At 59.5% G+C, this 57671-nt stretch carries 55 protein-coding genes and 2 pseudogenes; 36 read left to right on the top strand and 21 right to left on the bottom strand.

The genetic code is table 11. The features are described from left to right. Window positions 1-44: 44 nt before the first annotated feature. From EOS_RS12615 to EOS_RS47735, 3 genes and pseudogenes are all read right to left on the bottom strand, one after another. Window positions 45-1172: a J domain-containing protein gene (locus tag EOS_RS12615; protein WP_047846988.1), complete on the bottom strand. Its 1128-nt coding sequence runs from the start codon at window positions 1170-1172 to the stop codon at window positions 45-47. Window positions 1173-1891: 719 nt separating this feature from the next. Further along, on the bottom strand, window positions 1892-2344 hold the full coding sequence (locus EOS_RS12620) for a hypothetical protein (protein ID WP_047846989.1): 453 nt from the start codon (window positions 2342-2344) through the stop codon (window positions 1892-1894). A gap of 454 nt (window positions 2345-2798) precedes the next feature. Further along, a pseudogene (locus EOS_RS47735) lies at window positions 2799-2894 on the bottom strand (IS6 family transposase); the annotation flags it as partial. 497 nt (window positions 2895-3391) lie between these two features. Between EOS_RS47735 and EOS_RS43500 the strand changes: the two are divergent. The 11 genes from EOS_RS43500 to EOS_RS12675 all read left to right on the top strand — a co-directional run bounded on the left by EOS_RS43500 (window position 3392) and on the right by EOS_RS12675 (window position 15016). Beyond that, a complete protein-coding gene (locus tag EOS_RS43500; protein ID WP_160312487.1) occupies window positions 3392-4378 on the top strand; it encodes a helix-turn-helix domain-containing protein in 987 nt (328 codons plus the stop codon). A gap of 79 nt (window positions 4379-4457) precedes the next feature. Then, the gene (locus tag EOS_RS12630) at window positions 4458-5057 is read left to right on the top strand and encodes a LysE family translocator (protein WP_160312488.1); all 600 of its coding nucleotides are present in this window, start codon (window positions 4458-4460) and stop codon (window positions 5055-5057) included. Window positions 5058-5407: 350 nt separating this feature from the next. Then, window positions 5408-6112, top strand: a complete 705-nt coding sequence (locus tag EOS_RS12635; protein ID WP_047846991.1) for an IS6 family transposase — start codon at window positions 5408-5410, stop codon at window positions 6110-6112. Between the two features lie 177 nt (window positions 6113-6289). Continuing rightward, window positions 6290-7066 carry an HpcH/HpaI aldolase family protein gene (locus EOS_RS12640; protein ID WP_047846992.1) on the top strand — a complete coding sequence of 259 codons (777 nt, stop codon included), beginning with the start codon at window positions 6290-6292 and terminating at the stop codon, window positions 7064-7066. A gap of 22 nt (window positions 7067-7088) precedes the next feature. Further along, window positions 7089-7967, top strand: a complete 879-nt coding sequence (locus EOS_RS12645; protein ID WP_047846993.1) for an amidohydrolase family protein — start codon at window positions 7089-7091, stop codon at window positions 7965-7967. A 15-nt stretch (window positions 7968-7982) separates the two neighbouring features. Beyond that, window positions 7983-9134, top strand: coding sequence for a DUF5624 domain-containing protein (locus EOS_RS12650; RefSeq protein ID WP_047846994.1), 1152 nt, complete (start codon window positions 7983-7985; stop codon window positions 9132-9134). An 88-nt stretch (window positions 9135-9222) separates the two neighbouring features. Next, complete coding sequence (locus tag EOS_RS12655) at window positions 9223-10530, top strand: MFS transporter (RefSeq protein ID WP_053063856.1); 1308 nt, start codon at window positions 9223-9225, stop codon at window positions 10528-10530. Continuing rightward, the gene (locus EOS_RS12660; protein ID WP_047846995.1) at window positions 10517-11623 is read left to right on the top strand and encodes a hypothetical protein; all 1107 of its coding nucleotides are present in this window, start codon (window positions 10517-10519) and stop codon (window positions 11621-11623) included. The genes EOS_RS12655 and EOS_RS12660 overlap by 14 nt, the downstream gene beginning before the upstream one ends. A 148-nt stretch (window positions 11624-11771) precedes the next feature. Next, entirely contained in the window at window positions 11772-12878 is a 1107-nt protein-coding gene (locus tag EOS_RS12665; protein WP_047846996.1) for a porin, read from the top strand. A 68-nt stretch (window positions 12879-12946) separates the two neighbouring features. Further along, the gene (locus tag EOS_RS12670; protein WP_047846997.1) at window positions 12947-14077 is read left to right on the top strand and encodes a hypothetical protein; all 1131 of its coding nucleotides are present in this window, start codon (window positions 12947-12949) and stop codon (window positions 14075-14077) included. A 132-nt stretch (window positions 14078-14209) separates the two neighbouring features. Beyond that, entirely contained in the window at window positions 14210-15016 is an 807-nt protein-coding gene (locus EOS_RS12675) for a COG4705 family protein (protein WP_047846998.1), read from the top strand. A gap of 68 nt (window positions 15017-15084) precedes the next feature. Here the strand turns inward: EOS_RS12675 and EOS_RS49195 are convergent, their stop codons facing one another. From EOS_RS49195 to EOS_RS43515, 3 genes are all read right to left on the bottom strand, one after another. Then, the gene (locus EOS_RS49195; RefSeq protein ID WP_235442793.1) at window positions 15085-15231 is read right to left on the bottom strand and encodes a hypothetical protein; all 147 of its coding nucleotides are present in this window, start codon (window positions 15229-15231) and stop codon (window positions 15085-15087) included. 221 nt (window positions 15232-15452) lie between these two features. After that, window positions 15453-16535, bottom strand: coding sequence for a type 2 periplasmic-binding domain-containing protein (locus tag EOS_RS49200; RefSeq protein ID WP_152693113.1), 1083 nt, complete (start codon window positions 16533-16535; stop codon window positions 15453-15455). Then, window positions 16448-16969 (bottom strand): transporter substrate-binding domain-containing protein, encoded by a 522-nt coding sequence (locus EOS_RS43515; protein WP_152693114.1) that lies wholly within the window; start codon window positions 16967-16969, stop codon window positions 16448-16450. Before EOS_RS43515 ends, EOS_RS49200 begins: the two co-directional genes overlap by 88 nt. A 410-nt stretch (window positions 16970-17379) precedes the next feature. Here EOS_RS43515 and EOS_RS12685 point away from each other — a divergent pair, with 410 nt between their 5' ends. Next, on the top strand, window positions 17380-17700 hold the full coding sequence (locus tag EOS_RS12685) for a DUF4148 domain-containing protein (RefSeq protein WP_047846999.1): 321 nt from the start codon (window positions 17380-17382) through the stop codon (window positions 17698-17700). 544 nt (window positions 17701-18244) lie between these two features. Beyond that, complete coding sequence (locus tag EOS_RS12690) at window positions 18245-18682, top strand: PRC-barrel domain-containing protein (protein WP_047847000.1); 438 nt, start codon at window positions 18245-18247, stop codon at window positions 18680-18682. Between the two features lie 60 nt (window positions 18683-18742). On the opposite strand, the gene EOS_RS12695 is transcribed toward EOS_RS12690, so the two are convergent. From EOS_RS12695 to EOS_RS12715, 5 genes and pseudogenes are all read right to left on the bottom strand, one after another. Beyond that, a complete protein-coding gene (locus EOS_RS12695) occupies window positions 18743-19045 on the bottom strand; it encodes a putative quinol monooxygenase (protein WP_047847102.1) in 303 nt (100 codons plus the stop codon). Between the two features lie 102 nt (window positions 19046-19147). Next, on the bottom strand, window positions 19148-20752 hold the full coding sequence (locus EOS_RS12700) for a S10 family peptidase (protein ID WP_047847001.1): 1605 nt from the start codon (window positions 20750-20752) through the stop codon (window positions 19148-19150). 85 nt (window positions 20753-20837) lie between these two features. Continuing rightward, a complete protein-coding gene (locus EOS_RS12705) occupies window positions 20838-22412 on the bottom strand; it encodes a S53 family peptidase (protein ID WP_047847103.1) in 1575 nt (524 codons plus the stop codon). Between the two features lie 195 nt (window positions 22413-22607). Beyond that, a pseudogene (locus EOS_RS48025) lies at window positions 22608-22809 on the bottom strand (DUF488 family protein); the annotation flags it as partial. 121 nt (window positions 22810-22930) lie between these two features. After that, window positions 22931-23350, bottom strand: a complete 420-nt coding sequence (locus EOS_RS12715; RefSeq protein ID WP_047847002.1) for a GFA family protein — start codon at window positions 23348-23350, stop codon at window positions 22931-22933. Window positions 23351-23519: 169 nt separating this feature from the next. On the opposite strand from EOS_RS12715, the gene EOS_RS12720 reads away from it, so the two are divergent. From EOS_RS12720 to EOS_RS12730, 3 genes are all read left to right on the top strand, one after another. Then, a complete protein-coding gene (locus tag EOS_RS12720) occupies window positions 23520-24833 on the top strand; it encodes an inositol monophosphatase (protein WP_235442794.1) in 1314 nt (437 codons plus the stop codon). Then, complete coding sequence (locus tag EOS_RS12725; RefSeq protein ID WP_235442795.1) at window positions 24823-25347, top strand: isochorismatase family protein; 525 nt, start codon at window positions 24823-24825, stop codon at window positions 25345-25347. The genes EOS_RS12720 and EOS_RS12725 overlap by 11 nt, the downstream gene beginning before the upstream one ends. A 324-nt stretch (window positions 25348-25671) precedes the next feature. Next, the gene (locus tag EOS_RS12730; RefSeq protein ID WP_047847003.1) at window positions 25672-26472 is read left to right on the top strand and encodes a transporter substrate-binding domain-containing protein; all 801 of its coding nucleotides are present in this window, start codon (window positions 25672-25674) and stop codon (window positions 26470-26472) included. Between the two features lie 26 nt (window positions 26473-26498). On the opposite strand, the gene EOS_RS12735 is transcribed toward EOS_RS12730, so the two are convergent. Further along, window positions 26499-26750 carry a hypothetical protein gene (locus tag EOS_RS12735; RefSeq protein ID WP_047847004.1) on the bottom strand — a complete coding sequence of 84 codons (252 nt, stop codon included), beginning with the start codon at window positions 26748-26750 and terminating at the stop codon, window positions 26499-26501. Here EOS_RS12735 and EOS_RS12740 point away from each other — a divergent pair. From EOS_RS12740 to EOS_RS12750, 3 genes are all read left to right on the top strand, one after another. Then, window positions 26749-27336, top strand: coding sequence for a nucleotidyltransferase family protein (locus EOS_RS12740; RefSeq protein WP_047847005.1), 588 nt, complete (start codon window positions 26749-26751; stop codon window positions 27334-27336). The two genes, EOS_RS12735 and EOS_RS12740, sit on opposite strands and share 2 nt — an antisense overlap. A 112-nt stretch (window positions 27337-27448) precedes the next feature. Next, window positions 27449-27991 (top strand): hypothetical protein, encoded by a 543-nt coding sequence (locus EOS_RS12745; protein WP_235442796.1) that lies wholly within the window; start codon window positions 27449-27451, stop codon window positions 27989-27991. 332 nt (window positions 27992-28323) lie between these two features. Next, window positions 28324-28503: a hypothetical protein gene (locus tag EOS_RS12750; protein ID WP_047847006.1), complete on the top strand. Its 180-nt coding sequence runs from the start codon at window positions 28324-28326 to the stop codon at window positions 28501-28503. A gap of 21 nt (window positions 28504-28524) precedes the next feature. On the opposite strand, the gene EOS_RS12755 is transcribed toward EOS_RS12750, so the two are convergent. After that, entirely contained in the window at window positions 28525-29808 is a 1284-nt protein-coding gene (locus EOS_RS12755; RefSeq protein ID WP_053063861.1) for a sugar efflux transporter, read from the bottom strand. A 161-nt stretch (window positions 29809-29969) separates the two neighbouring features. Beyond that, on the bottom strand, window positions 29970-31304 hold the full coding sequence (locus EOS_RS12760) for an ATP-binding protein (RefSeq protein ID WP_047847007.1): 1335 nt from the start codon (window positions 31302-31304) through the stop codon (window positions 29970-29972). 435 nt (window positions 31305-31739) lie between these two features. On the opposite strand from EOS_RS12760, the gene EOS_RS12765 reads away from it, so the two are divergent. The 3 genes from EOS_RS12765 to EOS_RS12775 all read left to right on the top strand — a co-directional run bounded on the left by EOS_RS12765 (window position 31740) and on the right by EOS_RS12775 (window position 33565). Further along, entirely contained in the window at window positions 31740-32021 is a 282-nt protein-coding gene (locus EOS_RS12765; RefSeq protein ID WP_047847008.1) for a hypothetical protein, read from the top strand. Between the two features lie 174 nt (window positions 32022-32195). Beyond that, the gene (locus EOS_RS12770) at window positions 32196-32510 is read left to right on the top strand and encodes a hypothetical protein (RefSeq protein ID WP_047847009.1); all 315 of its coding nucleotides are present in this window, start codon (window positions 32196-32198) and stop codon (window positions 32508-32510) included. A gap of 368 nt (window positions 32511-32878) precedes the next feature. Continuing rightward, complete coding sequence (locus tag EOS_RS12775; RefSeq protein ID WP_047847010.1) at window positions 32879-33565, top strand: outer membrane lipoprotein; 687 nt, start codon at window positions 32879-32881, stop codon at window positions 33563-33565. A 541-nt stretch (window positions 33566-34106) separates the two neighbouring features. Here the strand turns inward: EOS_RS12775 and EOS_RS48030 are convergent. The 3 genes from EOS_RS48030 to EOS_RS12785 all read right to left on the bottom strand — a co-directional run bounded on the left by EOS_RS48030 (window position 34107) and on the right by EOS_RS12785 (window position 37716). Next, window positions 34107-34361, bottom strand: coding sequence for a hypothetical protein (locus EOS_RS48030; protein WP_075645323.1), 255 nt, complete (start codon window positions 34359-34361; stop codon window positions 34107-34109). A 677-nt stretch (window positions 34362-35038) separates the two neighbouring features. Continuing rightward, window positions 35039-36316: a Zn-dependent hydrolase gene (locus EOS_RS12780; RefSeq protein ID WP_047847108.1), complete on the bottom strand. Its 1278-nt coding sequence runs from the start codon at window positions 36314-36316 to the stop codon at window positions 35039-35041. A gap of 14 nt (window positions 36317-36330) precedes the next feature. Beyond that, window positions 36331-37716, bottom strand: coding sequence for a dihydroorotase (locus EOS_RS12785; protein WP_047847011.1), 1386 nt, complete (start codon window positions 37714-37716; stop codon window positions 36331-36333). 135 nt (window positions 37717-37851) lie between these two features. On the opposite strand from EOS_RS12785, the gene EOS_RS12790 reads away from it, so the two are divergent. The 7 genes from EOS_RS12790 (at window position 37852) to EOS_RS12820 (ending at window position 47999) form a co-directional block, all read left to right on the top strand. Beyond that, window positions 37852-38742, top strand: coding sequence for a LysR family transcriptional regulator (locus tag EOS_RS12790; protein WP_047847012.1), 891 nt, complete (start codon window positions 37852-37854; stop codon window positions 38740-38742). A gap of 222 nt (window positions 38743-38964) precedes the next feature. After that, window positions 38965-40056, top strand: a complete 1092-nt coding sequence (locus EOS_RS12795) for a DUF917 domain-containing protein (RefSeq protein ID WP_047847013.1) — start codon at window positions 38965-38967, stop codon at window positions 40054-40056. A 13-nt stretch (window positions 40057-40069) separates the two neighbouring features. Continuing rightward, entirely contained in the window at window positions 40070-41710 is a 1641-nt protein-coding gene (locus tag EOS_RS12800) for a urocanate hydratase (protein ID WP_047847014.1), read from the top strand. A gap of 4 nt (window positions 41711-41714) precedes the next feature. After that, window positions 41715-43049, top strand: coding sequence for an MFS transporter (locus EOS_RS12805; RefSeq protein ID WP_082163329.1), 1335 nt, complete (start codon window positions 41715-41717; stop codon window positions 43047-43049). Window positions 43050-43069: 20 nt separating this feature from the next. Next, window positions 43070-44713: an HAL/PAL/TAL family ammonia-lyase gene (locus EOS_RS12810; protein ID WP_047847015.1), complete on the top strand. Its 1644-nt coding sequence runs from the start codon at window positions 43070-43072 to the stop codon at window positions 44711-44713. A 347-nt stretch (window positions 44714-45060) separates the two neighbouring features. Continuing rightward, entirely contained in the window at window positions 45061-46167 is a 1107-nt protein-coding gene (locus EOS_RS12815; protein ID WP_047847016.1) for a porin, read from the top strand. Window positions 46168-46457: 290 nt separating this feature from the next. Then, on the top strand, window positions 46458-47999 hold the full coding sequence (locus EOS_RS12820) for a methyl-accepting chemotaxis protein (RefSeq protein ID WP_047847110.1): 1542 nt from the start codon (window positions 46458-46460) through the stop codon (window positions 47997-47999). 69 nt (window positions 48000-48068) lie between these two features. Here EOS_RS12820 and EOS_RS12825 read toward each other — a convergent pair whose 3' ends face one another. From EOS_RS12825 to EOS_RS12835, 3 genes are read right to left on the bottom strand one after another with little or no spacing between them, the layout of a single operon-like run. Beyond that, window positions 48069-48563 carry a nucleoside deaminase gene (locus EOS_RS12825; RefSeq protein ID WP_047847017.1) on the bottom strand — a complete coding sequence of 165 codons (495 nt, stop codon included), beginning with the start codon at window positions 48561-48563 and terminating at the stop codon, window positions 48069-48071. A gap of 30 nt (window positions 48564-48593) precedes the next feature. After that, complete coding sequence (locus tag EOS_RS12830; protein WP_047847018.1) at window positions 48594-49598, bottom strand: extracellular catalytic domain type 1 short-chain-length polyhydroxyalkanoate depolymerase; 1005 nt, start codon at window positions 49596-49598, stop codon at window positions 48594-48596. Window positions 49599-49642: 44 nt separating this feature from the next. Next, window positions 49643-50059 (bottom strand): CopG family transcriptional regulator, encoded by a 417-nt coding sequence (locus EOS_RS12835; protein WP_047847111.1) that lies wholly within the window; start codon window positions 50057-50059, stop codon window positions 49643-49645. Window positions 50060-50243: 184 nt separating this feature from the next. Here EOS_RS12835 and EOS_RS12840 point away from each other — a divergent pair, with 184 nt between their 5' ends. From EOS_RS12840 to EOS_RS12855, 4 genes are all read left to right on the top strand, one after another. Beyond that, window positions 50244-50522, top strand: coding sequence for a type II toxin-antitoxin system Phd/YefM family antitoxin (locus EOS_RS12840; RefSeq protein WP_047847019.1), 279 nt, complete (start codon window positions 50244-50246; stop codon window positions 50520-50522). Continuing rightward, window positions 50519-50836 (top strand): type II toxin-antitoxin system RelE/ParE family toxin, encoded by a 318-nt coding sequence (locus EOS_RS12845; protein WP_047847020.1) that lies wholly within the window; start codon window positions 50519-50521, stop codon window positions 50834-50836. The genes EOS_RS12840 and EOS_RS12845 overlap by 4 nt, the downstream gene beginning before the upstream one ends. A gap of 156 nt (window positions 50837-50992) precedes the next feature. Next, a complete protein-coding gene (locus tag EOS_RS12850) occupies window positions 50993-52111 on the top strand; it encodes a 3-deoxy-7-phosphoheptulonate synthase (RefSeq protein WP_047847021.1) in 1119 nt (372 codons plus the stop codon). A 307-nt stretch (window positions 52112-52418) separates the two neighbouring features. Then, window positions 52419-53882, top strand: a complete 1464-nt coding sequence (locus tag EOS_RS12855) for an amino acid permease (RefSeq protein ID WP_047847022.1) — start codon at window positions 52419-52421, stop codon at window positions 53880-53882. Window positions 53883-53985: 103 nt separating this feature from the next. Here EOS_RS12855 and EOS_RS12860 read toward each other — a convergent pair whose 3' ends face one another. Continuing rightward, entirely contained in the window at window positions 53986-54189 is a 204-nt protein-coding gene (locus tag EOS_RS12860; RefSeq protein ID WP_031363642.1) for a cold-shock protein, read from the bottom strand. Between the two features lie 253 nt (window positions 54190-54442). Between EOS_RS12860 and EOS_RS12865 the strand changes: the two genes are divergently transcribed. The 3 genes from EOS_RS12865 (at window position 54443) to EOS_RS12875 (ending at window position 57487) form a co-directional block, all read left to right on the top strand. Continuing rightward, window positions 54443-55213, top strand: coding sequence for an SDR family oxidoreductase (locus EOS_RS12865; RefSeq protein WP_047847023.1), 771 nt, complete (start codon window positions 54443-54445; stop codon window positions 55211-55213). Window positions 55214-55281: 68 nt separating this feature from the next. Beyond that, a complete protein-coding gene (locus tag EOS_RS12870; protein ID WP_047847024.1) occupies window positions 55282-56604 on the top strand; it encodes an MFS transporter in 1323 nt (440 codons plus the stop codon). 52 nt (window positions 56605-56656) lie between these two features. After that, on the top strand, window positions 56657-57487 hold the full coding sequence (locus EOS_RS12875) for an IclR family transcriptional regulator (RefSeq protein WP_047847025.1): 831 nt from the start codon (window positions 56657-56659) through the stop codon (window positions 57485-57487). The last annotated feature ends 184 nt before the right edge of the window (window positions 57488-57671 follow it).

The following is a 57671-nucleotide window of genomic DNA, read 5'->3' on the forward strand; positions in this document are numbered from 1 at the left end:
TGTTTTCTCCACACTACGGAGGAACCATGAGGAGCGGCGCTGCCCTAGAACGGCATATCGTCGAAACGCGGCGTGGCTAATGACCGTTTCACGGACTTTAGCCAGCCCTTAAGTTGCTCGAGGTCGTCGAATACGTGCAGGTCATGTTCAAGGGCGTGGAGACTCTCCTGCAGCGAGAAGATATCAGCGGCAAGATTGCGCATGATGGTGCCGGGCGACACGTCGATGAAGGGCGGAATTCCGTAACTGTGCTTGAATCCGTTCTCGACATGCAGGATTTCGTGGTCGAGTTCACCGACCTGTTCCTTCAGAATCTTGTTGTAGTGTTTCAACCGGTCTTCGCCGATGTTGTTGATGGCGCTCTGGTCAATGTGTTCTAACTCTAACTGCAACTCAAGCAATTGCAACAGGCTATTTTTGCTATACGCCTGATTGGCCCTCTGCATCAGGGTGGTCTTCCGCTCACGTTCCTGCGGATCGGTCTCGCGGTCGGGATGCAAGGCACTGGCCAGTTTGCGATAGACCTCGCGGATGGATAAGCTCAGTTCGGCCTGCTCAACTTGTTCTCGTGCCTCTGCTGCGAGTTGCCTAGGCGTCTTTTTTCGTTGGGTGCGGCGCGCTTCCCGAGCCTCGTTTTCGAGTGCATCTTGTGCCTGCCGCTGTTCCATTTGCGCCTGCGCGCGCTGCAGCACATCCTCGGGCGAAATCATATCAACGTCATCGCCCAACTCGACCCCGAGCATAGCTTCGAGCGCTGATTTCATGTCGTCCAACTCGGCGGCGGCTTCACTGTCAAAGTCGGATTCGCTGTACCGGTTGTAAATCGTTTTAAGCTCCGGATCGTCGCTCTGCGCGACCAGCTCACCTGCAAGGTCGCTGATCAGGTCTGCGATCGTGCGTCGCTCGGATTTGGTCAGCCCCTTCTGACCGTACGCCTGGTCCAGCAGATACACGAGCTTGGTTCGCAAATCGCTGGAAATTTTCTCGAGGGGAGCAAACTCGCTTAGATATTTCCTATGGAAAGCAGGCATTGCCGCCTCCCAGGCACTCAGTCTGGCGCGCCGCTTTTCAATCTGCTTGATGAGCGTGTTGAACGCCTTTTGCCCTTTCGACAGATTAGACTTGTTATGGTCGGGAGCAATGCTGATGGACCTGAGATTTGTCCTGGTCATGGAATGATTTCCGCTGGTTGATGCGAGAGCGAGCACGCCGCTATTTTAGCCGAGGCCGCGTTGCACCGCACCGGCGCCCGCGTCGCGATAGCGAGCACGCCTACGTTGCCGATCGATGGTCGACTCTGGTCGTACACCCTTGTTCTATCGCCATCGAAGCATCTGAAACCGCCTGAAGCGCGGAAATCCAGTCACTCACAAGACACGACGTTGGCGGCACGGGCATTTCGCGCAATTTGCGCCATGCGTAATGCAGTGCGCCGGCATCGTCCCGGTTCATCGTTACCCTAGCAGTTCGGGTTGATTAGTGACAAATATGTTTGTCTTTTCCAACCCAATAAAATCAATAGGATGGCAACGCACCCAAGTACAGGAATGTTCGTCTGCGAGCTCGAAAGATCGGTTCCATGCGGGCTCGATGGGACAAATATGTTTGTCTTCGATGGTGCCAGGCAACCCTCGATCATGACGTGGTGAGCACGGAATTATCGATGAACCCCTGTTCCATCTGACAGGAAGCGAGAGAATAAAGCATCCCTACGCTGCCGAGTGCCGTCCACATCTCAAAGGCGGTTCGATTCAGTATTAGCCGGCTACCGGTAAAACGCATCAAAATCCAGGTTACCCGCATTTTGCGGTGGAACAATTTGTTCCACCGCAGCTCTATCGACCGAGTGCAACGCCTCCTAATGTGCTTCCGGCAGGCGATGCTCGCCGGCTTACTGGCAGGTCTTGCCGTGATCAGCGTGGTAGCCCTTGCCCTTGGCATCGGCCTCGGACATGTACGCACCGGCCTTGGTCTTGCCGTAGTACTTGTCGCCCGCGCAGTGGTAGACCTTGGTACTTGTGTTCACCCAGACCTTACCGGCTCCGCCGCCAGGGGCTTGCGCCATCGTGCCCGCCGGAGCTGACGCTTCATCAGGCGACACTTTTGCCGCGGGGGCAACGGTAGCCGACGCCGGGGCAACACCAGCAGTCGCCCCAGCATTCTTGTTGACGCCGTGGTGCCCACGACATGCGCCTTTCAAGGTCGTGCCGGAGTACGTCGTGCCGTCCTTACAAATGGCAGTGACGGTAGCAGGAGTAGCGGATGCGGGTGCGGCCGTCTGAGCAAAAGTTGTCGACGTCACAAACAACATGCCAAAAGCGACCATCAAAAATGACTTCTTCATGTTATCCCCAGATGATGCACGAGGGTACGTGCGTCTCGGGTTAACGCCGCGGCAGTCAAATCGATGACACGCCACGGGGAATCCCTATGTGTAGCGGCTTGTTGAAATCTGTCAAACCGCCATCCGACCACAGATCCGTTCGGTAGACGAGTGACCGGAACGGTAATCGATTCTTCTTCGCATATTTTCGAAGAACGGCAGCATCATTTCACCCGCTACGCACGCCGCTGCCGGCACCACGCGACCTCGGCGAAGACAAACATATTCGTTGTCAAGAACCTCGTTCATAGCCTTTACAGATGGTGTACAAGTGCACCTAGAATATCATGTAGCCCTAATAACGGCAGTTTGGGACAACGTTTCTTTAGGCATTCATCGCTTCGCCGTTAAACGCCGTTGATCGATCAAAAGATGCTCGCGAACGCCCATCTAATATCTGCCTCCGACATGTCTAGGCGACGTACCAACGTACGCATGTCAGCATTATGTCCAGCGGGTAATGCAGCCGTTTGAGCACCTTGCTCACAACTGCGTTCGGGGTCTTGATCATTCATTACATCGCTCGTCTCGGGACCGGCCACCATAGCAGATCGGCTTACTGCGACAGAACCGGGCTAACTACGTCGACAGCTGTGTACAGGGCAGGAAGTAACGAGAAGCTGGCGAAAGGCCAGTCGCATGAGACCTGGCACTAACTCTGCTTTTTGACGCTCGGCTGACGACTGCCATTGGATGACAAACCATTTATCCTGTCGGTTGTGCGGTGCAGCTAACAGACGCTCGCAGCCGATTCTTGACGCACCCCCAACTCTAGTTAAATCTATATTGCGGCGAGAGTGTCGGACCATTCCCACATTCCGGCACTCACGATCACCATCGAACGTGATGGAACTACGGCACTTATGTCTAATAGTACCGGTCCGGATATTTACAAATAGCGGGAATCTGTCGGGCAGCCCTGCAAAATCGGAGTGTTAATCTCGCCACTTATGGAAGAGGGCATTGACTATGCAACAGTCACCCCCGATGCGATGGTCAACTAGTGACGTGGCGCAAGCGCATGGCTTCGACTACTGGCGTGAGTCGATCTGTGCCGCGTTCGACCCGATGTCGCCGGAATTGGCCGTTGACCAGCGATCTTCGTTCTGCGGCGACATCACTGCCTGGAATATCGGCGAGGCCTGCTTGATGAAAATCCGCGCTTCGGGGCACGTCACCGGCCGCTCACCGCAGGACATCGCCCACGGCAGTCATGACTATGTCTTCCTCTATCGCCAAATGGCGGCGGCCTGGTTCGATCTCGGCGACGGGACAAGTTTCGTAACACACCCGGGAACGGTGGTGATCGGCCACGCCGATCGCGTTTTCAGCACAGGCGCAACCGCTGGACACGAGTTCCACCACTGCGTGTTGAAGCTACCACGTCGAATCTTCGAGCCGATGCTCCCACACTCGGACGACATCGTGACGACCGTTATCTCGGGTGGGCGAGGCATTGGGGCGCTACTAGCTTCCTACTTCGATGCATTTATTGATCACGCGCCCGATTTGCACCCAGATGAGGCGCGTATGGCATTGCATAGCCTCGCCAGTCTATCCGCATCTGCCTATGGCCGGCTTGCACCTGATTACGATTTACGAGACGCACTTCTACGCGCACGCCTGCAACAGGCGACGCAGGTGATTGAAAGATGCGTAGACCCTTCCGCCCTTTCGCCGGTCTTCGTTGCGCGGCATCTCGGCATATCGGTTCGGGCGCTGCATCGGCTATTCGAGCCGACTGGCCTGTCATTTTCCCACCGTGTCCAGCTCCATCGGCTTGATCTTGCGCGCAGACGCCTGGTCAGCCGTCTATGTCGAGAGCAGACAGTCTTGCAGATCGCGCTAGATTGTGGCTTCTCCAGCCTGGCGACGTTCTATCGTGCCTTCAGCGAGGCCTACGGTACCTCTCCGGCTGCATATCGCGCGGGGAGCCATGTCCCCTTTGCCCCGGACGTGGCACGCAATGAGAAGGATGACGGCGCCGAGCGATAAGACGCCTACGATGCACTGTGGCAACCTGAACGGATTGAGGGCCGTTAATTTGCGGCCACACTGCCGACAGGAACGCCTCGTGATTTCGTCCCTTCTCTCCGGCACGCTGCTCGGGCTCTCGGTCGCGGTCCCATTCGGCCCGGTCTCATTGGTGTGCGTGCAACGTACTCTGTTGAACGGTATTCGGCACGGCATTGCCAGCGGTGTCGGCGCCGCAACCGCTCACGGGCTGTTCTCCGGTGTGGCCATCGCCAGTGCAGGCTTTATTGCCTTAGCTCTGTCCCAATGGTATCCGGCAATTCGGTTCGTATCTGCCACGGTACTGGTTGTCCTTGGAATGCGGACTGTGGCTAAAGGACCAGGGAAACCGGAAGCCTCTCCGCAGTCAGGTCAGTCGGCAGCCTATGTCGCCGGATTGCTCCTGGCCCTGTCAAATCCAATGACAATTCTGCCCTACGCTGCCATCGCATCAACGAGTGTGATGGCAGCGAATGGTCAGGATGCGGACCCCACCTGGACGATCATCGGGGTCGTGCTCGGGGCCGCATCCTGGTACACGACATTGAGCGGCTCCGTGTGGCTCCTACGCGGCGGGTTATCGCAGCGGGTATTGTCTTGGCTGAATAGGCTAGCAGGAGCGGTACTGATCGGATTCGGAATTCTGGTCGGGCTAAGCTGATACGGCTTTGTCGCAACAATCGAAATCATCTCAGAAAATAGATATATTTAGGATTACTTATGAAACTAGTAAATATAACTATTTGATTTTCTCTGTTTGCCTATAAAACCCGCAGCCCTCGAAGCGCCTTTTGCGCTTCGAGGGCTGCGAAAGAGCATAGAAAAGTGGAGGGGTCGCCCCCGTTGCTGCGTCGACGAGGTAACCCGACTCAGATCGGACGTCGTGTTGGGTGATCCTTGCAAACAGCCGGGTTATTGAAGTCGCGCCGGGAGCGGCATGCAAAAAATGCGGTTCTGTCGCAGTGAGCCGATCTGCTATGGTGGCCGGTCCCGAGACGAGCGATGTAATGAATGATCAAGACCCCGAACACAGTTGTGAGCAAGGTGCTCAAACGGCTGCATTACCCGCTGGACATAATGCTGACATGCGTACGTTGGTACGTCGCCTACCCGTTGAGTCTGCGTCATCTGGAAGAAATGATGTCCGAGCGGGCAGTGTCGGTCGATCATTCGACGGTGCACCGGTGGGCTATCAAGTTGCTGCCTGCGCTCGGCAAGGCATTCGGACCGCGCAAGCAAGAGGTCGGTCGAAGTTGGCGAATGGATGAAACCTACATCAAGGTCAAGGGCGAATGGAAGTACTTGTATCGGGCCGTCGATAAGGCCGGGGACACGGTTGACTTCCTGTTCCGCGCCAAGCGGGATAAGGCCGCGGCCCGGTGCTATTTCGAAAGGGCGATCGCTGGAAACGGCGTACCGGAGACGGTGACGATCGACAAGAGCGGGGCGAATCTCGCAGGGCTAAATGCGATCAACGCTGATCGCGAAGTGCCGATCAAAATTCGACAATCGAAGTATCTGAACAACGTGGTGGAGCAGGACCATCGAGCGATCAAATGCATCGTACGACCAATACTAGGATTTAAGAGCTTTCGTTGCACCCGCATCATTTTAGGCGGTATCGAACTCATGCACATGATAGCGAAATGGCAGATGAAAAGTGACGGTGGACGGCTTCATTCAGTCCCCAAGCAGTTTTACGATCTTGTGAAATAAGCATTCCTATTCGTTCCGTCCAGACTTTTCCTGATTTCCTTACTGCGACAGAACCAAAATTCCAGATGGCGGATATTCATTGATTTATTCTGCAAATCAATAACCTTGATTTGCAGAATAAATCAAAACTGTTTCCCGGACGATACTGTCTTCCACCTACACAACGACGGAGACAGCATGAACGGTGCGGAACTGGTCGAACGCCTGCGAGCGCGACACAAGATCATTGCGCTGGGAATTCGCACCTCGCGCACGACGGATGCGGTCCGCTGGGCCAAAGCGGCCGGCTACGACACGATCTGGGTGGATATGGAACACAGTTCACTGCCGGTCGATACCGTGTCGCAACTGTGCTCATGTGCCGTAGATATCGGCCTGATGCCGTGGGTGCGCGTGCCGGAACACGATTACGGCACGATCAACCGCGTGCTGGATGGCGGTGCGCTCGGCATCATCGTGCCGCGTGTCGAGACCGCCGCCCAGGCGCGCGACGCGGTGATCGCCACGCGCTTTCCTCCGCTCGGCCAGCGTTCGCAACTGGCGACGCTGCCTTACGTCAACTTCGAGAAACTTTCCGCTCGCGAACTCAACCGTCGTCTGAACGACGCGACCGTGCTCAAGGTGCTGATCGAAAGCCGCACCGGCGTCGAAGCGGCCGATGCAATCGCGGCGGTCGAAGGTGTCGACGTACTCGCGCTCGGTTGCAACGATCTCTCGGCCGATCTGGGCCACGCCGGTGAATCGGCGCATCCCGAAGTCGTGGCCGCGTGCCGCAAGGTGATCGCGGCAGCGCAGCGGCACGGCAAGGTGGTGATCGTGGGCGGAATGCCAGAGTGCGAGGCGCTCAATGAATTGCGCCGCGAGGGCGCCGCGCCATTTGTCTTTGCCGGCATCGACAGCGATGTCTATCTGGCGGCGCTGCGCGAGCGTGTCGAGCAGGCACGTCAACTTTAATTCGAATTTTTACTTTCAGATCATGGCAGAAACCCCGCTGATTTCCACGCCGATGCGTGACTATGAAACCCTGTCGCGGCCGTCGTTCACGATGCCGCCGCTCGCTTGCGACGCGCACATGCACGTGTTCGGCCCCGAAGACAAATATCCGAAGGTCGAGCATCCTCATTACACGCTGCCCGATGGCAAGCTCTCTCACTATCTGCAGATGATGAACGTGCTGCAACTGAAGCGCTTCGTGATCGTGCAGCCGAGCTTTTACGGCACCGACAACCGTTGTCTGATCGACACGCTGCACGTGGCCGGTTCGATCGCGCGCGGTGTTGTGATGATCGAGGAGAACACGGACGCAGCGACGCTCGGCAGTTTCCATCAGTCTGGTGTTCGTGCGGTGCGCCTTGATCTGTTTGCGCGTTCCGGGCTGCCGACCGTTGAGATTCAGCAGTACATCACGCGGATGGCCCGCTTGTGTGCAAGCCTCGGCTGGCACGTGCAGTTCTATGCGCCGGGCTGGGTTGTGCGCAATCTGCTTCCGTTTCTCGCCGACGTGCAGACCGATTTCGTCATCGATCACATGGGCTACATGCTCGAAGAAGACGGCCTCACGCAAGTGGATTTCGACCGTCTCCTTAGCTTGCTGAAAGACGGCAACTGCTGGCTTAAACTCAGCGCGCCGTACAGGATCGCCAAACATCGCGGCTATGAAGCAGTGGCGCCGATGGCCGAAGCGATCATCAAGGCTGCGCCGCAGAAAGTGATCTGGGGTTCGGACTGGCCGCATATTCCCGATTCGACGCGCGACACCGGCGAATTGTTGAACCTGCTCGGCGCATGGACTGACGATGCAGCGGTTCACAAGATGATTCTGTCCGACAACCCCGCGCGTTTATTCGATTACTGAGGTAGACACAAGCTCATGGCCTATCAGCCCGACGCTGCCTTTGCCGGTTTGTTTCGCGCGTTCACCTCGGACCCGCAGAGCATCGGCGCGCATCTGACGCAGCAGATGGCGCTGCAAGCCGCCGACGCGCCGATGCTGGTCTCGACCGGCAGCGATATTGTGCTGTTCCCCGGCGGCGGACGTGCACCGTCGATCGAGAGCTTTCGTAAATCGACGCGTGGTTTCATTGAATTGACGGCGGTCTCGCATCTGCCTTTGGCCTTGGCCTATCTGGCGAGAATGCGCGAAGTGGCTCCGCACGACGAGACGTGGAGAAGCGATGCGGCGCGCTTGCGCCACCATGCTCAGGAAACGCGTGACGCTAACTCGGTTGCGTTATGGCGTGATCGCGTTGCAGTCGAGAGCTTTAGCGGCCACGAACGCAAGATCGCCAACCTCGTCGATTACACGTGCGGCGTCACGATCGAACTGCTTGCGCGAGCCGAAGAAGCTCCGGCGTTGTTGAACTTCGAGCGCCTGAACGCGCAATACTTCGCGGCATCACCGAGCAACGCGCTGCCCGTGCCGATGAACGACGTGATGTTCGCGACCTTCGGGCTCGCTTTCCTCGATATCGTTTATCGCATCGGCAACTGGTTGCGCGCGCAATCGCTCGACTGGCAGCGCGCGATGGTACTGGTCAGCGGCCGGTCGGGTCGGCCGACGGCGGGCGCCACGTGGGCGTCGAACAATATGTGCTTCCTCGTGTGGCGCGCGTCGGAATGCGTATTGCAGCCAGAGCGCATCCTCGTCGCGCCGCACGCGCCGTCGTTCTCGGTGGCCGAGCTTCCCGATGAGGCCGGTCTCGCGGAGCTCGAGCGCACGTATCGCGGCTTGTGGTTGAACACGCGTGCGAGCATCGACGTCGCGCGTTCGCTGTTTCCCGAGCAACGCGCCTACCACTTCGAACCGGCATTCACCGACGGCATGCCACCGATCTCATCGATCGACGATCGCGACGCCACTGCCGCACGGCTGCGCCGCATCATGGAGGACCCGGCGCAACTGCTGTCGAACTGCGTCGCCGATTACATCGTCGATCAGTTGTATAGCAACGGCAATCAGCCGCAAAACGTGGCGATTCCTGGTTTTACGAACGTGTCATATCCCGATGCCGTGAGCTTGTAACGGCGTCGTTGCTGGTTAGTTAAGAAGACCGATGTGTAAGGGCTCACGCGTCGGCTGAATCTAATACCCTTGATGGATGGAGACAGTCATGAATGCTTTCGGGTTGGGACAATCGGCCGGACCGCCGTCGAACCATGTGCTGCGGATCACGCTGGTGTGCTTTGCGGTGTCGATGATCGACGGTTTCGACACGCTGATGTTGTCGTTCGTCGCGCCTTTACTGGCGAAGTCGTTGCAGATCGATCACGCAACACTTGGCCGTGTGTTCGGCGCCGGATTTATCGGCACCGTACTCGGCTCGCTGATCGTCGGGCCGCTTGCCGATCGCTTCGGCCGCAGGCCGATGCTGGTGCTCGCGCTGTGCGTGACCGGCATTTTCACGCTCGGCTGTGCGTTCGCAACCTCGGCGACGATGCTGGCCGCGTTGCGCTTTCTCGGTGGCCTCGGCATGGGCGGCGCGATTCCGCCGGTGGCGGCGATCACCGCCGAGAGCAGCACGTCGCAACGCCGCTCGTCGATGGTGATTCTGATGTTCATCGGTTTTCCGCTTGGCGCGGTGGTGGGCGGGGCGATAACCGCGGCATTGATGATGCGCTTCGGCTGGCCGTTCGTGTTCCTGATGGGCGGCACGAGCGCACTCGCCGCGCTGATCCCGGTGCTGCTGGTGATCCCGAAACAGACGGTGTCGCGTGCCGAACACGCAGCGGCGCGGCAGCGCAGTGCGATGGGTGGAATGGTGTTGTTCGGCAACCTGTTCAGCGGCGGCAGGCTTGCCGCGACGCTGGCGCTGTGGTTCGGCGTGCTGTCGAGCATGATCCTGTCTGGCTTCCTCGTCAGCTTCATGCCGACGATCCTCAACATGAACGGCGTGGCGCCTGCGCGCGCCGCGCTTGGCGCGGTGGCGCTAAACATCGGCGCTATCGGCGGTGCGCTGGTGATTTCGATGGTGGTCGTCAAGCGCGGCCCCTTCGTGCCGGTGGCGATTTCGTTTCTGTGCGGCGCAGTGTTGACGGTCGCACTCGGTCACATCATCGGTGCAGGGAATGTGGCGTTTGCGATGCTGTTTGCAGTCGGCGCGTGTCTGGTCGGCGGGCAGTTGACGTTTCCGGCCATTGCCAGTTGGCTCTTTCCAGCCGACGTGCGCGCGGCCGGCATTGGTTGGGCGATGGCGATCGGGCGGACCGGTTCGATCATTGGGCCGCTGGTGGGCGGCATCCTGCTGTCGCAACATTTGCCGTTCGACACGCTGTTCATCGTGGCCGCGCTACTCGCGGTGGGCGGTGCGCTCGGCGTCGGCCTCGCGAACCTGTGGCGGCCGCGCGAAGAGAGTAAGCCGGTTGTCGCGACTGCGCCTTTTGTAACCACTGGTTCGGAGTTAGGCAATGGGAAACACTGAACGGAACGGACGTTTGCTCACAGCCTTGCAGCATTTGCCGACGAGCGGTGCGCGTGCCGTGGAGGTTTTCACGAACGACGAGGGCACCTTCCTCGGCGTGCCGCAGCTCGCACGCGATGTGGCCGGCGATGCGCCGTACATGAACGGCGGCGATAGCGACATCGAAGCGCTGATCTATCGCTGGCAGGACGACCGTTTTGTCGAACATGAAGCGTTATCGCTGCCAGGCGGCGAAGATCTCGAATACTTCGAAATCGGTACACGGCAGTTTCTCGCGGCAGCTGGCATTCGTACGGGCAAAGGTCCGTATGAACTCGATTGCGAATCGATCGTGTACGAACGGATCGACCGGAAATGGACACCATTGCAGCGCTTTGCCACTTTCGCCGCCAAACAATGGTTCGCGTTTTCGTTCGGCACGCGGCATTTTCTCGCGTTGGCGCAAGGGGTCACCATAGAAGGCGTCGAGCCGAAGAATCCATGCACGTCGCGCATTTTCGAGTGGGACGGCGAACGCTTCGTAGCGTTTCAGATGCTCAATGGACAGTGGGGCTACAACTTCGCGTTCGTCTCATTCAGTGGTGGACACTATCTTGCGTATGCCGATCATGTCAGCGGTTCGCCTATCTATCGCTGGAACGGCGAACGATTCGAAACGCTCCAGACATTCGCCGAAAACGGCGGACGCGCATTCAGTTTCTTCGAAGCGAACGGGACGCTGTGGATGCTTCACGCGAATCTGCTTCAGCACACCACGCTTTATCGCCTCGATGGTCAACAGTTCGCCGCCGTGCAGGTGTTGGGCGAAGCAGGCGGGCGCGAGCTTTGCCTGATCGACGGTGAAAACGGTCTTTATCTCGTGCGCGTGTGCTTTATCACCGGCACACCGAAAGCGCCGGTCGTTGTGCCGCAATCGCAGATATTTAAATGGCGCGACGAATGTTTCGAACTCATCGAAACATTCGCGACTTCCGCGGCCACCGACGCCAGCAGTTTCGTCGTCGACGGTCAGCGTTATCTGGCCGTCAGCAATAGCCTGAGCGAAGGAATTCGCTTTCGTATCGATTCAACGCTGTACCGCTTCGATGGTTAGCGGCTTTATCCAACGGCTTTATCCAACTCGCTTAACCAGTTCATGAACGCCCGGTGGCCCGCCGGGCATTCCCGCCAGGGAACAGATATCCCTCAAAACGAGGGAGGGCACCGTTTCGCCTTAAAAAAATAAATAGTGGAGACAATGAATGAACAAGCTCGCCCTGAGTGCAGCAACGTTGTGTGCGTTAATGAGCCACGCTGTCCACGCTCAAAGCAGCGTCACGCTGTACGGCAGAATCGATGAGGGCCTCACATTTGTTGACAATGAGGCCGGCGGTCACAACACGAAGCTAGACAGCGGTGTTCTTTACCCGAATATCTGGGGCGTGGCCGGTCACGAGGATCTGGGTGGCGGTAACACGGTGGTATTCAAGCTTGAAGGTCTATTCGATCTGAACAGCGGAAAAATGCTTCCCGCCAATACGGAATTCGCACACCAGGCTCTGATTGGCGTGGAGACAGATTACGGCAGGATCTCGCTTGGTTACCAGTACGACACGACTTTCGATTTTTTCAACCAGTTCAATGTGAGCGCGCTCGGCAGCGGCTATGCGGTCCATCAGGGGGACGTCGACCATACCAACAATGACCGGATGGCCAACTCCATCAAATACACAAGTCCTACCTATAAGGGGTTTCAGTTCGCCGCGATGTATGGCTTCAGCAATACGGCTGGAAGTTTTCATGACGGCAGCGCGTGGAGTGTGGGTGGGCAATATGCAAATGGCCCATTGACGATTGGCGCGGCGTACAGCTTCGTTGCAACGCCAACGCTAGACCCCTACGCACAGATCGGCGTGCACAGCTTCTTCGGCGTACCCACCGCGACGAAGACCGGCAGTACAACCACCAATCTTCAGCCGGAATTCACGATCCATTCGTTAGGCACATTCGGAATTGGTGCTTCGTATGCGATCGGAGATCTCACCCTTTACGGCAATTTCACCGACTCGACGCTGAAGTACCTAGGCGATACCGGTGTGATGCACGTCTATGAGGGTGGGGCGACGTATCAGGCTAACCCTTTTTTGCAGTTTGTCGTCGGCTATCAGCACACCGGTTTTCAGGGCCACAAATGGAATCAGGTGACAGCAGCGGCCAACTATGCGCTCTCCAAGAGGACGCAGATTTATCTCTCGTCGGATTACGTGAAAGCATCGGCCGGCGTCGATGCAGTTCTCGGCGAGGCCTTTGCGCCATCGTCGACAGGTCAGCAAGCCGACGTTCGCATCGGTATCGTCCACGCATTTTAATTGTGTCGATTGTCAGATTCACCCGTGATGAGTCTGGAAACCTTAACAACTGATGGAGAAGTCAACAAATGAAACGAGCATATGCCGGAATTGCGGTTGTAGGCGTTTTTGCGTTTGGTGCCTATGCATGGGGCGCCGAGGCGGCGGACAGTCTGCCGAAGTGGGCTGCCAACATCCCGATCAAAGTGGCTACACACTTCGCCTTCGATACGAGTGCGACGGCAGACGGGAAGTACTACCTTGCCGACGGATCGAATGTCGCACTGGATGTGTTCGACGCTAAAACCATGACGCTGCTCGCCCAGATTCCGGGGGATTTTGCCGGCGTTGGAAAGACCTTCGATACATCCTCGCCTGCGGGTGTGACGCCAGTCCCGGGTACCTCTCTGGTCTACGTGGGAGACGTCAATGCGGTCAAGCTTATCGACGTATCCGAAAAGAAGCTGGTTAAAACGATCGAAGTCAGCACCGCGGGTATCCGTGCCGACGAGGGTTGCCTCGACCCGGAGCACCACATCCTGATGTATTCGAGTGGCGGCGGAAAACCACCGTTTGCGACATTCATCGATACCCAGACTCAGGCTGTTGTTGGCAAGCTTTCGCTGCATGACTCCACCGGTCTCGAAGCGTGCGGCTACGACCCGAAGAACAAGAACTTCATGTTGAACAACGACGGCACTAAAGCCAATCCGAAGGGCGAGGTCGATGTCATTCCTGTTGAGTCCGTTCTTGCAGGAAAGCCCAGCGTTTCGAAGGTGTTCGGGCTGAAAAGATGCGGGACGCCGACTGGCCTGGCGATAGGACCTGGCAACGATGCGCTGATTGGATGCGATCCCGACGAGGGGAGCAAGCAGACGACCTTGATCATCGACCGCAGCGACGGCAAGACGCTTGCCGAATTGCCGTTCGGCGGTGCCGATCAGGTCGTCTATGACCCGGTGTCGAAACGCTACTTCCTTCCCGCCGGCCATCACTCAGCGGACGGTGTTTCTCAGGTAGGACGGAAAGACGCGAAATTCGATCCGGCACTGGGTGTTGTCGATGCCAACACGCGGCGCTTCCTTGGAAGTGTTCCGGCAGGGATCCACGCGCACTCGGTTGCCGTAGACGGCGCATTGCACCGTGTCTTCGTGCCGCACGCGGGTGGCGCATCCGCCGAGTTTGCCAGCCCCGGAGTATCGGTATTCGCCACGCAGTAAGCGCGTGCCCGGCAAAGACTGCCGCTTTCCCTTCAGGATGGTCACGGATTTCGATCCGCCTGAAGGGTTTGAACCGGCTACATGCCGTCCAGTTGCAATACGTACCAGGACATCAGTCAAAGGAACAAAGTGATGACCAGCATTCCAGAGTCAGATCAGCGTCGAGAAACCGATCTAACCAGTAAAGTCCCGCAGATCACCGTGATGTTCTGGATCGTCAAGATCCTCGCGACCACGGTGGGGGAGACAGGCGGCGACGCCCTTTCCATGACGTTGAAACTCGGCTACGCGATCAGCAGCATCATCCTTCTCGCATTTTTTTTCGTCACGCTGACTGCACAGATCTCGTCTAAACGGTACCACCCTTTCTTTTATTGGCTAGTGGTGGTCGCCACAACGACCGTCGGCACGACCACATCAGATTATCTGGACCGCACCGTTGGCCTCGGTTACGTGAAATCTTCCTTGATGCTGTTCTGCGGCGTTCTGCTGATCCTCTTCATCTGGCGCCGCGTCGCCGGCAGGGTCAAGTTCGAGAACATTGCTACCAGGAAGGAAGAAGTCTTCTACTGGCTCACGATTCTGGTCTCCAATACGCTCGGGACCGCACTAGGCGATTTCGTCGCGACCAGTGTCGGTCTGGGATTCGACGGCGGCGCGCTGGTGTTTGCCGGGCTGATCGCCGTGGTGGCCGTAGCGCACTTCTGGCTGAAGAAAGTGCCGCCCAGCGCACTTTTCTGGGCCGCATATATCCTCACGCGCCCCCTCGGAGCCACACTCGGCGACACGCTCACCAAACCTTATAGCGAAGGTGGGCTGGAGTTGGGCCGCATCGCGTCTTCTCTGACCATTGCAGCGTTCATGGTCGTGGGGATCATTCTGATGTCGAGAAGGAAGCAACGGCGTACCGCTTCATCCGGCCAAGTCTTGCTGGACTGAGTCGGCAGTCCGGATATCGCAAGCGTCCGGGGGCCCGCCGGGCATTCCCGCCATGGGTCAGAGATCCCTCAAAACAAGGGAGGGCAACGGATGTCGTCGATCGTGCCAAGCAGGTCGCGTGCTGCCTGATGCGCGGTGCCCAGCGCGCGTTCTGTCGATGCACGGTCACCGGGACTGCGCAATTCGGGTTCGAGAAGCCCAAGCACGGCGTTCATCGGCGTACGGATTTCGTGGCTCACGGCCGCGAGAAACGCCGACTTCGCGCGGTTCGCGGTTTCGGCTTTTTCCTTCGCTGCTGCGCATCGCGTGTTCGGCCGCGCGCCGGCGTGCGATCTGCGCTTGCAATGACACCGCCCAGCCAATCAATAGCACCAGCAGGGCCGCACCCAGCAGTGCGCCAAAGATTACTTGCGGACGCCCTCGTTCCCACTCGCTTTCAGGGTGTTCGACCAACGCCCAGCGGCGGCGGATGGCATCGAGTTCCGTCGGCCGTATATGTTCGATCGCGTGGTTCATGATCGCGAGCAGCATAGGCTGGTTGCGCGCAATGATAAAGCCATGCTGCACGGGTTGATCCGAGAACGCGCCCGTGATGACGAGCTTGTTGCGATACGGATTGCCGACCGCATAGTTGGCGAAGGTCATGTCGATGATGGCGGCATCCGCTTCGCCGTTGACCACGGCATCGAACTGCCCATTGATCCGCGACGTCTCGACGATGTGCACCAAGGGCATGCGCTCGCGCAACATGCTCATGAGCGCGTGATTGCGCCACAGCGCGACGCGTTTGCCCGCAAGCGCGGGCATCGCGAAGCGGCTCGGCACCCACCCGCGTCAGGATCACGAGCACGCCCTCGCCGTACGGTTTGCTCGGCGCAAACTGCGGCGGAATCTGCCCCGCACTCAGTCCATAAGCGATCAAGCTTGCGCGGCCATCGTCAAGCTCACCGGTGACGCGTTCTATTGAACCACGCAGGCGGCCTTCGAAGCTAAGGCCCGTCAATGCGCCGATAGCGGCGAGCATATCGATTGCCAGACCAGCAGGCTTTCCGCTTGAATCACGGAACGTCATGGGCGCGGCGTCTGCGTACATGGAGTAGTCGACAACCGCATGTGCCGCGATCCATCCCCGCTCCGCGTCGCTAAGCGTGAGCGGCCGTGTGAACGTCACTGCGGCGGCGGCCCATCGCGCACGCACTTCGAGCAGGAAGCGCGGTGGCAACGCGGCGAGCGCTGCGTCCACGCGTTGCCGTTGAGTATCTCCGGTGGTGGCGTTGACGGCGAAGGCAAAGCTGTAGCCAGCTTCATCAAATGGCGCAAAGCCCGAGATGGTGAGGTTCACCAGGTCCAGATGATCGACCGTATAACCCGCTGTGACCAGATCTCCGACAAACGCGTCCGCATCGCCCAGCGACACAGCCAGCAACGCGCTCAGCGTGTCGCGATAACCGACGGGGCGTAGTGCCGGATAGGCATGGCGTAGCCGTTGCGCTGACGTCTGTTGTTCGACGTAAGCCACGCGTCCTGTGCGCTGCCCCGCCCCGCAACGCGCCGTTCAACGAAGACTTGTTTGGTCGCAACATAGGGGCGGCTATAGCGCAGTGCGGGACCGGCGTCGTTGCCGGTCCCGCTGGTCGCCGTATCGATCTGATGGTGACGCAGGGCGTCGATCATGGCGGCACGATCAGCAAAGGTCCGCCATTCGAGCGGCCATTGCAGCGCGCCGGCAACACGTTGCGCAAAATCGGCCGAGACGCCGCGCACGACGATGCCGGATTCATCCGCATCCTTCATTTCTATTGGCGGCAACATGCCCGGCACCGCACCGACGATAAAAGGCTTAGGCGTGGCCGCATTGACTGCAATGGAAAGCGCGAACAGGCAGCCGAACAATAGTGCCTGACGCAACGCTCTGGCGCTTTGTATCGCGACGTGTGTCCTTAGCGAAGTCATTGGGTGATTGCCTGGCAGACGACGCTAAGCATGCCTTTTTTGATCGAGCGCCAGTGTCGCAAATACGCGTGGCGACGCCAATTGAATAACTTGAAACGATCGATCCGCCTAAATGACACAGTCACCCGGACCACGCGCGAGAAGAATGATGCGCGCGACTATTTCAAGTTAATGACAGCGCCACCGCTTAACCCGAAAGTTAACCAGAAAGTTAACCCGACCTTTAGCCGGCTAGCCGCACCGATCCAGTGCATCGATTATTGCGGGACACACAATACTATTTCGACTGATTCACGGGTAATGCAACAACCCTTACTTACCTACACTTCAATGCCGAGATTGTTCGGCATGACCTCATCCGGTCCCGCAGCAAACTCGACACGCATAGAAAACCCAGAGGAGATTCCATCATGTTCAAGTCACTGGTTCCCGCCATCGTGCTGGCTTCCGCGTTGGGTGCGCCGGCCTTCGCTTACGCGCAGGACGAAGGCACGATAAGCCGCCCGGCAGTCAAGGCCGATCTGATTCAGATGGAACAAGCCGGTTATAACGTCGAGGGCGATCACACGACCTACCCCGCGCAGGCCCAAGCCGCGGAGCAGCGTGTAGAGGCGACTAGGGGGATCACCGCGACGTCTTATGGCTCGCTGACAAATGGCTCCTATGCGACGGGCGCGCGTGCTCCGGTAGCGCAACCGGACGGAGCGCGTCCGGTGTACTTTGGGCAGTAAGCTCTCAACATATGCCGACGTCGCTTACATCTCCTCAAAAATTAACTCTTTAGTTAAATTCAGCTAAGGGATAAGGGCCGCTAAGCAGCGGCCCTTTTTGCATTCAACTGCGCAAGCAGCGAACCGCCGCTTTACAAATTCATTGGCTTAGCACGCACTTAGCCCGCACTTGGGCCTTATCTGACAGGAAATGAAATCACCGCTACCATTCAGCAAGGTTTGGTTCCGCAATCGATCGGCTTGCTAGAACATGACACATCGCTCAAGCGAGCCATCCGAACGCGATGGCATTCAACCTGACCGATCAAGCGCCGGGGTTCGTTTTCGGCGCACCCATGCTTTTTCGCTTTCCCCCGATATGTTTTGTGTCACTTGCATCAAGCCGTCCGTTTCGCGTAGTCGTGTAGCGCTCCACCCATGACCATCAGCCGGTAGCCGATGGTTTTTCCAGCGGTCGATGCAAGCGTGTCTCAGGCTCTCCCAACCCGCAGTCGCGCATGCGCGTTCCGTTTGTCTGTTTATTCACTCGCGCAAGAGGACACATATGAAGACGAAACTCATCGCCATGCTGCTCGCAGCGGCGCTCGCTCAAGTCGCCCTTCCTTCGCAAGCACAGGTTGCCGGCACTCAACCGCTTGGCATCAGCGTGGAGGAATCCACGGCCATTCTGGGTGGCTGGAGTATCAAGAAATCCATCCTGAACAAGCCGGTCGTCAATGAGAACGGCGCAAAAGTCGGCGTGATTCACGACATCATCGTGGCGCCCGACAAGTCGGTGTCGTTTGCAATCGTCGCGGCCAGCCAGTTCGCCGGTGTTTCGCATCACGACGTCGCCATTCCGATCGAACAACTGGATATAGTCGACGGCAAGATCGTGCTGGCGGGTGCGACGAAAGCAGCGATCAAGGCCCTGCCGGAGTTCGAATACGCGAAGATGCCCGCCACGCCAAAACCCCGCGCGGACTTCCCCGAGCATCATTGAGACTGAGTTGAAACCGGGCTGCGGCGTGATCCTGAACGCCGCAGCAAGTCGAATGCGAGCTTAGCCCGGCAGCTTCGACGCCAGTACATCGACCTTCACGATCTGCGGCGGCGAAGCGAACAGTTCGCCTGCCTTCGCCATCAGCGCCTCGGCAACCTTGCCGGCAAGATGCGCGTCGCGACCGGCTTCGTCGGGGAAGGCATCGAAGATTCCGAACGTGGTCGGGTTCAGCTGCAGCGCGAACCATGCAGTTGTTGCAGGCTCTTGTTCGACCAGCTCCAGGCCGCCTAATAGAAACGCCTCGACATCTTTCTCCTTGCCGGCTTTTGCTTCCAGCCGGACCCACAATGCTGTGTTGACCATGTCATCCTCCGTGGAGTCGCGCCGCCGTCCGGATGCGCGTTCATCATGCTGCTCGTGTTCCAATCGCAACTTGCGTTCCCGCCGATAGCCCTCAAACAACCGCTATGCTTTCTTGCGTTGCTGCAGCGCGCGTATCCGCCCCATGGCTTCGTGATTGCTCGTGGCAGCTTCATACATCGTCGCGAGATCCGCCTTCAATTGCGTGCGCGAACCGCCGTCCAGATAGATCATGTGGCCCGACGGATAGAACTTCGCCGATAAATTCTCGCGCACGGTTTTATCGATGAGCGGCATTTGCTGGAGGTCCAGCACCGTCTGGTAGAACGGCGTCACGAAGTCGTAGTAACCATTCGCTGACAGCACCTTCAGGTCAATGTTGAGCGCCATCACCGCAGCCAGGTCGCCGGCTGTATAGAGAATGATGTTGCCCTTGTCGTCCATGCCCTTTTCAGCGCCTGTCGGGTCCTTATGATGAAAATCCCAGTTGAGAAAAGCCTGGTCGTTGAGATCCGTAAACGACGACGTTGATGTGAACTTCAACTGCTCGTTCAGGTACTGATTCCACATGGCGGTGTACACGCCGGTCACGGCCGTCATGGTGGGATCGTTGCCGCCGGAATTCGGATCGATCTTGCCCGCGATACCCGTTGAAATGGCTGTCACGCGACCGTCATACGAACCTAGCGCCACGCCTTTCGACTTCAGCAGCGTGGTGAGAAACAGCGAGTTGCCGCGGCTGTCGTAAGAGGCCATGTCCAGGCTCCACGCAATCAGCGTAGCTTTGTCGATGCCCGTGTATTCGGAGAGCTTCTCCACGGTGTCGTTGTCGGTCTGCGGGAATTTACGCAATGCCGCGATGTAATCCGTGCGCGCAAACTGCGCCACTTCTTCCGAGAAAGCCAGCAGATCCGTGGGGCGCGGATGCACACCCAGCTTGCGATGAAACCACGCATCGGCGGCGGCGGTCGGCAATGCCCCCACCGGATTGCCGGATTGGGTGTAGTCGAGAATCGACGACTGCAGCGTGATGCCGTTCAGGTCCACGCCGTCCTCGTGCAAGAGGTACGCAAGCACGCAACTGCGCGCCGTGCCGTACGACTCGCCGTACAGGAACTTCGGCGAATTCCAGCGGTTGTTCTTCGTCAGGAAGCGCTTGATGAATTGCTTGATGGAGTTCGCGTCCTGGTCGACGCCCCAGAAATTGCGGTTCTTGTTCGGCGCAATGGCTGCCGAATAACCCGTGCCGACCGGGTTAATGAACACGAGATCGCTCTTGTCCAGCAGGCTGTCCGGGTTGTCCTCCATTTGGTACGGCGCGGGCGGCGTGAAGTCGGGAGTGGAGGTCTTGATGCGTCTCGGCGCGTAGGACCCGAGCAGCACGAATACCGCTGACGACCCCGGCCCGCCGTTATAGAAAAACGTGACCGGACGCGATTCTTCCGTCTGATTGTCCTGCGTGAACGCAACGTAGAACAGCTTTGCCTCGGGCTTGGAACTGCTCGGATCGACGATCACCAGATGGCCGGCGGTCGCCGTGTAGTCGATCTTCTTGCCGCCAATGACCGCCGAGTGATGCGTGATGGCTGCATTTTCGTCGGTCAGGGTGGCGTCGATGGAATCGTCGGGACCGTTGCCATAAGGGGTGGGATCGAAGTAAGGCTGATCCGGCGTGGTTGAAGTTTTTGCCGCTGAACTGGAGTTCGTCATGATTGTTCCCTTGCCGGTGTTGTTGGAGTTCTTGCCTGGCCCATCGTCAAAGCACTACCAAAACTCAACTAATCCACTAAAACCGCTACTTCAGCGCCGCCGCCACTTTCGCGCCGTCCGGGCTACCCAGTCCGGTGCAGGCATCCCATCCGACTGTTGCCTCGAAGCTGCCGTTGTTTCCCTGCGTGATGTCGTGGCCCGCGGTCTTCGCGCCGTACAGCTTCGGGTTGAGAAAACCCGCCGGCTTGCCCGCAGCCGCGTTGATCCGGGCAACAAGCCCTGCCCATAGCGGCGCGACCGCGCTCGTGCCGCCCACTACGGTCTGCGTCCCGCCGATGATCACATCGTAGCCGGTGAGCGGTGACGCGTCGCCGGCGACATCGGGCACGCCGCGTTTAGTCAGCACCGACTTCGCTCCATTGACACGCGTCACGCTCAAGCCTTTCTGCCACACGGGCAGCGCAAACGCAGCACTCACTCCGCCACCGCCTGCACCGCCCTGGTCGCCGTCGTTCCACACCACTTCGCTGCCAATCCCCTTGGCCGTTGCCCTCAGTTGCGTTCCACCGCACGCCAGCACGTACGGGCTCGAGGCCGGAAAGTCGACGTGGTCGAGGCCGTCCGCGGCGCCGTCGTCGGAACCGCTGTCACCGGAGGCCGCGCACACGGTCACGCCCAGTGCCGCGGCGGATTGCAGCACTTCGTTGAACGCAGTTTGCGACTGCGACGTCCAGTTGGTTTCCGGGCCACCCCAGCTGATCGAGATGACCGACGGTTTGTTGGTGTCGTCGTGGATTGCGCGGTTCACGGCGTCGATAAAACCCGCGTCGCTGTTCCTCGTGAAATACACGGCGATGCGCGCGCCCGGCACGATCGCACCGACAATCTCGATGTCCAGCGTCACTTCGCCATCCGGCCCGTTCGGGTTGCCGGTAGGCGCGTTGTTAGCCTGGTCGACGCCGACGGCGATCACCTCCGGCTCGGCCACGCCCAGTTGCGAAAAATACGCGCTCAGGTCGCTTTCGTTATACCCCCCGCCCAATTCGATAATGCCGACGCACTGGCCACTGCCGTCGCCGTCGGGGAAGTCGTAGAGCCGCGCCAGATCGAGCGGCGTGTACGACGTGCTCGACCCGCTGCGCGCCGTCTTGAATGGCGGCCGGAAGCGAAAATGCGGCCGCGCCTGCGGGCGGCTATCGAGACCCAGCACGGCCGTCACCGCGTCCTTCATGTCCTCCGGCACGTTCACCGGCCCCGTTCGCCCGCGATACTCGCCGACCGCGTGATGTTCGAAGCGCTCCAGCTTGACGCCGAAGGCTGCGCTGAACTGGGCGATGGTTCCGGACAGCACCACACTGCGCGAGCCGGCGTCGGCGCGTACCACGTCTAATCTGTGCGTCTTCGCGAAGGCTTCGATCTTGGCCACATCCGCTTCCGATGCCCCGAAGCGCTTGCCGAATTCCTCGCGCGAGACGGGCACGGCGTCGGCGGCGCCTGCGTTGATCTTCTCCATCAACTGGCGGAATGCGTCCTCGTTTTGCCGCCGAAGCATCACCACCACTTCGATTTTTTCGTCCGGATTGCATGCCCCAAGGCAACGGGCGCCTTCGGGTTGCGACTTGTCGCTGCCGGGTAGCGGATGGGTGGGGAGTTTGCTCATGGATTCGTGCTCCTTGCTGGTACGGGAAAATTCGTGTCGCGTGGATTCGGAGTTCGAGATGAGTTTCAAGCGATTCCCTCGATTCCAGGTGATCTCTGCTTGCATCAGCCTGTTATCCGACACGTCGCGACGTTCGCAGTTCCAGCACAAGCAAACGATTGCTTTTCTGCTTATGCAACGGTTCGGACGAGGCTGTCAATTCGGCGTCGCCCCCGCCTTCGCGTCCGGTCCAGGGTAGATCACGGTGCCATCGGCTTGCGGCGTGAGCGTCGCGGGCCTGACCTGATGTGCACCCATGATGTGCAGCACGGTCTCGTCGCGCGAGCAGATAATCCGCCACGATCCGCCGATGGCACCGCCACCACACCGCTTCCGAGCACACGATCGCGCAGCGCTGCGGACATCGACGAGGACGCCGATCTCGCTTTCTCTCAGCAGGTCGGTAAATTCCGGGAGCGGACGGGTCGAATGGCCGATGGTGAAAAAAGGCGTATTCATGCAGCGACCCCGCGCGCTCGTCAGGACCGGTCTTCCGGATATTCCCGCCGGCCGTCGCCGGACAACCACGGCTCACGGCGAATGCACCAGAGTTCGTAGGTCGGATTGAGGAAACCGGTTTCATCAAATGCGCCGATCGGCAGGTCGATTTCGTCATTGTTGACGTACGCGATGTAGGCCACCGATCCACATACCGGGCAGAAGTGGCGCCGGGCATCGGCGGAACTCTGCCAGGCCTTGGTCGCGCCCGACATGGTGACCTGCTCCTCCAAATAGACCGCGTACGCACCAAACGCCGAACCGTGCACCTTGCGGCACGTCATGCAATGACAAAGGCCGACGCGATCCGGCGCCGCCGACGCCGTAAAGCGCCATGCACCGCACGCGCAGCCACCTTCATGACGGGTTTCATCGAGGGTTTCCTGATTACTGTCGTTCATCGCGACCTCCCTATAATCTGGTATCTGTTATCTATTGGACGAAGCACAGCCTTGTAGCAATCGTAGTGGCAATTCGCGTGGTAGCAACCCGCGCGCCGCATCGATTCTAAAAAGTGTAAGTAGCGTGGTTTTGCTACGATGACACCCCCACGAGACGGAGATGCCACTCATGAAGCACGTATCCCTGCTGGCTCTGCTCCCTACCGGCGCCACCGCGGTTACCACGGCGACCGGGCCACACGCAGCGCCGGGCGCCACCGATCTCGCGGCCCACGTGCTGTCGCATGAACGTTTTGACGCCGCCGCGAACGCGCCGTCGCCGCGCCCAGATTACAAAAACGTGCACGTCGCGGATGTCATGACCGACGAGTACGTGTTCCCGCTCGGAGACACCGGCAAGTCGATCGTGCTGTCCGGTTATCAGATCGCGGCGGGATTTCTCGCCGAACGCGCCGCCGACGAATGGCTCGAACTCGCGCGCCAGCAGCACGCGGCGGCGGGAGGCGCGGCGGACGACGGCACGCGGCATGTGCCCGATCCCGCTGAAGCCGATCAATTGATGGATCGCGCGCTCGAATCCGCCGAGCGCATTCTTGCGCCGTTCGAAACTGCGCCGGTCGCGTCGCTATTCGAAACGCACTATCGCGGCGGACGCGAATTTCTGCGCTTGAGCTGGGAAGGCTTGCCGGAGGACCTCGTGCCTAAATCGCGACGGCCGGCGGTGGCGTTGAAAACTGCCGCAGCGTTGGCGCCTGCATCGGTGAAACAGGACTACGACCCGTACGGGCTGGAAGGCACGAGCGATTACGACGTCGACAAGCCGTTGGCCTATCGGGAAAAGATCGGCCCGTTCCTGCTGACCATGACGTATCGACATGAATATCCCCAGGTCGACGATGAACGGCTCGGCACCGCGTTCGCCGTGTTTCATGAAGCGGGCACGGACATCGTCGCGGCGGCGCTCGAGTTGAAACTCGTGAAGGTGCCGCCCCTCCAGAGCAGCGCGGACCTCGTGTATGTCCTCGATACCTACTCCGGCGAGATGCTTTCCCTTGCGCTGGCAGCAACCGAAGCGCTCGGGCCTGAGCGCCTGTGCAGCGTGTTCAACGCGTATCGGGTGGTGTATATCAGCATGTGGGAAGTGAGGAAACCATGGCGCGGCCAGGGTCTGGGCGTTGCCTTGCTGCGCGAGGCGTTGGAGCGGTTGCCCGCCGATTCCGACGGTCGTCCCGATGCATTGTGCGTCGCCCCCGAGCCGTATCAGACCGAGGCGCGATATCTTGTACAGTTGCCGCCCGCATTGCGCCGCGAACTCGATGTGCCCGCTCAGAGGCTCACCCGGCATTTGTCGGAGTGGCTGGATCGTGCAAACCTGCAGAACGTGAAAACGCATTTTTTCATCCCGATGGCGAAACACGAAGGCATTGGATCGGCGGGTGAAAACGCCCGGCTGATCGACCGGATCATGGAAAGTGAAGCCTGATCCTGTGCTTGTCATCATCGATATGCAGGCGAAATTGATGCTGCATATCGATAACGGCCCGGCCGTGCTGAAGCGTTGCGCTGCGCTTGTCAAAGCGGCCGATCTGCTCGATATCCCGGTGCTTGTCACCGAGCAGAATCCGCGTGGGCTGGGTCCGAGCGTCGATGGCTTGATTGGCGAGCGGCATCGTGTGATCGAGAAGGATACATTCGACGCAACGCTGTGCCCGGACTTTGTGGCAGCGTTGCCGTCGAAGGAGACGGTGCTGTTCGTGGCCGGTTGCGAAGCGCACGTCTGCGTGCTGCTGACCGTGACCGGCTTGCTGAGGCTAGGCTATACGGTGGAACTGATCGCCGATGCAGTTGGTTCACGCGCGCCGGAGAATAAGGCAATTGCGCTCGCGAGAGCGCAGCGCGAAGGCGCGCTCCCCACTACCACTGAAAGCACGATCTTCGGCTGGCTGGGAAGCTGCCGGCATCCGCGGTTCAGGGACGCGCTGGCGCTGGTCAAGTAGCGGATTCAGGTGGCCACGCGACCCACGGCGGTGTTGATAAAGGCAATCCGCGCCTCCCGTCTTTTCGCTTCCGTGCCCCGAGCCATGAGCCATGAGCGGCACGCTCCGCCCGATCAGCGTCGCGCATGGCAAACGATTGGCCCACCTCCCACCCACCCAATAAACCGCCGTGCGCTAGCCATGCACGCCGATCATGGCCGGCATGAGGATATTTCGATTGTTGCGGGTTTTTGGCCTCCCTAGAGTGCTTTCACGCGTACGGTCACGTAGCGCTCCGGGAGATCGAATACCCGCTCTCCGACTTTTCTGCTCAAGGCCACCATCATGACGACTCATCTTTCCCGCCTTGCCCGGCGCCTCTTCGTGGCCGCCGCTTTCGCCGTGCCGTTAGCGGCCACGACTACTTTCGCGCACGCGGACGCCCTCGATACCGTGCAGAAAAACGGCGTGATCCGGGTTGGCGTGTTCATGGACTATCCGCCGTTCGGCTCGATCGGTCCGGACATGAAGCCGCAGGGTTATGACATCGAAATGGCCGACTATCTGGCCAAGACGATGAAGGTCAAGGTCGACCTCGTGCCGATCACCGGCGAGAACCGCATGGCTTATCTCGCGACCGGCAAGGCCGACGTGCTGCTGAGCGTGGGCCAGACGCCGGAGCGGGAGAAAATTCTCGATTTTTCGCGGCCGTACGCGCCGTACTATCTCGCGGTATTCGGGCCGAAGGCATTGCCGGTGAAGAGCGAAAAGGACCTGGCGGGCAAGACGATATCGGTTGCACGCGGCACCCTGGAAGATCTGAGCGTAACGAAGGTCGCACCGCCGGACGCGACGATCAAGCGTTTCGATGACCCCAATGGCGCCATTTCCGCGTTTCTGTCCGGGCAGGTTCAGTTGATGGTGGTGGGTAACGACGTGGGCGCAACGATCATCGCGCGTAATCCGCCGATCGCACCCGAACAGAAATTCCAGCTTTTTAGTTCCCCGGATCATGTTGCCGTGAACAAGGGCGAAGCGCGCTTGCTGAAGGAAGTCGATGCGGCTGTGTTGAAAGCGAAGAACGATGGCACGTTGAACAAGCTTTCGACAAAGTGGCTCAAGGCCCCGTACCCGAGCGATTTGTAAGCAACGCCCAAGGCTAAGCTTTCGGTTTAAAAACTGCCACCGTGAGGAGGCAGTTTGCGTTTCATTTGTTCGGCGCGGTGTTCACGAATCTTCACGTCGATGCCGACCTGCCCATCACGCTCGACAAGGTGCTGCCGAAAACAACAGTCTGATGATTTGTTGCTCGAAAAAACCGCATGACTGCGTTCATATTGCTCGCCACGCGGTTTTTTTCGTGCTTGCGGCGTACCCTGCGGCTTGTCAAAATCGACGCTTCTTACTATCGGATAGCCGGCCATGAGTTATTCATCGAGCGCGACCGGCATTCTGCTCGCAGCCGGTTACGGTTCCCGCTTCGATCCGAGCGGACTTCACAACAAACTTCTCGCTACGCTTCCCGACGGCACCCCGGTGGTGTTTCAGTCCGCGCGCCGATTGCTGTCGGCAGTGTCGCGAGTGGTCGCGGTGGTGAGGCCGGGGTCGGAGAAACTTGCGGAGGTATTGAACGAAGCGGGCTGCGATGTGATGTTTTCCATCGATGCCGAACGCGGCATGGGCGCGACGCTCGCCGCAGCGGTGCGCGCGACGCATGACGCGGAGGGCTGGCTGGTGACGCTTGGCGACATGCCGTGGATCAAGTCGCAGACCATGGAAGCCGTGGCGCGGTCGCTGGATGGGGGTGCGTCGATCGTGGCGCCGTTTTATCGCGGGCAGCGAGGGCATCCTGCGGGGTTCAGCGCCATGCATCTGGAAACGCTCAGCGCGCTCGACGGCGATGCCGGCGCGCGGACGCTGTTCATGTCCGAGGCAGTGGAGCGTATCGACGTAGACGATGCGAATATTCTCCGCGATGTGGATTCGCCGGAGGACTTGCAGTTGCACTAAACGATGCTCTTGTTGCCCGCACGATGGTCCGGCGCAAGGCTGAAACATTTAGAGACCCAACTGAAACAACACGTAACCTGAGTCAACTTTCCTGAAAGCCTGGCGTTAACCCGTGGACAGCGCCAATCCTGGCGACGATTTCAAGGCAACCGACTCCATGGCCGCCCTTCCGCTTTCAGCACTCCAGCAACGTCAACAAAAACAAGGCCACGCGGCGCTCGTCCCGAGATCCGCCGGGCAACTCAAGGCGGAACATGACGGCATCGTCGGCCGTGCGCAGTTTTTCCTCTACGCGACCATCGCGCTGGCTATCGTTGGCGTGATCGCCGTCGCCGTGCTGCCGTTCTCGTCCATTCCCAACGACTTCAGTTTCGGTGCGCAGGAAGTGGTCGGCGTCGCGGTGTTCGCGGCGTGCCTGTTCCTGCTGCACGAGCGCGCGGAACTCACGCTGCGGCTCTACAACTACGAACCCGTCGAACAGACCACCCAGGGCGAACTGCGCGCGCTGCTGCATCGCGTGCCGGAAGGCGTTTCGTATCAGAACGCCCTCGCCGCCGACAACCGGACGTTCGTGACTGTGGAAGCGGAAGAAATTCGTCGTCGCGCCGATGCGTTCAAACCGCAGGCCGAAGGCCAGGAAGCCGCGGAATCCTGATCGCGGCGCGTTGACCGGCCGCTGGGCGTAATCGAGCCCCTTAGCGCCCGTCGTATGAAAATCGCGCGGAAACAAAAATGAAAGCCGCCGCTCCGCATTCGCGGGCCGGCGGTTTTCATTTTTTATGCGCGTGTGCCGTGCTTGAACGCGGCATTCTTTTAATTCTCTTCGAACGGGAAAACGCAAGCCCTCACGCGCGAACCGTGGCCCGCATGGCGCCCGCCGGGTATGACGTGAAAGACGCGTTTTTCCGGGCCTGTCTTTCAGCCCGCATACGCCTATGCTGAAGTACGTGACATAAGCGTTCGACTGCAAATACACGGAGGCGAGTCATGAACCACGTGAACAACATCCAGTACATGAAATACGACATGCAGAGCAATCCCATTCCCGACCCGCTTGCCGACCCGAACCGTGATCCTGAAGCGGACCCGTTGTCGCCGCCGTCGCCGGGCCATCGGCCAGAGGAACCGCAGCATCCCGACGCGCCGCCGGACGGGCATCCGGTTTAATAGTCTTGCTACCAACCCGGGTTATGGCGCGGTTTCCGTAACGTCGATAACGGCAACCGCGCTGCCTGGAACGCCCGGCTCCGCCGCTGGATCGAAGAACATCTTCGCGCCGCGCTGATAGTTAAAAATGAACAGCACCACCGATGCCGTCGACGCCAGCAGCACGCAGAAAACGAACACCGCGCGATAACCCCACGTCGCCGCAACGAACCCCGATGCAACACCTGCGAGCACGGAACCCGTGCGCATGGTGTTGAAAAACAGCGTGGTCGCGCGGGCCAGCGCGCCGGGCATCAGCTCCTGAAAGTATGACATCCCGAGACAAGACGTCACTGCGACCACCACGGCGTTGAGGATCTGCAGCGGCACGAGTACCCAAAGATTCGGCGCGAGCGCGATCCCGGCGAAATACACAATGTGGGACAGCGACGCGAACGCGATCATGTTCGCCTTGTTGATGCGCCGGGCCGCGCCGCCGAGCAGGAGCATCATCGGAATTTCGGCGAATGCGCCGAGGCCGACCATCTGCGCAACGTGCGCGGTCGTGCCGTGCAACTGATCGACGATCAGCACAGGCAGCATGATGGTCGCGATCGCCGAGCCCATGCCGATCAGCGTAAAACTCACCAGCGCCGCGTACACATGCGCGTTTTTCGCTTGGCTCGGGATTTCGCTGCTGGTTTTATCGGCGGCCTCGTAGGTGTCGTAGGTCTTGGGCTCACGCATGCACAACACGATCAGGCCGGCCAGCGCAAACGCGCCCGCCGCCGATAAAAACAGCCCATTAAACCCCGACACGCCCAGCACGATCGCGCCGACCGCCGGACCGAACACCCACGCACAGGACAGCGTGGTGCGCAGGGTCGCCATCGGCAATTCGGTGTGTTCGATACCTTCAGCGTGCAGCCTCGCTTTGCCGAACGTAAAAAGCTGCGGGAACACCGCCGCGCCGATGCTCAGGAACACACAGCCGAAGATGGTCAGTAACACGTAGTTACGCGTGACGCACAGCAGCGCATAACCCAGCGCCGATCCCGCGATGGACAGCAGCACAATGCGCTTTTTATCGCTCCGGCGATCGGCGATACGTCCGAGATACGTACTCACGATCACGCTGCTCACCGCGGTCAGCGTCATGAAGATGCCGAGGCGAAGCGGCGTCATATGCGCCTCGGTCGCACCGAACAGCGACGTGTACGGCACGGCGAATGAGGAAGCGATGCCGGACAGGAACATCGCGAGTGAAATGCCGGGATAACCGGGAAGACGGATTAGCGCGAGGAAAGTCTTGAATACGGCGTTCATTGAAACTCACGTTGGCGGCCAGGGTCCGTCGCGCGGCGCTCCGTTCGAGCGAGAGAAACGACGTTCAGCGGGCACTTAAACACGAGCGCGCATTTTTTTCAATGACGTTTTCTTCAATGATCGGCGACTCAAAGGCGACGCAAAGGCAACGCACTGCCCTATCAAGCCGCGCGTAGCCCGGTGACGATGACTCGCAATCCGGTCCTGTCGGTCCGGTTAAGCAACGTGAATCCCGCCCGGTGTTTTGCCGCTATCTTGGCCGCAATCGCCAAGCCGAGCCCACTTCCCTGCCCGGTGGAATTCGACGCGCGATAGAAACGATCCAAAACCCGTCCGAGGTCGTCCGGTGGGATGCCCGGCCCGTTGTCTATTACCTCGAGGCACACTTCGTCTCCTTGCTTGGCGAGCAATACATCGACCCGGCCTCCGGGTTCGGTGTAACGAATAGCATTGTCGATAAGGTTTGTGACCAGGGTCGTTAGCGAGGCCTCATCTCCCGACACCGGAACGGCACCGCCTCCTTGCGAGGCATTCTCGCAATCGAGTCCCAGGTCGATTCCCTTTTGCTCGGCTAACACGGACAAGTCGCCAATAACCCGCGATGCGACTTCCTGAATATCCACTTTCCCCTCGCGCGCGCTTGCCTCGGTATCTTCGCGCGCAAGCGCTAGAAGTTGCTGCACCAGGTGAATCGCGCGATTCACCCGCTCCTCCATTTTTCGCAACAGTACGCCGTCATATACGGGTCCTTCGTGCTGTCGCGCGGCCTGTATCTGCAGCTTGAGCGCAGTCAACGGTGTTCTGAGTTCGTGCGCCGCGTCCGCCACAAAAACGCGCTGCACACGCAACGTATTGTCGAGGCGCACCAGCAATTGATTCAACGACTCAACCAGCGGTTGCACTTCTATCGGCAGGTCTTTGTCCTTTTCAATTGCGGTCAGCGTTTCACTCGAGCGCGCCGCCAATGATTTGGAAAGTGTATTGACGGGCCTGAGTGCACGCTTCACGACGAACAATACGAGCGCGATTTCCAGCGGAAGAATCGCTAACAAAGGCCATAAGGTTCTGGACGCGAGTTTCAACGCGAGTTCGTCGCGCACGAACGTGGGCTGACCGAGTTGCACGAATCGCGAGGGCTGTTGCAAGCCGAATACGCGGTAGTGCCGCTCGCCAATTTCTATCGATTGAAACCCGGCGTCCTGCCGCGGAAGTTCTACGCCCGGCGGGGAGTGATAGGTCAAATTGCCCGCCTCGTCCCAGATCTGTATCACGACGCGGTCGTCTTGCAAGCCTTCGAATTCTCCGGAGTTGCTGTTCGCCAGCTTCGCGTCGGCAACCGACTGCGGCAGGGAAATAGCCACCGACCTGAGCTCGTAGTCGAAAAGTTCGTTCGCCTCTTCTCGCGCACTCTGGAAGATGCCGTATCCGGCGAGGATACTCATCAAACCCAGGCCCACGATCAGACCCATCAATAGTTGAGAACGAACCGATTTCACCCAAACCTCGCTAATTAAAAGCCGGTGGGTCGAAAGCCGACGAGCGCTACCCTGCCGCTGTCGACGCCGTGGTTCGAAACTGCAGATTGCGTTCGCCCCACGCGCCGGCCGCAGCAAACCCTCCTTCGTCCGAACCACTAAGCCGCGTTAGTTTTTGTCTAATTTGCCTATTAAGTTGGAGCGCTGGCTTTAAGGTCGGCGTCCACGTTCAAGTGTGAGGTGCATTCGCTTAAGAATTGCTTATCCGTGGTGGTGACACGCAGCTCGTTGCCGGGAATTCCCTTTGCGCCAGGAATTTCACGCATCCCAACGGGCTAAGGTTTCTTTAAGTATTTCCGCCTACTCTTGTCTCAACGGTTGTACGAAGACGTTCCTCCGATTAACGCAACGCTTCACCTACAACGAGTGGTCCGGGAGTACATCATGAAACACCTTATGTCCGCAGTCATCGCCGCCTCAGTGCTGATCTTGCCAGCTGTGTCGTTTGCCGCCCAAGCCGATGGACCCAGAGCGATGGAGCGCGTTGTTCAGCAAAACGACAACTACGAAAAAGACCGTTCGCAGCAACCGCTAACCGCTAATAACGAGGGCAAGTCAGCGCCATCATCGGATGCGGATAAATCGGCCTATGGCTCTACTTCCAATGGTGACTCTCACGAGTCGGGGGCAAGGAGTTTTGCGCCTGCGCAAAGCCCATCGCTGTTCGCGCATCACTGACTACGCGCGTGTGATCGCACTTGGATCGGACATCGCACGCGGCAACGGATTTCGTTACCGTCCGTTACAGAAGAGCAGCATCGGTTGCACATGAAGACGACCTCGGCGGCTACCATTTCCTTGCCAGAGCACGAAGCGCTGCATAGGGCTGGCGGTCCAACCTGGAAGTGAATCATGAAACGCGAAGTATCGTTGCTCGTCGTAGCCATTGCGGCTGCGTGTGCATCCAGTGCTGCTTCGGCGCACGCAAGCATAGGGGTTTATCTCGGCGTCCCCGGACCTGTCTATGTGGCACCGCCGCCGGTCTATTATCCGCCGCCACCGCCCGTCTATTATCAGGCGCCGCCACAGGTTATCTATCAAGCGCCACCTGTAGTCTATGGTCCGCCGCCAGGTAGTTATAGGTACGGCTACGGATACGGGTATAGAGGCGATGGCTGGGATCATCGCGACTGGGAGCATCATCGGCGCCATGACGACGATGATTGAACGCTCGTAGCATCGTGCGAGAGAACATGGCGCCACTCACGCTGGGGCGGCGACTTCACTGCGGCGATAGCCTTCCAGGTTTGCCGCAACCAGCGTCGTTCTCGAACTCTGCGTGCTGATGTGGGTCCTGTTGTCTTGGCACTTCGCAGTCGCGCAGTTTGTCGACGTCCCCACCATCAGCCGTGGTCCTGAGATGATGAAAATGACGGCCGGGGGCGCACACTTCGGCGGTAACGATAGTCATCGTCATCACGGACACCGGTAGCGAGCGCAGGCTCCCACAATTGCTTACACATCTCACAAGCTGACGGTAAACGTGCAATCCGGCAGGCGCGTTATATACGCACACATCCACCTTGGAGATTGCCGTGAGCGCCAATCCTAATCTGTCAGAGTCACCCCGTAGCCGCATCCACCCGTTGATTGCAGCAGCCGCGGTAGCGGTCATTTTGGTCAGCGGCGTCGGAGTCGCTGCCATGACCGGGATTCTCCCGACATCGAAGGCGGTTCCTGCTGCAGTGACTCCTCCCGCACTGCTCGATACGCAACCCGGTGATTCTCTAAACGGGCTGAAGCCGAGTGTGCAGCCCCAGGCGCCGAGCGCAGCGCCGACTCGCCCCGTGACGCATCGTCATCACGTGAACCCGGCGGGACAAAACACTGCATCGAATGAAACCGGCCGTGCGCCTGCTGGACCGGCATACACCGCTGCTCCCGCTGTAGACCCGTATGCCGGCCAGGTCGTTTCCGTGAACACGGTCAAGACAGCAGAACCTACCACGGGCCTCGGCGCGCTTGGAGGTGCTGTGATTGGCGGGCTGGCGGGCACTCAGATTGGCAATGGGCGGGGACGGACGGCTGCAACCATAGTCGGTGCGCTTGGCGGCGGCTTGGCGGGCAACACGGTGGAGCACGCGGTGCACAAGGCGACGACCTACGACGTGCAAGTGCGGATGGAAGACGGTAGTTACAGGAACTTCAGTTACCAGACGGATCCGGGACTCCAGGCAGGCCAGCGTGTGCATGTGTCCGGCGATTCTCTGACTGCGTCTTAAGCGTCTGCGTTGAGCTTCAATCTTTAAGTTTCAATCTTCAAGTTTTCTTAAGCAGACTTAACGCCGCAGCGAATGCGATTCTTCCGTCAGGTCGAAACGGCTTTGCAAAATCGCTGCGGCGCTTCATACACGGCCCTCATGCGAACAGGCGTTTAATCCTTTGCCAGAACGCAAATCGATGCGGGGGCGCGACATCCGTCGACAACGCTTCGTCTGGATGGAAGTGGACTTCCCGAACCTGCCGAACCTGTGAGACAAGCAGCCCGATGTACATGATAATTCTCTCAATGTTGGACTTTTGATTTCAAGGGAAGTCGACAGCATCGAGTTCGAACGCGCATTTCGCGCGCGGCGACATGGGGCTTATCCGCTTCCGCTAGTTAAGGCGTGTGGCGTATGAAGTGGCGTTCGTATCCTGCATAACCCTCCTTTCCTGTTTGTTAGCCGCCTTCACCGGGTGGCCAGCGATTCTCGTAACAACGGTACACGAGATAAGCATGCCGAACTATCACCGCTACCTACGTTAGATTCAACGCGCCCTTCAATGTTCCAGGAAACTCCCCAAAGCCATCTTCGGCCGGTCGGATGCGGGCGGGAACACGCACCAGCAGCCGTCATCGTGGCGAAAGAAAAGCAAAGCGCGAGACCCAAGCGGCAACGAGGTTTCGACACACACATACCGCCTTCGGCCTAAGCGCGTGCGACTGAACTCAGTAACACGAACAGGTGTCGAGAGGCCGGGGGCCAGCCATTTGTCGACCTGCGTACGTAGCGAATATTCATGCGTGGATTTCATGTTCTGCTCCGGCAAACGACTCTTGCTCGACTCCGTCTCGCACGGGCTTGACACTGTCCGCGGTCTGCCCTGCTTCTTCACTCGGGCTTTGACCTATCGTCCTGCTAGTCGCCGACGCCCTCAGTGCGCTGCACCGCGCCAAATGCCTTAAATCCGCGAGTTGGGTAACAAGTTGCCTAGCTGTCCTGCGCCTCATGACAAACCTCCCGCACCGCAACCCAAACTTGATAAAACACTTTAACTGTATGCCTGGATGACCCGTTGCGGGGGGTTGTCGGCAAAATCGCAACAGTTTGTCGCACAGGGAGGCGTCGCTGGATTACTCGCAATGCCTTTGCAGCGGCTGTTTAAATCACCGGCTGCTCGCCATGCTTGTTTATCGGCACGAAGGGATTCGGACTTGAGCGTCGGCGAGCGATGCCGAAGACGTTTTTTAGAGGGGTGAAACCGGATAAGAAACCGGTAAGACTTTACCGGCGAAGTTGTTGGACGCCATGCTATGTCCCCGGTCTAAAAGCGTAGGCGACAGCATCCTTAAAGACCGTCTTCCGATATGCGAATGGCTCCGCCAGAGTATTGGGGAGCCATCGCCTTGGCGCATCGGAAGCGTTCGAAGCGAGAGCGCCTTTAGCGGGCTCGAGCGTCCACGGCTCCGTATCGTAATGATCGCTCCCCACCTATCGTCCCGACGCACTCCCCAGCACCGCGTCCAGTTCACGAATGGCCTGATACAGCACGCGCGTGCCGTCGACCAGTTGCTGCGGTTCGATCCATTCTTCAGGACAGTGGCTCCGACCATTCAAACAGGGAATGAAGATCATCCCGATCGGCCCCGTCGATGCGACATAAACACCGTCGTGTCCCGCGCCGCTCGGCAAACGCATGCTGGCGTAACCCAAGCTGGCGGCCGAGCGTTCCACCGCGTCCATCACCAACGGCTGGCATTGTGTCGGCTTGGCGCGGCTCACATGGGCTGCCAAAGCGGTCAGCCGCAACGCCACCAGATCGCCGGCCACACCGGCCATGAGTTCTTCAGGAAACTGATCGAGCACGGCGTCGCTGTCACTGCGTACTTCCAGCATCAGTTCGACGTGTCCCGGCACCGCGTTCGGGACATTCGGCGTCATCGCAAGACGGCCGATGGTCGCGACCACGTAGTGCGGATCGCCATTCATCGCCGATGCCATGCGATACGCCCGGTCGATCACCCGTGCCGCGCCGACGAGCGCGTCGCGGCGAATGTCCATCGGCGTGGTGCCGGCATGATCGGGCTGACCCGTGACGGTAATCAACACCCGCCGGATGCCGACGATGTTCGTCACCACGCCAATAGGCAGGCGCTTCGTCTCGAGCACCGGCCCCTGTTCGATATGCAGCTCCACGAACGCCGCCGTGCTACCCGGCCCGCGCAGCGCCTGAGTCAGCGCATCGGGATCGCCACCGATACGACGCAGCGCCTCCCGCAACGTCTCCCCCTCAGCGTTCTTCGACGCCAGCATGCCCGCGTCGAGCACGCCTGAAAATGCCCGGCTGCCAACGCATGAAATACCGTAATCGCTCGGTTCTTCGGAGAGAAAGTCGATCACTTCGAACGGGTGATCCAACGCGATGCACTGCTCGTCCAGCGTCTGCGCAACTTCGATCCCTGCAAGGACGCCGATGATTCCATCGAAGCGGCCACCGCCCACAACCGTATCGCAATGCGAGCCGGTGATGATCGGTTTGCTCGAACGCCCCGAGCCTTCGCGTCGGCCGATCAGATTCCCACCCGCATCCTGCGACACGCTCAAGCCCGCCCCGGCAAACTCGCTGCGCAACCACGCGCGCGCTTCCTCGAACAGCGGTGAAAACGCCCGGCGAGTCCATGGCACATCGGGACGCGTGAACTGGCTGAGCCGTTCGACGCGAGCGTTCAGGCGGTCGGCGTTGATCGGTGGGAAGGCAATGTTGGGCATGGCAGCGTTGTGGTTCATAAGTCCGCCGGCAAGTTACCAGCGCGGTTAAAAGAAGCGGGACGCAGGAAACGTCCATCGCCTTTCTGATTGACGATGCGCGCACCGTCGAAGACTTGTTTTCCGCGGCAGTAAGTCGCCGCCACGCGCACGGTGAATTCCATGCCTTCGAACGAACTCCACTGCACCGCTGACAGACTGTGCGATGGATCGAAGGCGTAACGCTCGGGCGTCATAATCACGAAGTCGGCATCCACGCCCACATCGAAACTGCCCTTGCGATCGTGCAGCAGGAAGTGGCGAGCAGGATTACGGCTGAGTTGCTTGACGACCATCGTCGGGGAGATTCCGTGGTTTTCGCATCCGGTCCAGAACGCCGGCAGCAACGTCTCCAGCCCCGGCCCCCCCGATGAATTCTTGAACACGTTCGGATTGCCCTTTCGCTCAAGCCCCCAACTCACGTGATCGGAGGAGACAAACGTACATGCGTCATTCGCGATATGGCTCCACAGCAGTTCAGTCTCGGCCTTCGGGCGGATCGGCGGATAGTGCTTGGTCTTCGTGCCGAACCGCTTCGTATGCTCTTCGTGGTTGAGCATCAGATACTGCACGCAGGTCTCGATGCTGGCCTGATGCCCCGCATTCCGGTACATGCTGCACAGCTCGAAACCACGCGATGTGGACACATGCACCGCATGCGCTCGTGCGCCCGTCTCGGCGCCGATCTCATAGATCAGCGCCGTCGCCAGATTCTCGATCAGCGGCGTATGCGCTCGCATAAAAGCATCCCAACCGGTGTCGCCGGCTTCGATCATGCGGCTGACGTTCTTGCGCGTCAGGTCCTGCATCTGGTTGTGCACGCCGCACACGAGACCCGATGGCGCGATGAGCCGGAACGCTTCGTACAGGTCGTCCTCTTCCACGCGAGGGAAACGGCCCGGGGTCGCTTCGAAGGTCGAGAACTTGAAGGCGCAGACACCGCCATCGATCAATCCGGCCGCTGCCTGCAGCCCGTGTTTGTCGTTGAGCGTGCCGAACAGCGCGACGTCCACATGGCAGTCGCGCTCGACTTCGGCAATCTTCGCATCGAGTTGCGCACGCGATGCCACCGGTTCGGGGTCGTCGTAAGGCATGTCCACCATCACGGTCACACCGCCCGCAGCCGCGGCGCGCGATGCATGGCCGAGGCCTTCCTGATTCGCCTGACTGCCCGAATGCACTTGCCCGTCGATCATGCCGGGCATCACCCATTGGCCACGTGCATCGACGCTTTGTTTCGCTGCCGGCATGTAGCCCGCACCCCGCATTGCCACTCGGCCGTCGCGCACCGCCAGCCAGCCGTCCATGACGACATGGTCCGCATCGACGATATTGCCGCGAACCACCAGATCGAAATCACTCATCTTTCCTCCGTCTCCCGCTTCGATATTGCTTCCGTATTGCTTCGATATCACCCGAGTCCGGCGCAAGTGTAGGCAGCGGCATCCCAAAATGTCTTATGCTTATTTATCCTGTCCACATAACATCGGGTTAATCGTTTGCGACTCAATCTGCGGCAAATCGAAGTGTTCCGCGCCATCATGCTGACGGGGTCCATCAGCGGCGCGGCCAAACTGCTGCACGTCTCGCAGCCGGCGGTGTCGAGGCTGATTTCCTATACGGAACAACGGCTTGGGCTCTCGCTATTCGAGCGCATCAAGGGCCGGCTGTACCCAACGCCTGAAGCACGCCGCCTGTTTACCGAAGTAAATGTGGTCTATCAGGGCGTGCAGCGCGTGAACGAGGTGGCCGACGACCTGATCGAAAACCGCATGGGCCATCTGCGGATTGCGTGCAGCCCGAACCTCGGGCAGTCGCTGATCCCCCGCGCGATCGCGCTGTTCTACGAGCGTTTCCCCGATGTCCGCATCATCCTGCACACGCTGTTGCCAAGCATCCTGCTCCAGGCCGTGCTGACGCAGCAGGTCGACCTGGGTGTCGCGTTCATGGAGGAGACGCATCCCAACGTGCAGATCCGGCCGATTCACGAGAACCGCATCGTGGCCGCGCTGCCGGTCGGTCATCCGCTCGCCAGCCTGGAGACGCTGCATGTGCGCGATCTCGTCGATCAGCCGTTTATCGGTTACGGCACCGACATTCCGTTCGGGCAACTCGTGCGCAAGATGTTCCTCGACGCCGACTGCCCGCTGCGCATCAAGACCGAAGTGCAGCAGGCTCACGTGGCCTGCGCGCTGGTCCAGGCCGGCGTGGGCATTGCGCTGATCGATGAATTGACGATCGGCGGGCCGGCGTGGTCGAACATCGTCGTGCGGCCGGTCGAGCCGGTTATCGCCGCGCCGGTGAGCGTCATTCACGCCGTGCTGGAGCCGTTGTCGCGGACAGCGCAGGCGTTCATCGCCACGCTCGAAGCGATGCGCAACGAGCTCTGAATCGCGCCGCTTTCAGGTCATGCGCGTAAACCCTCCCTATAACATCGCGTTATGTCCCCGCCATAAAAAAGCAATAACGCGTTAAAAAATTGGCTCCCTAGACTCACCCCCATTCGATCGCTACACGGTTCACCCGGGCTTGTCCGCTGCCTTACGACAGCGATAAGCCGGCCATGAGCGTGCGCAAGATCGAGCGCTTCTTAACGAAAAAAGGGGAAAGACATGGGACGCATCCTGAACTTGAAGGACGTTGAAGCGGCCGTGAAAGGCGGCTCGGTGTTCGCCTGCGGCGGCGGCGGATGGGCCGCGCACGGCCGTGAACTTGGCACGCTGGCGGTGACCATTGGACGCCCCGAGCTGGTATCGATGGATGAGGTGCCCGACGACGCGTGGATCGCCACCGCTGCGGCTATCGGCGCTCCGGGCGGCCTCACCGAATGGGAAATGCTCGGCGCGGATTACGTGAAAGCCGTGCAGCTTGTTCAGGATGCGCTGGGCGCGCCGATCCACGGCCTGATCATCGGCCAGAACGGCATGTCGAGCACGCTCAACGGCTGGCTGCCGTCCGCGCTGCTGGGCACGAAGGTCGTGGACGCAGTCGGCGATATCCGCGCCCATCCGACCGGCGACATGGGCTCGCTCGGCCTCGCCTCCAGCCCGCAGCCGATGATCCAGGCCGCCGCGGGCGGCAACCGCGCGCAGAACGCTTATATCGAACTCGTGGTGCGCGGCGCGACGGCGAAGGTGTCGCCGGTGCTCCGCAAGGCCTCCGACATGTCCGGCGGATTCATCGCCAGTTGCCGCAATCCGGTGCGCGCCAGTTATGTCCGCGAGCACGCGGCGCTAGGCGGCATCAGCCGCGCATTGGCACTTGGCGAAGCGATCATCGCGGCGGAGTCGAAAGGCCCACGCGCGGTAATCGATGCGATCTGCAAGGCGACCCAAGGCACGATCATCGGCAGCGGCAAGGTCGTGCGCAACACACTGAAGTACACCGATGAAGCCTTCGATGTAGGTGTGGTCGAAATCGGCACTGGTCCACAACGCTGCCTGATCCACGTGATGAACGAACACATGGCCGTGGACGATGCCCACGGCGTGCGCATCGCGAGTTACCCCGACGTGATCACCACGCTGGATACCGAAGGCCGGCCGATCAGCGCGGGTCAGCTCGTGGAAGGCCTGGAGATTCTTGTGCTGCATGTCCACAAGGCACATTTGCCGTTGTCGTCCTCGGTGCGCGACCCGGCGGTTTATCCGCCAGTCGAGAAAGCGCTTGGCATTGGTTTGTCCGGCTACGCACTCGCCGTTTAAGGAAATTGCAGATATGAAACGCGAATTCAACGTCACGTCCGGGACCACGCTTCGATGCAAAGGCTGGCGGCAGGAAGCCCTTCTGCGCCTGCTGGAAAACGTACTGGCCGTGGGTGAAGACCCGGCTCAATTGATCGTCTATGCAGCGCTCGGACGCGCCGCGCGCGACTGGCCTTCGCACGATGCCATCGTGCATGCGCTCAAGACGATGGCCGAAGATCAAACGCTCGTCGTGCAGTCGGGCAAGCCTATCGGTTTGTTACGCACGCACTCGCGCGCGCCGCTTGTGATCATGGCGAATTGCAACATGATCGGCCAGTGGGCGAAGGCGGAGAACTTCTACGATCTCGAACAGAAGAACCTGATCTGCTGGGGCGGACTCACTGCGGGCGACTGGCAATACATCGGTTCGCAAGGCGTGATTCAAGGCACATACGAGATCTTTTCGCGCATCGCTGAAAGGCACTTCGATAACGACTTGCGCGGCCGTTTCATCCTGACAGCGGGCCTGGGTGGCATGGGCGGCGCGCAGCCGCTCGCGGGCCGCATGGCAGGAGCGGCGATATTAACGATTGAGGTCGATCAGGAACGCATCGACAAGCGGATGAAGATCGGCTTCCTTGAAAAGCAGGCACACGATCTTGATGAAGCGCTTGAGATGATCCGCGATGCGCAGGAAAAACGCGAGCCTTTGTCGGTCGGTCTGCTCGGCAATGCCGCCGAAATGTATCCTGAGATTCTTGCGCGCGGCGTGGTGCCGGACATCGTCACTGATCAGACCGCTGCCCACGATCTCGTCTACGGTTACGTGCCGGTCGGACACACGCTCGATCAGGTTCGTGCACTACGTACCACCGATATCCCCGCGCTCATGAACGCAAGCCGTGCGTCGATCGTGCAACACGTGAGTGCGATGCTCGGCTTCAAGGACCGCGGTGCAATCGTCTTCGACAACGGCAATCTGATTCGCACGCATGCGAAGGAAGGCGGCGTCGAGCGCGCGTTCGAGATTCCGATCTTCACCGAAGCCTTCCTGCGGCCCTTGTTTTGCCGCGCGATCGGACCGTTCCGCTGGATCGCTTTATCGAACGATGCCGACGATATCCGCAAGATCGACGACTACCTGCTCGAACATTTCGCGAACAACGCGATCGTCGTCAACTGGATCAAGCTCGCGCGTCAATACGTTCCGTTCGAAGGTTTGCCGGCGCGCATCGCGTGGCTCGGTCACGGCGAACGAACAGAGCTCGCGCTCGCGGTGAACCGAATGGTGCGCGAAGGTCTGCTTAGCGGGCCCGTCGCTTTCACACGCGATCATCTCGACGCAGGCGCGATGGCACACCCGAACATCATGACCGAGAACATGCGCGATGGCTCGGACGCTATCGCCGACTGGCCTTTGCTGAACGCGATGGTCAACTGCTCGTCGATGGCCGATCTCGTTGCCATCCACTCCGGCGGCGGCGGTTACAGCGGCTACATGACGAGTGCGGGCGTGACCGTTGTTGCGGACGGAACGGTGGAAGCCGACGAACGCTTGCAGCTTTCGATGACCAACGATACCTCGATGGGCGTCATGCGTTACGCCGATGCAGGCTACCCCGAAGCACTCGATGAAGCCGAACGCAAATCCCTGCCCTACATCCGGATCTGATTCCATGTCCAATACGAGCCACGTCGCGGTAACGAACGCTGCCGCCGAGGTCCCGCCAACGCCGAACACGCTGAAGACGGGGCGCCGCGCGGTGCTAGCCGCGTCTATCGGCAATGCGCTTGAGTGGTACGACTTTTCGGTCTACGCGTTTTTTGCGGTGTATATCGCGCAGAACTTTTTTAGTCGCGGCGATGCGGGCGCCGAGTTGTTGCAGGCGTTCCTTGCATTCGGCCTGGGATTTGTCGTGCGCCCGCTGGGTGCGCTCGTGTTGGGCGTCTATGCAGACCGCGCGGGCCGCAAGGCGGCGTTGACCGTCACCATCCTCGTCATGGCGCTGGGCACCGCGATCATCGCGTTCGCACCGCCTTATACGGCGATCGGCTTCGGCGCGCCCTTGCTGATTGTCTGCGGACGCATGCTGCAAGGGTTCTCAGCCGGCGGCGAAGTAGGCGGTGCAGCGGCGTTCCTGATCGAACACGCGCCGCCGAACAAGAAGGGCAAATATGCGTCGTGGTTGCAGGCAAGCATGGCGATCTCGAACATTCTCGGGGCGCTGGTTGCCACGGCCGTCACGCTGCTCCTGACGCGCGAACAGATCGGAGAATGGGGCTGGCGCGTGCCGTTCATTCTCGGGCTTGCCATTGCGCCGGTTGGTTTATGGCTGCGTAAAACGCTCCACGAAACGCCTCAGTTCGAAGCGGAGATGGACCGTCAACATCGCGCGCATCAGGCGGGCAAAACACCGCTTCTGCAAGTCGTTCGCGACTATCCGAAGGCGCTTGCGACCGGCTTTGGCTTCTCCGTGTTGTGGGCCGTCTGCGTATACGTGCTCGTCATCTTCATGCCCATCTACGTGCAGCGGACGCTGCATTTCACCGGGCAGCAAGCGTTCCTCGCGGCGTTGATCGGCAACTGCTTCATGGCGATGGCCTGCGTCTATGCCGGTTCACTCTCCGACCGTTTCGGCCGGCGTACGGTTGCTGCATGGGGCGCCGGTCTCATGTTGATCGGCGTCTACCCGATGCTTGCATGGTTGCAGGCGGCGCACACGCTTTCTGTGCTGATCGTGGTCCAGATCGTGTTCTGCGTGATGGTCGCGATCTTCACAGGCGTGGCGCCTTCGGCACTCTCCGAGCTCTTTCCGACCCGCGTGCGCTCTACCGGCATGTCGCTTTCCTATAACGCAGCCGTCACCGTTTTCGGCGGCTTCGCTCCCGCAATCCTCACATGGCTGACCGAGAGCACGGGTAACGCATTTGCGCCCGCCTGGTACGTCATGGCTGCAAGCATCGTCGCGTTGATTTCCATCGTCTGCCTACCCCGGCAAGCACAACATTAAACAAGAAAGGAAACCGAACCATGTTACGACCCATCCGATGCGCGCTCATCGCAGCCGCATTGCTTCATGCCTCTCTGTCATTCGCCGATGTCGTGCTCGACGGTCGTTCCGCGACGCCTGAAATCATCGCGAGTATTGCCGATGGCGAGGCTGTTCGTATTGCGCCGGTTGCAATGAAGCGCGTAGAAGACGCGCATACGGTGCTGCTGGCAGCCGCTCAGGACGGGCAGCAGATCTATGGGCTGACAGTCGGTGTCGGGTTGAACAAAGATCGCAAGATGGTCGATGCGCAGGGCAAACTCACGCAGGAGATCATCGACGCGTCCGGGCGCTTCAACGTCGGCCTGATCCACGCGCATTCGGGCAGTGTGGGACCCGACATGGACGTGCGCACCGCGCGTGCCGCGATGGCCGCGCGCTTGAACGCGATGCTCGATGGCGGCGCGGGCGTGCAGACCAGCATAGTGGACACGTACGTGCAGTTCCTGAATCGCGGTGTAACGCCTGCCATGCCGTCCGGTGGTTCGCTGGGTGAAGCCGATATCACGATCCTCAGCCACGTCGGTCTGGCGATGCTCGGTGAAGGCGATGTCTACTATCAGGGCCGCAAGATCACCGCGGCTGAAGCGCTTGGCGCGGCAGGCATTACGCCGATCAAGCCCTACGGCAAGGACGCACTCGCAATCCTCAGCTCGAATGCATATTCGGCGGGCATGGCCGCGCTGGCGCTGAACGACATGGGCCGCCTGCTCAAGGTGTCGAAGCTGGTCTACGCGTTGAGCCTGCAAGCGTTTAACGGCAACGTATCGCCGCTCCTCCAGGACACGCTCGGACTGCGTCCGTTCCCTTACACGGTTCAGGCGGGCAACCAGCTTCGCACGCTGCTGGCCGGCAGCAGCATCTGGAACCATGACGACAAACGCGCGTTGCAGGATCCGTTGAGTTTCCGCTCGGGTGTCTATCTGCTGGGCGAAGAAGACCGCGTATACACCGAGACGCGCGCGTTGCTCACCGTCCAGCTCAACTCATCCGACGACAACCCCGGCGTCGCCGTAGGTGTCACGCCACGTTCGACGCGGGCGCAGGAAGCGCGTGGTTACGTGAAGGTCAACGGCGTGACCGGTGCGGTCCTGCCCAGCGCGAATTTCGAGCCGCTGCCATGGGTGTTGTCGTTCGAAGAGACGGGTCTTGTCCTGGCGCACAACTCGTTGGCGTCGGCCCAACGTATCATCAAGCTCAACGACCCTCACCTGACCGGCTTGTCGCGTTTTCTCGGCACCGATCAAACCGTACACGCGTTTGGCGCGATGGAAAAACCGCCGGTCGCGCTGGCAATGGAGAACAAGGAACTGGCAATGCCGGTATCCATGGACTACTTCCCTGTAGCCGGCGACATCGAAGACATTGCCACCAATGCGCCGCGCGTGGTGGAGCGCGTGCAGCAGCAGATCGACAACAGCTTCACGCTGCTGGGTATCGAGCTGATTCATGCGGGCCAGGCTATCGATTTGCGCAAACAGCAGCAACCGGACTTCACGTTGTCGCCGGCCACGGCGGGTCTTTATACCGCGCTGCGCGGCAAGGTCGCGTTTCTCGACCGCGACCGGCCGCTGACTCCGGACTTCCGTGCGGCGGCGACCTTGCTCCACGGTTATCCCGGCTGAAAACGCGAACAGTCGCGGGCATGTTCATGACGCCGGGCGGCTTGTGGGTCGCAACGGCGCGTACTGAACACGCCGCTACGGTGCTGCCCTCCGTACCCCTACCCCAGCCGCCTCGATAACACGTTTGATCGCTTGACTTGGAGTGTTGAGCGGAAATTCTGAATATTCCTCTCCATCTATAAATAGTTATCCGAAATAAGATTTCCATGGCGTAGAACGTCACGCTTCAAGTATCGAACGGACAAGAATTTGACGCACCCAATACTCGATTTTTTACATTTGTTCTACTAAGTGTATTCCTTCAAAAAAACCAAGCCATCCCCGAACCCTCTGAACCGGAATTTTATATGTTGAAAAAAATTGTAGCGATTATTCCGATCATGGCAACCGCCTCCATAGCGCAGGCACAGAGCGCTGTCACGCTCTACGGGATTGTGGAAGACGGCGTCGATATCGTCAGCAACGTGCAAGGTAATCATCTGTATCAACTTGCGTCCGGCGTAACGGCAGGCAGCCGCTGGGGCGTGCGTGGTTCCGAGGATCTGGGCGGCGGCCTGTCGTCCATCTTTCGCCTCGAAAGCGGCTTCGACCTGAACTCGGGACGCCTTGGCGGCGGTCTCGCGTTTTCACGCAACGCGTATGTGGGGATTCAGAGCGAGCAAGCAGGCACCGTGACGCTCGGTCGCCAGTGGGACTCCGTCGTGGATTTCGTCGAACCTTATACGCTTAACGGCAATATCGGCGGTTATTATTTCGCTCATCCGAACGATATGGATAACACCGACAATGGTTTCCCCATCTCGAACGCTATCAAATATCGTAGCCCGACGATTGCCGGGTTCACCTTCGGCGGACTCTATTCGCTAGGCGGTATCGCAGGACAGTTCTCTAACAACTCGACTTTCAGCGCGGGCGCCACATATGCAGCGGGGCCGGTCAGCGCCGGCGTCGGTTACCTGCGCATCAACGATCCGGGTGTATCTACGCAGGGTTACCAGAACTATCCTGGCTTTACCAACGCGGTCTATGGCGACTTCCTGGCCGCCGCGCGTGCGCAGAAGGTGCTGGGAGTTGGGGCTTCGTATCAGGTGCTCGCGTCGCTGCGCTTGCTCGCGGATTTCACGAATACGATTTTCCAGCAAGGCAGCGCGGGACACGACGCAACGTTCCAGAACTACGAGTTGTCGGGTCTTTTCAATCCGACACCGGCGGTTACGATCGGCGCGGGTTACACGTACACCACCGGTCGCGATCACGCGACTGGCGGCCAGCCTAAATACAACCAGTTCAACCTGACGGCTGAATATGCGCTTTCGAAGCGGACATCGGTATATGTGCTGGGCGTGTTCCAGAAAGCAGCCGGCGATGCACAGGTTGCTCAGATCGCAGGCTTCAATCCTTCGGGCAATCAGAAACAGGCGGTCGGCCGCGTCGGTATCCGCAGCAGTTTTTGATTCTATGAGCTGAGCGCCGGCCTGTAACACGACTTGCTGTTCGGTTGCTCCTTCATACAGAGCAACCGAACATGTCGGTTGCGAGCGATCACACAGCCTTATCATCTGACAAATAACGCGACCCTCACGCGTTAAAAACAACCACTACGTTTCCTACCCGAGGGTTATCCCACCCCTACATTCCGTCACCGCTTTGCCGTAAAGGAGTCAGGCATCGCGTTCGGCAGCGCCCGACGCCGCACATTAATCAGACGATTCAACAATAGGCGACGGCGGTAAACATGAAAAAGATGACGTTGAATCAAAAGCTCGGGTCGATGATCGCCGTGCTGTGGCTCGGACTGGTCGCGATCGGAATCATCGGGGCGTGGCAAAGCCGCTCATCGACAATGAACGATCGGCGCGATCAGTTGAAGGCGCTGGTGGCCCAGGGTATAAGCACCACGGCCCATTTCAAGAGTCTCGCCGAGAACAAGACGATCTCCGAAGACGAGGCGAAAAAGCGCGCTCTCGATGTGCTCGGGTCGATGCGTTACGGCACGGACGGCTACATCTCGGTCAATGATTCGAACTCCACGATGATCATGCATCCGATCAAGCCGGCCATGAACGGGCATAACTTCGCGAATTTCACCGACCCCGCAGGCAACAAACTCTTCGTCAACATTGTCAACGCCGCCAGTTCGCCCGAAGGGGGCTTCGTCCACTACATGTGGTCGAAGCCCGGCAGCGACACCCCCGTGCCGAAGATGAGTTTCGCCAAGCACTTTACGCCGTGGGACTGGTTCATCGTGACCGGCATGTACACCGACGACATCGACGCCGCGTTCTACGCGAGCGCATTACGCTGGTTCGCGATTACCGCCGTGCTCGGCGTGCTCTCCTCCCTGGTGATGCTGCTGGTGTTACGCAGCATCAAGCGCGAACTCGGCGGCGATCCGGCGATTGCAGTCGGCGCGGCGCAGCGTATCGCACGCGGCGACCTGACCACGCATGTCCCGCTTGCCGACGGCGATTCTCATAGCCTAATGTTCGCGTTGAGCGAGATGCAGAGCGGTCTCGTGGAAACCGTCACGCGCGTACGGACCGGGACCGAGAACATCAACGTGGGGGCGTCGGAGATTGCAGCGGGCAATACCGACCTGTCGCAACGTACCGAGCAGCAGGCCGCCGCGCTCGTGCAGACCGCATCGAGCATGGACGAGATGACGGCGAACGTGAAGCAGAACGCCGACAGCGCCACGCAAGCCGCCAAGCTGGCAGGCGAAGCCGCCGATGTGGCCCAACGCGGCAGCGGCGTGGTCGAACAGGTTATTCACACCATGACGCGCATTACGGAAAGCTCGAAGCAGATTGGCGACATTATCGGCGTGATCGACGGGATCGCTTTTCAGACCAACATCCTGGCGCTGAACGCGGCTGTGGAAGCAGCGCGCGCCGGTGAGCAAGGACGCGGGTTTGCGGTAGTGGCCGCGGAAGTGCGCAGTCTTGCACAACGCTCGGCGACGGCGGCGAAGGAGATCAAGGCACTGATCGGGACGTCGACGGAAACGGTGAAGGAAGGCGCGTCGCTAGTATCAAACGCCGGTGCAACGATGAGCGAAATCGTGAGTTCGGTGCGCCGCGTGAACAAGATCCTCGATGAAATCAGCCACGCTTCGAATGAACAGAGCGCGGGTATCGAGCAGGTGAACCGCGCGGTAGGTGAGATGGATCAGGTGACGCAGCAGAACGCCGCGCTGGTCGAAGAAGCGGCGGCGGCGGCGCATTCGCTGAAGGATCAGGTCGATGTGCTGCGTGAAGCAATCGGGAGTTTTTCGCTGCCGGCTTGAGTGTCGAGTTGAGTGAAGGGGCCATTTGCATGGCCCTTGTCTCCGGTTTCGTCAGGTCCGTAGCGCACGTTATTCACGCGTCCAAAACCCTTCATGCACGACCGCGGCTTCATCTTCTATAAGCGGTCCGACCACACTCACTGTCCTTTGCCCTCGCGCGAAAACATCGCGGCAAGGTAACGAGAACGTCGGGTTCTCGGGGTGATCGCCGGTAATCTCCAGCAAGCGCCGCTCGGACATTGCATAGACCACGCGGCCGATGTTGCACCAGTAGATCGCGCCCGAGCACATGCAGCATGGCTCGGCATTCGTGTAAAGCGTGCACTTCAGCAATTGCTCCGGCGACAAGTCTTTCGCCGCCTGCGCTGCCGCGCGCAGCTCAGCGTGCTGGGTCGGATCGCCCTGCGGCGGCATCGAATTGTTTCCCGCGCGCGCAACCACGTGACCGTTTTCATCGGCGATAAGCGCAGCGAACGGATGGCGCCCATCGCGCTTTGACTTCTCCGACAACGCGATAACCTCGCGCAACAGCGCCATATCGCGTTCGCTTGCGTGTTCACTCATGATTTTCGTCCCCTTGGAAGGCCTTACCGGTCAACGTTGCAACGGGTGATCGAGGAAAAAATGCATCATTGCCGCGCTCGCGTCGGGACCAGTTACATCGGTGTACGAACCATACGCACTACCGCCCGACCAGGCATGCGGCGCGCCGTGGACGAGCCACAACTCCGCGTCGACACCCTCCGCCGATTTCATCCGCTCCACCGTGCTGGTGCGCTTGCCCGCTTCGACATGAGAGGCCTCGTCGAATACGATCGCCTGATCGCCGAAACCGCGCAACAACTCAGCCGCGTTCGATGGGTGCACGGTCGCGTCGGCATCGCCGTGAAAAACGATCAACGGACGCTTCGGTGCTTCGACGCTACGGGCGTGCGGCGCCTTTCCCCCTCGCATGGCCGCCAGCGCCGACGGCAGATCGTGCGCCGCACCCGCGGCCAACCCGGAATGCACGCACGCCGCAGCATAAAGATCCGGATACGCTCGGATCATGATGGCGGCCATCGCCCCGCCCGCCGATAAACCGGCCACAAATACGCGCGCCGGATCGACGGCGTGTTTCGTCATGACTTCACGCGTAATGCCTGCGATCAGCGCCGGCTCGCCGCTGTCGCGCCGCTGATCGGCTGGCTTGAACCAGTTCCAGCACTTCGATGTGTTGGCCCTCTGCAGCTGCACCGGATATACCACGATGCATCCATCCCGCTCCGCCAGCGCGTTCATTTGCGTGCCTGCGGCGAAGTCGTCGGCGTCCTGCGTACAGCCATGCAACATCACCACGAGCGGCAACGGCTGGCCGCTATGGTGCTTCGGCACGTACAGCTTGTAGGTCCGATGACCGGCGGCGTTCGCAAACGTATGCGTTGTAAATGTGCCGGGCTGTTGAACAGCGGGAGCATCACCCTGCGGTGAAGGAGGCACGTGCCTCGCCTGCCGCCCAAGCACGCGCTGCAGCGCTGCGGCCGCTTCCTGCGGACCACGGGTGCGCAGCAGCTTCATTGCATCCTGCATGGAATGCAGGAATCCTTCGTCGAGTTTCATTGTCTTTTCCAGTTATTCCTTGCAGCTGTATTCTGTAACTATCGCTAAGCAATCCGGCTAGCCAGCGCGGCTTTAACCGCAGGCGATGCATGAAAGGCGCCGAGCACGACGATCGAGGCGATCGTCTCGAGCGCCAGTTCGGGAGACACGTCCGCTGCAATGCTGGCGAGCCCCAGCACCTGAATGTCGAACCGCTCGCCCGCCGCACGCGCTGCTTCCAGATCGCGCTTCGAAAAGTGCTGCATACCCAGCACCAGCGCGCGCCGCGTCACCGTTTCGTTCACGACCTGCGCGTGTGTCGCCAGTTGATTGCGGATCGCCGTGCGAATCAGGTCCGTGCGGTTGGAATAAAACCCTTCTTCCACCAGCAAGTCGATCTGCCCCAGGTCGATAGGACCCAGATTGATCGTGATCTTCTCCGTCTCACCGCCCTTCGGCCTGAGTACTTCAACTTTTTGCATCGTCATAACCATCCCATTTCCATCCAATGGGATGGTTATAGGCTGGTTTTTGCAGTGCGTCAAGGTTTGTCGCCTGTTAGCGACTGTCGCAAAAGGCGAAAGGGCGGTTATCGACAGCTTGTGGACACAAGACTAAATTTAGTCCATATTCAGTCTTACGTTAACGACACCGACGAGGCCGCACATGAAGCTCTCGAATATCAAACCTATCAGTTACCTCAAAAGTGATGCGGCGCGGATTGTGACTGAACTTACTGAAACACATGAGCCTTTGATCATTACCCAAAATGGGGAAGCAAAGCTCGTTGTGCAGGACATCTATACATTTGAGCGGCAACGCCAAACGAACGCCCTCCTCCGCATTCTGGCATTGGGCCAAAAGGAGATTGCCGAAGGTAAGGTCTCGCCGGCAACCGACGTCTTTGCCGAACTAGATCGACTTGACGAAGAGGATAACGAATGAATCTTATCGTCCTCGACTCGGCCAAGAGAGACCTGGCCGATCTGCGAGAGTACGTCATCAAACATAAGCCGAGTGGAACCTGGAACGAGATCAAGACACAACTGAAAAATAAAATTTTTCAGTTGGAGGATTTTCCCTTGTCAGGCTCCCGTCCTCCAGAACTGCTCGACTATCCAGATCGATATAGACAAGTCTTAACCAGTCAGCAACGAATCATCTACGAAATCACGAATCACGAAATATATATTCACGTGATCTGCGGACAGGCTCAAGATCTCGAAGAGATTTTGAACCGGAGATTGCTTAGTATTTAAAGAAAAGCCGCTTGGCTATCGGTCGCGACTACAAATAGCTTGGGATTCTGCGAAACCCGCGCGCGAGCGAACTTCCCCCAGATCCGGCCACGTCCAAAAACCACGGCCCAAATGCGATAATCCCAAGCTGTCACCCTGTTTCCGGAGAACCACCCCATGAGCCGCCTCGACAACCCATATCACGACCAGGAGGCCGGCCGTGCCGACTCGACGCAAGACACGACCCGCATCGACGACGTTCGCATCGGTGCGGTCCGTCCGCTGATTTCCCCCGCGCTGCTGCAAGACGATCTGCCCGTTCCGCTCAGCGTGCAGACGCTGGTCGAAAAGAGCCGCGTTGAAATAGCCGACATCCTGCAAGGCCGCGACGACCGGCTGGTCGCCGTCGTCGGACCGTGCTCGATTCACGACCATGACCAGGCACTCGAATACGCAAACCTCCTGAAGGCCGCCGCTGACGAACTGCGCGACGACCTGCTGATCGTGATGCGCGTGTATTTCGAAAAGCCAAGGACCACCGTGGGCTGGAAGGGTTATATCAACGACCCGCTTCTCGACGGCACGTTTCGTATCAATGAAGGCCTGCGCCGCGCGCGCCAGTTGCTGCTCGACATCAGCAGCATCGGCTTGCCGACGGGCACCGAGTTTCTCGACTTGCTGAGCCCGCAATACATCGCGGATCTGATTGCGTGGGGCGCTATCGGCGCACGAACGACGGAGAGCCAAAGCCATCGGCAACTGGCTTCAGGACTAAGCTGCCCGATCGGTTTCAAGAACGGCACCGACGGCGGCGTGCAGATCGCGGCAGACGCAATCGTCGCGGCGCATGCAAGCCACGCGTTCATGGGCATGACCAAGATGGGCATGGCCGCGATCTTCGAAACGCGTGGCAACGCGGACGCGCACGTCATCCTGCGCGGCGGCAAGAAGGGACCGAATTACGATAGCGAAGGCGTGGCAGCCGCATGCGCCGCACTCAAGGAAGTCGGACTTCGCGAGCAGGTGATGATCGATTGCTCGCATGCCAATTCGGGCAAGTCGCATCTGCGTCAAATCGATGTGGGACAGGACATCGCGCGGCAGCTGAGTGGCGGTGACCGGCGCATTATCGGCGTGATGATCGAAAGCCATCTGGAAGAAGGCCGGCAAGATCTAAAGCCCGGTGTACCACTGCGTCATGGTGTTTCCATCACCGATGCCTGCCTCGCCTGGACACAAACCGAACCGGTCCTGCAAACACTTGCCGCTGCAGTACGCGAGCGCCGCAAGCACTGACGCGCATGCGTTTGATGAGCGTTATATTGCCGTAAAACCATCGACATCGCGTGCTCGCGCGATGATCAAACCTCTCCGGTAGCACTCCGCATGCCACGCCGATCTTGCATCCTGCCCGGTGCAAGATCGGGTAATTGCACGGCTTCACAATCAATTTCATTCGGCATAGACTCAATCCGTCAACGTCATTCACTCTTGGCAGTGAGTCGTCTTGCATCAAGCGTTTTTCGTAGTGATCCGCAAGTTGAACCGGGCAATGCGTCCGGTTCAACTCGTGCCTACCAACGTACGACTGAGGCGACATATCATGGCTGACACGAGTTACATGGCGCGGAAATCCGTTGCCGATATCGTCAAGAGTGCTGACGGCGGCGAGCGCCCCCTGGCCAAGACACTGGGCGCGCTCAGCATCACTGCAATGGGCATTGGCGCCATCATCGGCGCCGGCATCTTCGTGCTGACAGGCACGGCCGCCGCGCAGTTCGCGGGACCGGCCATCATCCTGTCGTTCATACTGGGCGGGATTGCATGTGCGTTTGTCGGCCTGTGTTATTCCGAACTCGCAGCCATGCTGCCCGTCTGCGGCAGCAGCTACACCTACACGTATGCCACATTGGGCGAAGTGTTTGCGTGGATCATCGGCTGGGACCTGATCCTCGAATACGCGATGGGCGCGGCCACCGTTGCGGTCGGATGGTCGGGTTATATCGTCAGCCTGCTGCATAACGTAGGCATATCCCTCCCATCCACGCTGGCCGCCGCGCCCGGCACCATGGTGAAGCTTGCCGACGGCACGTCGGTGGCGGGCATGGTCAACCTGCCGGCCGTCTTCATCATCGCGATCCTGACGCTCATGCTGGTGATGGGGACCAAGGAGTCGGCACGGCTCAACAACGTCATGGTCGCTATCAAGCTATTTGTCGTCGTGGCGTTTCTCGCGCTCGGCGTGTTCTTCGTGCATCCCGCGAACTGGCATCCGTTCATCCCGGCGAACACCGGCGAGTTCGGCAACTTCGGCATGAGCGGGATCCTCCGTGGCTCCGCGGTAGTGTTCTTTGCATTCATCGGTTTCGATGCGGTATCGACGTGTGCCCAGGAAGCGAAAAAACCGCAGCGCGACATGCCTATTGGCATTCTCGGTTCGCTGGTGATCTGCACGATCCTGTATATCGCGGTGGCGGGTGTGCTGACAGGACTCGTGCCTTATGGCGAGTTGAATGTGCCCGACCCGATTGCAAAGGGCGTGGATGTAATCGGCCTCACCTGGTTTTCGATCCTCATCAAGGTCGGTGCGCTGACCGGTCTGACGACCGTGATCCTCGTGCTGTTGTACGGACAGAGCCGCATTTTCTTCACGATGTCGCAAGATGGGTTGCTGCCGGGATTGTTCGCGCGGGTTCATCCGCGTTTGAAGACGCCTCACCTCAGCCAGACCATGATTGGCGCTGTTGTTGCGATCGTCGCAGCATTCACGCCGATCAGCGTGCTGGGCGAGATGGTGAGCATCGGGACGCTGTTCGCCTTTGTCCTGGTGTGCGGTGCGGTGATCTATTTACGGCGCAGCGACTCGGGTGCGAACCGGCCGTTTCGTGTGCCGGGGGTGCCCGTCATACCCATTCTCGGCATCCTGTTTTGCGTGCTCCTGATGACCGGCCTGCCACTCGTGACCTGGATGCGGCTGGTGGTCTGGCTGGTGATCGGGCTCGTGATCTACTTCTTTTATGGGCGCAATAATTCGCGGCTGCGGCATCCGGAACAACACGTGGGATAACGATGCGCCGCGTGCGTCGTGCGGGGCTGGTTCAAAACCTTGCACGACGATCCGCTAGCCCAAGCGCACTGCTGTCCGCTTCCAACCGATGCCAACCCGCGATTCAAGCAGGCTGGATGTTCGACGCTTGCTTGCCCTTGGGGCCCTGGCCTATATCGAAGCTCACCTTCTGGTTCTCCAGCAAGGACTTGAAACCTTCAGTCTTGATCTCCGAAAAATGGGCGAACAGCTCTTCGCTGCCGTCGTCGGGGGTGATGAAACCGAAACCCTTTGCATCGCTGAACCACTTTACTCGTCCGGTCGGCATGGCCGTCTCCTGGCTGGAAAAAGGGGAACGGTATCACGGGCGGTGGTTTTCGTTCGCACGGCGATTTTCGCTCGCGCCTGCAAAACCTTGCCTCGTCCGCTCCGGCACGGGCAAAGACGCCTTTCGAGGCGCTTTCCACCCAATCTCAGCGTTTACCTTCACTTATAAAAATCCTTTTCATATGTGAAAATTCGACACTAAACCCATGCGGGACACCGCATCGGCGGGACCAACAACCGGAAAAGGAGCATCAATGGTCAAGCGTGTCGAAGGCAAAAACATCGTGGTGACGGCTGCCGGCAAAGGCATCGGACGGGCTTCCGCGCTCATGCTCGCCGCCGAGGGCGCCCACGTCTGGGCCACCGATATCGACGAAAGTGCGCTCGCTGAACTCGCCCGCGACGCAGGAGAAGGCTCCACCTTGCGCACCGCGCGCCTGAACGTGCTCGATTCCGCCGATGTCGACGCCTTCGCTGCGAAGACCGGCCCGCTCGACGTATTGTTCAACTGCGCCGGCTACGTCCATGACGGCAACATCCTGAAATGCACGGACAAGGACTGGGATTTCAGCTTCGACCTGAACGTCAAGGCCATGTACCGGACCATTCGCGCGTTCCTCCCCGCCATGATCGACGCAGGCAAAGGGGCATCGATCATCAATATGGCCTCAGCGGCGTCCAGCGTGAAAGGCGTGCCGAACCGTTTTGTTTATGGCGCCTCGAAGGCGGCCGTGATCGGTTTGACGAAGGCCGTAGCCGCCGACTTCGTGGGTCAGGCCATTCGTTGCAACGCGATTTGTCCAGGCACGATTGAATCGCCGTCGCTGCGTGGCCGGATCGCAAGCCAGGCCGCTGCGTCGCATCTGGACGAAGAACAGGTCCGCGCCGCGTTCGTCGCGCGTCAGCCTATCGGCCGGGTCGGGCGCGCGGAAGAAGTCGCCGCGCTGGTGACGTATCTCGCCTCCGATGAGTCCGCGTTCACCACCGGCGCGATTCACATGATCGACGGCGGCTGGTCGAATTAAGATCAATTGATTCGCATACCGTACTAACGTCAAAAAACATAACAACGACAGACAAGAGGAGACCCTCCATGTCAGGATCGATTCCGCTAGCGGCGAGCCCGGAAGCCGCCGCTGCGTTCGAGGAAAATGCGTATCGCAAGGCCGTGTGGCGGATCGTGCCGTTGCTGATCGTCTGCTTCATCTTCGCCTACTTCGATCGCGTCAACATCAGCTTCGCCAAGCTGCAAATGCAGGGCGATCTCGGGCTCTCCAACGCGGCGTACGGCTTCGGCGCCAGCATCTTCTTCGTGGGTTATTTCATCTTCGAGATTCCCAGCAACCTGATCCTGAGCCGCGTCGGCGCGCGCGTCTGGATCGCGCGCATCATGATCTCGTGGGGTATCGCCTCGGCCGCGATGATGTTCGTCACATCGGAAACGTGGTTCTATGTGTTGCGCTTCGTTATTGGCGCGACAGAAGCGGGTTTTCTGCCGGGCATCATCCTGTATTTCACGTATTGGTTTCCCGCCAAGCGGCGAGCGCGTATCAATGCGCTTTTTATGACGTCGATCTCGATTTCAGGCGTGATCGGCGGACCTTTGTCGGGCTTCATCATGACGCGCTTCGCCGGTCTCGGGGGATTGGCGGGCTGGCAATGGCTGTTCCTGCTCGAAGGTTTACCGACCGCCCTGCTTGGCTTGCTGGTGCTGGCTATTCTCGATGACCGCATCGCCAGCGCCAAGTGGCTCAGTGCCGAAGAGAAGGCCGTGCTGCAAACCAATCTGGACCGCGAGGACCACGGCACGTCGCACAAATTCATCGACGCCATGCGTCAGCCCGGCACGCTGCTGCTCTCGCTGATCTATCTCTTCATGCTGATGGGGCTCTATGGCCTGACGTTCTGGATGCCGCAACTGATCAAGAACACCGGCATCACCAGTCCGATGACAATCGGTCTCCTGACCGCGATTCCGTATGCGGCGGCGGGCATCGGCATGGTGGCGCTGGGCAAGAGTTCGGACCGGCACGGAGAGCGTCGCTGGCACCTCGGGCTGGCGGTTGGCGTGGGTGGCATCGGCTATATGCTGAGCGCGTATTTCGCTCACGACACTACGCTTGCCATGATCTCGCTCGTGATCGCCGCGGTCGGCGCGATCGGCTGCCTGCCCGTGTTCTGGACCTTGCCGCCTGCATTCCTGAGCGGCACGGCCGCGGCCGGTGGCATCGCGTTGATCAACTCCATTGGGAATCTCGGCGGCATCATCAGTCCGTATCTGGTCGGCAAAGTAGTCGATATCACCGGCGTGCCGTCAGGCGGTCTCTACGCCATTGCGGCGGTATTGATCCTCGCCGCGCTGTTGATTCTGTTCGGCTTGCCGGCGCGTATCGCCAACCGGGATCGCGCGCTTTGACCGCCCGGCTTACCTTGATCGCGACGCGTTCCTTTTCGATCATTACATCGCCATGAATACAGTTCTGAAGCCTTCCCGGAATGCGTCCGACGAGAACGCCGACAGCCCGCGCTACACCGCGCCCGCGCTCGAGAAAGGACTCGATATTCTCGACGTCCTCGTCGACACCGCCGAGGGTTACACGCTCAACGAACTGTCGGTGAAACTCGGCCGCACCGTGAGCGAAATCTTCCGCATGGTCGTGACGCTCGAGCGTCGCGGATATGTGCAAGGCGATCATAACGACCGCTATACGCTGACGCTCAAGCTGTTCGAAATGGCGCACAGGCAGCAGCCTATTCGATCGCTGACCGCCATGGCGCTGCCGCTCCTGCGCGATCTCGCGAACATGACGCGGCAGTCGTGCCATCTGTCGATTTATAACAGCGGCCGGGTCGCTGTCATCGCCCAGGTCGATAGTCCCGAACGATGGTCGTTCGGGTTGAAAGTCGGCGCCGTGATGGGACTGACCGATACCTCGTCGGGCCACGTATTGCTGGCTTTTCGCGACATCGCCGAACGGGAGAGGATGCTCGCGGCCCATACGCGCGTGGAAGGCGAGAACGATGTCGAGCCGGCGGTTTTGCTTGCGCTGCTCGATGAGATTCGCGCGGCCGGGCATGAGATCGTGCCCAGTCGGCAGATGCGCGGTGTGACCAATGTGGCGTTCCCCGTGATCGGAAGCAGCGGCGATGCAATTGCGGCGGTCAACGTGCCGTATCTCGAGCGGATCGATAAAAAGGTCAATCCCGAGTTCGACGAAGTCTGCCGGATGGTCGGCGAGATGGCCGGGCGCTTGTCCGCGTTCATGGGGTTTAGCGGGTACAACCTCGAAGGCGAATAAACCGCTATTTCTGCTGATTCCTTAAGCGCCTCGAATGCCGATGACAGTGCATTTGAGCGCTTGTCCACGTGATTAAAATCCGTGAAAACCCTAATCGTCTGATGAAATTACCGCGTCTTCTTAAGTGTTTGCCGGGTAAAAAATAAAAATAAATCGGTTTCCTTTCATCGTCATTTAATCGCGT

Source organism: Caballeronia mineralivorans PML1(12) (assembly GCF_001028175.1).
Lineage (GTDB): Bacteria > Pseudomonadota > Gammaproteobacteria > Burkholderiales > Burkholderiaceae > Caballeronia > Caballeronia mineralivorans.

Bases quoted from the DNA above. Each gene is read 5' to 3' on its own strand.
- EOS_RS12695 (WP_047847102.1), bottom strand. From the start codon at position 19,045: ATGGTCAACACAGCATTGTGGGTCCGGCTGGAAGCAAAAGCCGGCAAG.
- EOS_RS49195 (WP_235442793.1), bottom strand. From the start codon at position 15,231: ATGAACGCCGTGCTTGGGCTTCTCGAACCCGAATTGCGCAGTCCCGGT.
- EOS_RS12845 (WP_047847020.1), top strand. From the start codon at position 50,519: ATGAATCTTATCGTCCTCGACTCGGCCAAGAGAGACCTGGCCGATCTG.
- EOS_RS12850 (WP_047847021.1), top strand. From the start codon at position 50,993: ATGAGCCGCCTCGACAACCCATATCACGACCAGGAGGCCGGCCGTGCC.
- EOS_RS12740 (WP_047847005.1), top strand. From the start codon at position 26,749: ATGAGTTATTCATCGAGCGCGACCGGCATTCTGCTCGCAGCCGGTTAC.
- EOS_RS12685 (WP_047846999.1), top strand. From the start codon at position 17,380: ATGTTCAAGTCACTGGTTCCCGCCATCGTGCTGGCTTCCGCGTTGGGT.
- EOS_RS12785 (WP_047847011.1), bottom strand. From the start codon at position 37,716: ATGAGTGATTTCGATCTGGTGGTTCGCGGCAATATCGTCGATGCGGAC.
- EOS_RS12870 (WP_047847024.1), top strand. From the start codon at position 55,282: ATGTCAGGATCGATTCCGCTAGCGGCGAGCCCGGAAGCCGCCGCTGCG.
- EOS_RS12815 (WP_047847016.1), top strand. From the start codon at position 45,061: ATGTTGAAAAAAATTGTAGCGATTATTCCGATCATGGCAACCGCCTCC.
- EOS_RS12825 (WP_047847017.1), bottom strand. From the start codon at position 48,563: ATGAGTGAACACGCAAGCGAACGCGATATGGCGCTGTTGCGCGAGGTT.
- EOS_RS12670 (WP_047846997.1), top strand. From the start codon at position 12,947: ATGAAACGAGCATATGCCGGAATTGCGGTTGTAGGCGTTTTTGCGTTT.
- EOS_RS12675 (WP_047846998.1), top strand. From the start codon at position 14,210: ATGACCAGCATTCCAGAGTCAGATCAGCGTCGAGAAACCGATCTAACC.
- EOS_RS12720 (WP_235442794.1), top strand. From the start codon at position 23,520: ATGAAGCACGTATCCCTGCTGGCTCTGCTCCCTACCGGCGCCACCGCG.
- EOS_RS12715 (WP_047847002.1), bottom strand. From the start codon at position 23,350: ATGAACGACAGTAATCAGGAAACCCTCGATGAAACCCGTCATGAAGGT.
- EOS_RS12765 (WP_047847008.1), top strand. From the start codon at position 31,740: ATGTCCGCAGTCATCGCCGCCTCAGTGCTGATCTTGCCAGCTGTGTCG.
- EOS_RS12840 (WP_047847019.1), top strand. From the start codon at position 50,244: ATGAAGCTCTCGAATATCAAACCTATCAGTTACCTCAAAAGTGATGCG.
- EOS_RS12770 (WP_047847009.1), top strand. From the start codon at position 32,196: ATGAAACGCGAAGTATCGTTGCTCGTCGTAGCCATTGCGGCTGCGTGT.
- EOS_RS12750 (WP_047847006.1), top strand. From the start codon at position 28,324: ATGAACCACGTGAACAACATCCAGTACATGAAATACGACATGCAGAGC.
- EOS_RS12690 (WP_047847000.1), top strand. From the start codon at position 18,245: ATGAAGACGAAACTCATCGCCATGCTGCTCGCAGCGGCGCTCGCTCAA.
- EOS_RS12640 (WP_047846992.1), top strand. From the start codon at position 6,290: ATGAACGGTGCGGAACTGGTCGAACGCCTGCGAGCGCGACACAAGATC.
- EOS_RS12665 (WP_047846996.1), top strand. From the start codon at position 11,772: ATGAACAAGCTCGCCCTGAGTGCAGCAACGTTGTGTGCGTTAATGAGC.
- EOS_RS12860 (WP_031363642.1), bottom strand. From the start codon at position 54,189: ATGCCGACCGGACGAGTAAAGTGGTTCAGCGATGCAAAGGGTTTCGGT.
- EOS_RS43515 (WP_152693114.1), bottom strand. From the start codon at position 16,969: ATGACTTCGCTAAGGACACACGTCGCGATACAAAGCGCCAGAGCGTTG.
- EOS_RS12730 (WP_047847003.1), top strand. From the start codon at position 25,672: ATGACGACTCATCTTTCCCGCCTTGCCCGGCGCCTCTTCGTGGCCGCC.
- EOS_RS12830 (WP_047847018.1), bottom strand. From the start codon at position 49,598: ATGAAACTCGACGAAGGATTCCTGCATTCCATGCAGGATGCAATGAAG.
- EOS_RS12795 (WP_047847013.1), top strand. From the start codon at position 38,965: ATGGGACGCATCCTGAACTTGAAGGACGTTGAAGCGGCCGTGAAAGGC.
- EOS_RS12820 (WP_047847110.1), top strand. From the start codon at position 46,458: ATGACGTTGAATCAAAAGCTCGGGTCGATGATCGCCGTGCTGTGGCTC.
- EOS_RS12805 (WP_082163329.1), top strand. From the start codon at position 41,715: ATGTCCAATACGAGCCACGTCGCGGTAACGAACGCTGCCGCCGAGGTC.
- EOS_RS12780 (WP_047847108.1), bottom strand. From the start codon at position 36,316: ATGCCCAACATTGCCTTCCCACCGATCAACGCCGACCGCCTGAACGCT.
- EOS_RS12835 (WP_047847111.1), bottom strand. From the start codon at position 50,059: ATGCAAAAAGTTGAAGTACTCAGGCCGAAGGGCGGTGAGACGGAGAAG.
- EOS_RS12755 (WP_053063861.1), bottom strand. From the start codon at position 29,808: ATGAACGCCGTATTCAAGACTTTCCTCGCGCTAATCCGTCTTCCCGGT.
- EOS_RS12875 (WP_047847025.1), top strand. From the start codon at position 56,657: ATGAATACAGTTCTGAAGCCTTCCCGGAATGCGTCCGACGAGAACGCC.
- EOS_RS12645 (WP_047846993.1), top strand. From the start codon at position 7,089: ATGGCAGAAACCCCGCTGATTTCCACGCCGATGCGTGACTATGAAACC.
- EOS_RS12735 (WP_047847004.1), bottom strand. From the start codon at position 26,750: ATGGCCGGCTATCCGATAGTAAGAAGCGTCGATTTTGACAAGCCGCAG.
- EOS_RS12810 (WP_047847015.1), top strand. From the start codon at position 43,070: ATGTTACGACCCATCCGATGCGCGCTCATCGCAGCCGCATTGCTTCAT.
- EOS_RS12660 (WP_047846995.1), top strand. From the start codon at position 10,517: ATGGGAAACACTGAACGGAACGGACGTTTGCTCACAGCCTTGCAGCAT.
- EOS_RS12655 (WP_053063856.1), top strand. From the start codon at position 9,223: ATGAATGCTTTCGGGTTGGGACAATCGGCCGGACCGCCGTCGAACCAT.
- EOS_RS12650 (WP_047846994.1), top strand. From the start codon at position 7,983: ATGGCCTATCAGCCCGACGCTGCCTTTGCCGGTTTGTTTCGCGCGTTC.
- EOS_RS12705 (WP_047847103.1), bottom strand. From the start codon at position 22,412: ATGAGCAAACTCCCCACCCATCCGCTACCCGGCAGCGACAAGTCGCAA.
- EOS_RS12800 (WP_047847014.1), top strand. From the start codon at position 40,070: ATGAAACGCGAATTCAACGTCACGTCCGGGACCACGCTTCGATGCAAA.
- EOS_RS48030 (WP_075645323.1), bottom strand. From the start codon at position 34,361: ATGAAATCCACGCATGAATATTCGCTACGTACGCAGGTCGACAAATGG.
- EOS_RS12865 (WP_047847023.1), top strand. From the start codon at position 54,443: ATGGTCAAGCGTGTCGAAGGCAAAAACATCGTGGTGACGGCTGCCGGC.
- EOS_RS12855 (WP_047847022.1), top strand. From the start codon at position 52,419: ATGGCTGACACGAGTTACATGGCGCGGAAATCCGTTGCCGATATCGTC.
- EOS_RS12620 (WP_047846989.1), bottom strand. From the start codon at position 2,344: ATGAAGAAGTCATTTTTGATGGTCGCTTTTGGCATGTTGTTTGTGACG.
- EOS_RS12700 (WP_047847001.1), bottom strand. From the start codon at position 20,752: ATGACGAACTCCAGTTCAGCGGCAAAAACTTCAACCACGCCGGATCAG.
- EOS_RS12635 (WP_047846991.1), top strand. From the start codon at position 5,408: ATGATCAAGACCCCGAACACAGTTGTGAGCAAGGTGCTCAAACGGCTG.
- EOS_RS12615 (WP_047846988.1), bottom strand. From the start codon at position 1,172: ATGACCAGGACAAATCTCAGGTCCATCAGCATTGCTCCCGACCATAAC.